The organism is Pantoea sp. NGS-ED-1003, from assembly GCF_000738765.1.
Classification (GTDB): domain Bacteria; phylum Pseudomonadota; class Gammaproteobacteria; order Enterobacterales; family Enterobacteriaceae; genus Pantoea; species Pantoea septica.
Genome location: NZ_JPQA01000008.1, coordinates 224979 through 271858 on the forward strand (window position 1 = coordinate 224979; position 46880 = coordinate 271858).

40 protein-coding genes, 2 tRNA genes, 1 rRNA gene and 2 pseudogenes (1 of these 45 only partly in view) are annotated in these 46880 nt (G+C 60.7%); 19 read left to right on the forward strand and 26 right to left on the reverse strand.

Annotated elements, in window-relative coordinates; translation table 11 throughout:
* A protein-coding gene (locus JS46_RS17080; RefSeq protein WP_033753426.1) for a dipeptidase crosses the window boundary here: on the reverse strand, window positions 1–588 show its 5' portion. It extends 501 nt beyond the left edge of the window; 588 of the gene's 1089 nt are visible here — the first part of the coding sequence; the start codon lies at window positions 586–588; the stop codon falls past the left edge of the window.
* Window positions 589–778: 190 nt separating this feature from the next.
* Between JS46_RS17080 and JS46_RS17085 the strand changes: the two genes are divergently transcribed.
* Genes JS46_RS17085 through JS46_RS17110 form a run of 6 tightly spaced genes read left to right on the forward strand, consistent with a single transcriptional unit; the run spans window position 779 to window position 7366 of the window.
* Window positions 779–2374 (forward strand): ABC transporter substrate-binding protein, encoded by a 1596-nt coding sequence (locus JS46_RS17085; protein WP_033753429.1) that lies wholly within the window; start codon window positions 779–781, stop codon window positions 2372–2374.
* Complete coding sequence (locus JS46_RS17090; RefSeq protein ID WP_051905641.1) at window positions 2344–3384, forward strand: ABC transporter permease; 1041 nt, start codon at window positions 2344–2346, stop codon at window positions 3382–3384. The genes JS46_RS17085 and JS46_RS17090 overlap by 31 nt, the downstream gene beginning before the upstream one ends.
* Window positions 3384–4280, forward strand: a complete 897-nt coding sequence (locus JS46_RS17095) for an ABC transporter permease (RefSeq protein ID WP_033753433.1) — start codon at window positions 3384–3386, stop codon at window positions 4278–4280. The genes JS46_RS17090 and JS46_RS17095 overlap by 1 nt, the downstream gene beginning before the upstream one ends.
* On the forward strand, window positions 4281–5108 hold the full coding sequence (locus JS46_RS17100; RefSeq protein ID WP_033753436.1) for an ABC transporter ATP-binding protein: 828 nt from the start codon (window positions 4281–4283) through the stop codon (window positions 5106–5108).
* 9 nt (window positions 5109–5117) lie between these two features.
* Window positions 5118–5858, forward strand: a complete 741-nt coding sequence (locus tag JS46_RS17105; protein WP_033753439.1) for an ABC transporter ATP-binding protein — start codon at window positions 5118–5120, stop codon at window positions 5856–5858.
* Window positions 5855–7366 (forward strand): serine hydrolase, encoded by a 1512-nt coding sequence (locus JS46_RS17110; protein ID WP_033753442.1) that lies wholly within the window; start codon window positions 5855–5857, stop codon window positions 7364–7366. The genes JS46_RS17105 and JS46_RS17110 overlap by 4 nt, the downstream gene beginning before the upstream one ends.
* On the opposite strand, the gene JS46_RS17115 is transcribed toward JS46_RS17110, so the two are convergent.
* The 11 genes from JS46_RS17115 to mntP all read right to left on the reverse strand — a co-directional run bounded on the left by JS46_RS17115 (window position 7356) and on the right by mntP (window position 18454).
* A complete protein-coding gene (locus JS46_RS17115) occupies window positions 7356–8192 on the reverse strand; it encodes a fumarylacetoacetate hydrolase family protein (RefSeq protein ID WP_033753445.1) in 837 nt (278 codons plus the stop codon). The two genes, JS46_RS17110 and JS46_RS17115, sit on opposite strands and share 11 nt — an antisense overlap.
* A 93-nt stretch (window positions 8193–8285) precedes the next feature.
* Window positions 8286–9107, reverse strand: coding sequence for a M55 family metallopeptidase (locus tag JS46_RS17120; protein WP_033753448.1), 822 nt, complete (start codon window positions 9105–9107; stop codon window positions 8286–8288).
* Complete coding sequence (locus tag JS46_RS17125) at window positions 9104–10156, reverse strand: P1 family peptidase (RefSeq protein ID WP_033753451.1); 1053 nt, start codon at window positions 10154–10156, stop codon at window positions 9104–9106. Before JS46_RS17125 ends, JS46_RS17120 begins: the two co-directional genes overlap by 4 nt.
* A 2-nt stretch (window positions 10157–10158) precedes the next feature.
* Window positions 10159–11043 carry an ABC transporter permease subunit gene (locus JS46_RS17130; protein WP_033753453.1) on the reverse strand — a complete coding sequence of 295 codons (885 nt, stop codon included), beginning with the start codon at window positions 11041–11043 and terminating at the stop codon, window positions 10159–10161.
* The gene (locus JS46_RS17135) at window positions 11040–11972 is read right to left on the reverse strand and encodes an ABC transporter permease (protein ID WP_033753456.1); all 933 of its coding nucleotides are present in this window, start codon (window positions 11970–11972) and stop codon (window positions 11040–11042) included. The genes JS46_RS17130 and JS46_RS17135 overlap by 4 nt, the downstream gene beginning before the upstream one ends.
* Before the next feature lie 30 nt (window positions 11973–12002).
* Window positions 12003–13544 carry a glutathione ABC transporter substrate-binding protein gene (locus JS46_RS17140; protein ID WP_033753458.1) on the reverse strand — a complete coding sequence of 514 codons (1542 nt, stop codon included), beginning with the start codon at window positions 13542–13544 and terminating at the stop codon, window positions 12003–12005.
* A gap of 31 nt (window positions 13545–13575) precedes the next feature.
* On the reverse strand, window positions 13576–15438 hold the full coding sequence (locus JS46_RS17145) for an ABC transporter ATP-binding protein (protein WP_033753460.1): 1863 nt from the start codon (window positions 15436–15438) through the stop codon (window positions 13576–13578).
* 17 nt (window positions 15439–15455) lie between these two features.
* On the reverse strand, window positions 15456–16421 hold the full coding sequence (dgcA, locus tag JS46_RS17150; RefSeq protein ID WP_033753463.1) for an N-acetyl-D-Glu racemase DgcA: 966 nt from the start codon (window positions 16419–16421) through the stop codon (window positions 15456–15458).
* Between the two features lies 1 nt (window position 16422).
* Window positions 16423–17430, reverse strand: coding sequence for an N-acetyltransferase DgcN (gene dgcN, locus JS46_RS17155; RefSeq protein WP_033753466.1), 1008 nt, complete (start codon window positions 17428–17430; stop codon window positions 16423–16425).
* Window positions 17431–17681: 251 nt separating this feature from the next.
* Window positions 17682–17759 carry a stress response protein AzuC gene (azuC, locus tag JS46_RS24830; RefSeq protein WP_120457375.1) on the reverse strand — a complete coding sequence of 26 codons (78 nt, stop codon included), beginning with the start codon at window positions 17757–17759 and terminating at the stop codon, window positions 17682–17684.
* A gap of 119 nt (window positions 17760–17878) precedes the next feature.
* Window positions 17879–18454, reverse strand: coding sequence for a manganese efflux pump MntP (mntP, locus tag JS46_RS17160; protein ID WP_033753468.1), 576 nt, complete (start codon window positions 18452–18454; stop codon window positions 17879–17881).
* 303 nt (window positions 18455–18757) lie between these two features.
* On the opposite strand from mntP, the gene JS46_RS17165 reads away from it, so the two are divergent.
* From JS46_RS17165 to JS46_RS17175, 3 genes are all read left to right on the forward strand, one after another.
* On the forward strand, window positions 18758–19000 hold the full coding sequence (locus tag JS46_RS17165) for a DUF1158 domain-containing protein (protein ID WP_033753469.1): 243 nt from the start codon (window positions 18758–18760) through the stop codon (window positions 18998–19000).
* Between the two features lie 513 nt (window positions 19001–19513).
* On the forward strand, window positions 19514–21130 hold the full coding sequence (gene mqo / locus JS46_RS17170; protein WP_033753470.1) for a malate dehydrogenase (quinone): 1617 nt from the start codon (window positions 19514–19516) through the stop codon (window positions 21128–21130).
* 202 nt (window positions 21131–21332) lie between these two features.
* On the forward strand, window positions 21333–23717 hold the full coding sequence (locus JS46_RS17175) for a phosphoketolase (protein ID WP_033753471.1): 2385 nt from the start codon (window positions 21333–21335) through the stop codon (window positions 23715–23717).
* On the opposite strand, the gene JS46_RS17180 is transcribed toward JS46_RS17175, so the two are convergent.
* On the reverse strand, window positions 23714–24295 hold the full coding sequence (locus JS46_RS17180) for a LysE family translocator (protein WP_033753472.1): 582 nt from the start codon (window positions 24293–24295) through the stop codon (window positions 23714–23716). The two genes, JS46_RS17175 and JS46_RS17180, sit on opposite strands and share 4 nt — an antisense overlap.
* A gap of 135 nt (window positions 24296–24430) precedes the next feature.
* Here JS46_RS17180 and JS46_RS17185 point away from each other — a divergent pair, with 135 nt between their 5' ends.
* A complete protein-coding gene (locus tag JS46_RS17185) occupies window positions 24431–25918 on the forward strand; it encodes a PLP-dependent aminotransferase family protein (protein WP_033753473.1) in 1488 nt (495 codons plus the stop codon).
* Here JS46_RS17185 and JS46_RS17190 read toward each other — a convergent pair.
* The gene (locus JS46_RS17190; RefSeq protein WP_033753474.1) at window positions 25885–26508 is read right to left on the reverse strand and encodes a glutathione S-transferase family protein; all 624 of its coding nucleotides are present in this window, start codon (window positions 26506–26508) and stop codon (window positions 25885–25887) included. The two genes, JS46_RS17185 and JS46_RS17190, sit on opposite strands and share 34 nt — an antisense overlap.
* Window positions 26509–26606: 98 nt before the next feature.
* Between JS46_RS17190 and JS46_RS17195 the strand changes: the two genes are divergently transcribed.
* Window positions 26607–27455 (forward strand): PhzF family phenazine biosynthesis protein, encoded by an 849-nt coding sequence (locus tag JS46_RS17195; RefSeq protein WP_033753477.1) that lies wholly within the window; start codon window positions 26607–26609, stop codon window positions 27453–27455.
* Between the two features lie 94 nt (window positions 27456–27549).
* On the opposite strand, the gene JS46_RS17200 is transcribed toward JS46_RS17195, so the two are convergent.
* On the reverse strand, window positions 27550–28308 hold the full coding sequence (locus JS46_RS17200; RefSeq protein ID WP_033753481.1) for an SDR family NAD(P)-dependent oxidoreductase: 759 nt from the start codon (window positions 28306–28308) through the stop codon (window positions 27550–27552).
* A 115-nt stretch (window positions 28309–28423) separates the two neighbouring features.
* Between JS46_RS17200 and JS46_RS17205 the strand changes: the two genes are divergently transcribed.
* From JS46_RS17205 to JS46_RS17225, 5 genes and pseudogenes are all read left to right on the forward strand, one after another.
* Window positions 28424–29323, forward strand: coding sequence for a LysR family transcriptional regulator (locus JS46_RS17205; RefSeq protein ID WP_033753486.1), 900 nt, complete (start codon window positions 28424–28426; stop codon window positions 29321–29323).
* Between the two features lie 45 nt (window positions 29324–29368).
* Window positions 29369–30385, forward strand: a complete 1017-nt coding sequence (yhjD, locus tag JS46_RS17210; RefSeq protein ID WP_033753488.1) for an inner membrane protein YhjD — start codon at window positions 29369–29371, stop codon at window positions 30383–30385.
* Window positions 30386–30661: 276 nt separating this feature from the next.
* Window positions 30662–31996, forward strand: coding sequence for an MFS transporter (locus JS46_RS17215; protein WP_033753491.1), 1335 nt, complete (start codon window positions 30662–30664; stop codon window positions 31994–31996).
* Window positions 31997–32076: 80 nt separating this feature from the next.
* A pseudogene (locus JS46_RS22940) lies at window positions 32077–32997 on the forward strand (LysR family transcriptional regulator).
* Between the two features lie 81 nt (window positions 32998–33078).
* Complete coding sequence (locus JS46_RS17225; protein ID WP_033753493.1) at window positions 33079–34077, forward strand: aldo/keto reductase; 999 nt, start codon at window positions 33079–33081, stop codon at window positions 34075–34077.
* A 60-nt stretch (window positions 34078–34137) separates the two neighbouring features.
* Here the strand turns inward: JS46_RS17225 and ilvC are convergent, their stop codons facing one another.
* A complete protein-coding gene (ilvC, locus tag JS46_RS17230; RefSeq protein ID WP_033753495.1) occupies window positions 34138–35613 on the reverse strand; it encodes a ketol-acid reductoisomerase in 1476 nt (491 codons plus the stop codon).
* A gap of 162 nt (window positions 35614–35775) precedes the next feature.
* On the opposite strand from ilvC, the gene ilvY reads away from it, so the two are divergent.
* Window positions 35776–36657, forward strand: a complete 882-nt coding sequence (gene ilvY, locus JS46_RS17235) for an HTH-type transcriptional activator IlvY (protein ID WP_033753498.1) — start codon at window positions 35776–35778, stop codon at window positions 36655–36657.
* Here ilvY and ilvA read toward each other — a convergent pair whose 3' ends face one another.
* From ilvA to ilvL, 6 genes are all read right to left on the reverse strand, one after another.
* Window positions 36658–38205, reverse strand: a complete 1548-nt coding sequence (ilvA, locus tag JS46_RS17240; protein WP_033753500.1) for a threonine ammonia-lyase, biosynthetic — start codon at window positions 38203–38205, stop codon at window positions 36658–36660.
* Window positions 38206–38208: 3 nt separating this feature from the next.
* Entirely contained in the window at window positions 38209–40059 is a 1851-nt protein-coding gene (gene ilvD, locus JS46_RS17245) for a dihydroxy-acid dehydratase (RefSeq protein WP_033753502.1), read from the reverse strand.
* A 60-nt stretch (window positions 40060–40119) separates the two neighbouring features.
* Entirely contained in the window at window positions 40120–41049 is a 930-nt protein-coding gene (locus JS46_RS17250) for a branched-chain amino acid transaminase (protein WP_033753504.1), read from the reverse strand.
* Between the two features lie 12 nt (window positions 41050–41061).
* Entirely contained in the window at window positions 41062–41325 is a 264-nt protein-coding gene (gene ilvM / locus JS46_RS17255; RefSeq protein WP_033753506.1) for an acetolactate synthase 2 small subunit, read from the reverse strand.
* Window positions 41322–42968 (reverse strand): acetolactate synthase 2 catalytic subunit, encoded by a 1647-nt coding sequence (gene ilvG, locus JS46_RS17260; protein ID WP_033753508.1) that lies wholly within the window; start codon window positions 42966–42968, stop codon window positions 41322–41324. The genes ilvM and ilvG overlap by 4 nt, the downstream gene beginning before the upstream one ends.
* 149 nt (window positions 42969–43117) lie before the next feature.
* Window positions 43118–43216 carry an ilv operon leader peptide gene (gene ilvL, locus JS46_RS23550; RefSeq protein ID WP_071813600.1) on the reverse strand — a complete coding sequence of 33 codons (99 nt, stop codon included), beginning with the start codon at window positions 43214–43216 and terminating at the stop codon, window positions 43118–43120.
* A 328-nt stretch (window positions 43217–43544) separates the two neighbouring features.
* Between ilvL and JS46_RS22945 the strand changes: the two are divergent.
* Window positions 43545–45065: pseudogene (locus JS46_RS22945) on the forward strand (YifB family Mg chelatase-like AAA ATPase).
* Window positions 45066–45092: 27 nt separating this feature from the next.
* On the opposite strand, the gene JS46_RS17270 reads toward JS46_RS22945, so the two are convergent.
* On the reverse strand, window positions 45093–45431 hold the full coding sequence (locus tag JS46_RS17270) for a DUF413 domain-containing protein (protein WP_033753510.1): 339 nt from the start codon (window positions 45429–45431) through the stop codon (window positions 45093–45095).
* Window positions 45432–45552: 121 nt separating this feature from the next.
* Between JS46_RS17270 and hdfR the strand changes: the two genes are divergently transcribed.
* The gene (hdfR, locus tag JS46_RS17275) at window positions 45553–46377 is read left to right on the forward strand and encodes an HTH-type transcriptional regulator HdfR (protein ID WP_033753511.1); all 825 of its coding nucleotides are present in this window, start codon (window positions 45553–45555) and stop codon (window positions 46375–46377) included.
* A 109-nt stretch (window positions 46378–46486) separates the two neighbouring features.
* Here the strand turns inward: hdfR and JS46_RS17280 are convergent.
* The 3 genes from JS46_RS17280 to rrf all read right to left on the reverse strand — a co-directional run bounded on the left by JS46_RS17280 (window position 46487) and on the right by rrf (window position 46837).
* A tRNA-Trp gene (locus tag JS46_RS17280) sits at window positions 46487–46562 on the reverse strand.
* Between the two features lie 8 nt (window positions 46563–46570).
* Window positions 46571–46647, reverse strand: a tRNA-Asp gene (locus JS46_RS17285).
* A gap of 74 nt (window positions 46648–46721) precedes the next feature.
* A 5S ribosomal RNA gene (rrf, locus tag JS46_RS17290) occupies window positions 46722–46837 on the reverse strand.
* Window positions 46838–46880: the final 43 nt, after the last annotated feature.

Here is a 46880-nt window from a genome sequence, read left to right on the forward strand (position 1 = left end):
GGTCAGCCCATTGCCGATATCGGGCGACGACGGAAAGCGAAAGGGTACGCCTTCGCCGAACTGGTTAGGGCGGCTCCACAACGGCCCCAGACTGCGCAGGCCGCTGGCGTACAGGATATCGAGCAGTTCCCCGTCGACGTCCAGCGCCTCGGCGCCCTCAATATGCATCACCACCGCCAGCCTGCCGCGGGCCATAGCGTCGCGAATATCACGCACGCTGCGGCAGATTTTGATCTGCGCTGGCGCGGCCTGTTCGATGCGCAACAGCAGCGCCAGCATGGCGAAGGTGGCATCGCGCGCGGTGGCGTTCGCCTCTTCAGAGAGAGAAACAGGAAGTGGCGCGCTTCTTGCAGCGTTCCCATCGTCCGCGGCGGCGAGCGAGGAGTGCCCAGGCGCCCAGGCGGCGAAAAGGCCGCCCGCCATATTGCCCTGACGCAGGCGCGGAAAATCGAGCTGGCCTGACGAGGTGCCCTGCAAAAACGCGTTAACCGCGTCGGGACGATGGTGCTGCCACAGCCGGCAGAGCACGTCGTTGTGACCGTCGAATACGGGAACGTTCGGCCACGCCTGAGGATGATTTTCCGACATTTTTTAGATTCCGTTGGCAAAGGGTATTGCACAAAAGCGGCATGCAGGCGGCGCGGACGCACCAAAACAGAGCAGGCGTTTTATGCGGCGTAAAGAGCAATTATTAATCTCCCGCAGCCGGACGCATGTCAAGACAAATAACAGACTAATTTTGTTTTTTACTTTTAATAATCAATAACCTGGAGTATAAATGGTCACCAGAAGACGCTTTATCGCAGGCTGCGCTGCCGCGCCGGTTTTATCCTCGCTAAGCTTCAACCCCGCCTTCGCCGCCGCGCCAGCCGGCATGCTGGTCATGGCGATGCAGCTCGACAATATGACCAGTCTCGACCCGCATGAAAGCTTTGAAGCGACCGGCGGTCAGATCTGCGGCAATCTTTACCAGAAGCTGGTGCAGCCCGATCCGCAGCAGGCGGATAAGATTGTCGGCATGCTGGCGCAAAGCTGGGAGGCGAACGGCGACAACACGCTATTTACTTTCCGCCTCGATCCGGCGGCCAAATTCGCCGACGGCACGCCGGTGACCGCCGAGGATGCGGCCTTTTCCATCGAGCGCATCGTCAAGCTGGATAAGAGCCCGGCCTTTATCATTAACCAGTTCGGCTTTACCAAAGAAAATGTCGCCAGCAAGGTGACGGCGAAAGATGCCCATACCCTGGAGATGGCGCTGGGCGCGCCCGCCTCAGAATCCTTCCTGCTCTACTGTCTCTCCGCCACGGTCGGCAGCATCGTGTCGAAAAAAGCCTGTCTCGCCAACCAGCAAAACGGCGACCTCGGCAACGCCTGGCTGAAGCAGCACAGCGCCGGCTCCGGCGCCTTCACGCTGCGCAGCTGGAAAGCGAGCGAAACGGTGATTCTGGAGCTGAGCCCGCAGTACGCTGGCCAGAGCGCGATCAAGCGCGTCATCCTCAAGCATATCGCCGACCCCGCCGCGCAGTCGCTGATGCTGCAAAAAGGCGACGTGGACGTCGCCTACGATCTCACCACCGAGCAGTTAAAACCGCTGCAGTCCAGCAGCGAGGTGACGCTGGTGAAGCAGCCGCTTTCCGCCATCATGCTGATGTCATGCAATACCACCCATCCGCTGCTGCAGAAGCCGCAGGTGTGGCAGGCGCTTAAGTGGGCGATCGACTACGACAGCATCCAGAAAAATATTCTGTCGCTGACCTACAACGTTCATCAGAGCTTTTTACCTTCCGGCTTTCCGGCAGCGCTCGACGACACCCCTTTTCATCGCGATGTCGATAAAGCGAAAGCGCTGCTGGCGGAAGCGGGTTACCCGGAGGGTTTCGAGATCACCCTTGACCACTATTCGATGCAGCCCTATCCCGATATCGCCCAGGCGATTCAGACCCAGCTCGGCGCCATTGGCATCAAGGTGTCGCTGATCGCCTCGGAGAACCGTCAGGTGCTGACAAAGATGCGCGCGCGTCAGCATCAGCTGGCGATCACCTCGTGGGGCGCGGACTACTTCGATCCGAACTCCAATACGGAAGCGTTCTGCGTCAATACCGATAACAGCACCAACGCGCGCAACCGCACCCTGGCATGGCGCTGCGGCTGGTCAGACGACGAATTTAACCAGCTCACCACGCAGGCGCTGCACGAAAGCGACCCGGCGCAGCGTCTCGCGCTGTATGAAAAAATTCAGCAGCTGCATCGGGAAAAGAGCCCGTTCATTTTTATGATGCAGCAGATTCAGACCACCGCCTGCGCGAAGAGTCTCTCTGACGTGCATATGACCGTGCTGGAACAATGGCCTTATCAGCAGGTGAAAAAAGCGTGACGGGCGCGGCAAAACGCGGCGCCAGCGCGCTGGGCAGCCTGCTGCTAACGCTGTTCGGCCTGACGGTGCTGACCTTTTTTATTGGTCGGGTAATGCCGACCGATCCGGTGCTGGCGGCGGTTGGCGACAACGCGCCGCAGTCGGTGGTGGAACGCGCGCGCGCGGAGATGGGGCTGGATCAGCCGCTCTACGTGCAGTTCGGCCACTATCTCAACCAGCTGCTGCATGGCGACCTGGGCCGTTCCGTGCTGACGTCGAACAGCGTGACCAGCGATATCGCCCGCTTTTTCCCGGCCACCATGGAGCTGGCGACGGCGGCGATCGTCATTGCCGCGCTGATCGGCATTCCCCTCGGCGTCTGGGCGGCGGTGCGCCAGGGTACCTGGCTCGATCAGACCATCCGCGTCATCTGTCTGGCGGGCCATTCGCTGCCGGTATTCGTGCTGGCGCTGCTCAGCCTGCTGCTGTTCTACGCCGTGCTCGGGATTGCGCCGGGGCCAGGGCGGCAGGACATCATCTGGCAGGATATGATCCCGCAGGTTACCGGATTTCTCACCATCGATTCGCTGCTGGCGGGCGAATATGACGCCTTCCGCGACGCGCTGGCGCACATGGCGCAGCCGGTCTGCATCCTCGCCTACTTCAGCATGGCCTACATCACGCGCATGACCCGCACCTTTATGCTCAACGCGCTCAGCGGCGAGTTTGTGATTACCGCGCGCGCCAAGGGGCTGTCTTCACGCCGCGTCATCTGGCGTCACGCGTTCCCAACGGTCGCGGTTCAGCTGATTACGGTGCTGGCGCTGACCTATGCCGGGCTGCTGGAGGGCGCGGTGGTGACGGAAAATGTCTTCGCCTGGCCGGGCCTCGGCCAGTATCTCACCACCTCGTTAATGAACGCCGACATGAATCCGGTGGTGGGCGCCACGCTGCTGGTCGGCACGGTTTACGTGCTGCTCAACCAGCTCGCCGACCTTCTCTATCGACTCTGCGATCCACGGATAAAATAATGTTTATTTCACGTAACTGGCTGCTGGCCGATTCGCCGACCAACCGCCGCCAGGCGGTTTGGGGCCGACGCTATCGCCTGTGGCTCAACCTGCGCGGCAATCCGCTGGCGACAGGCGGTATGGCCGTTATTCTGCTGATGCTGCTGCTGGCCATCGCCGCGCCGCTGCTGACGCCTTACGATGCCGGCGCGCAGCATCTGGAAAACCGTCTGGCGGCGCCGTCCGCTGCGCACTGGCTCGGCACGGACGAGCTTGGACGCGATCTCTGGACGCGCATTATTTACGGCGGCCGCACCACGCTCGGCATGGTTATCGCCGTCGTGGCGCTGACCGCCCCGCTTGGTCTGCTGATTGGCTGTATCGCCGGTTATCTCGGCGGCCTCGTCGATAAGGCGCTGATGCGCGTCACCGATATTTTTCTCGCCTTCCCGCGCCTGATCCTGGCGCTGGCCTTCGTCGCCGCGCTCAAGCCGGGCGTCGAGAGCGCGGTGCTGGCGATCGCCCTTACCGCCTGGCCGCCTTATGCCCGGCTGGCGCGCGCGGAAACGCTGCAGTTTCGCCACAGCGATTTTATCGCCGCCAGCCGCCTGACCGGCGCGTCGCCGCTGCGCATTATTCTGCGTCACATTATGCCGCTCTGCGTGCCGAGCCTGATCGTGCGCGTCACGCTTGATATGAGTTCCATCATCATCACCGCCGCCAGCCTCGGTTTTCTCGGCATGGGCGCGCAGCCGCCGTCGCCGGAATGGGGAACCATGATCGCGACCGCGCGCCGCTTTCTCTTCAGCGAGTGGTGGGTGCCGCTGATGCCGTGCATCGCGATTTTTGTCACCTCGCTGGCCTTTAACTTTCTCGGCGACGGCCTGCGCGACGTCCTCGATCCCAGGGAGCGCTAAATGCTGGTGGAAATAGAGAATCTACGCATCGCCTTCCGCAGCCGCGCGGAAAGGTTCGAGGCGGTGCGCGGCGTCAGTTTTAGCGTCGGCAAAGAGAAATTCGCCATCGTCGGCGAGAGCGGCTCGGGCAAATCGCTCACCGCGCGCAGCCTGATGCAGCTGCTGCCGGGCAACGCCGAAGTCAGCGCCGACACGCTGCGTTTTGACGGCATCGACCTGCGCGGCGCCAGCGAAAAAACGCTGCGGCAGATCCGCGGCAGACGCGTCGGCTTTATTCTGCAGGATCCGAAATATTCGCTTAACCCGGTCATGACTATCGGCCAGCAGATCGCCGAGGCCTGGCGCGAACACAAAGGCGGCAGCAGAAAAGCGGCGATGCAGGCGGCGATCGGCCTGCTGGAGCAGGTGAAAATTCGCGACGCCGCCGCCGTAGCGCTACGCTATCCGCATGAGGTTTCCGGCGGCATGGGGCAGCGGGTGATGATCGCCATGATGCTGGCGCCCGATCCCGAACTGCTGATCGCCGACGAGCCTACCAGCGCGCTCGACGCGACGGTGCAGGCGGAGATTCTGCGCCTGATCGACGATCTGGTTTCAGCGCGCGGTATGGGACTCATCCTTATCAGTCACGACCTGCCGCTGGTGTCGCACTTCTGCGATCGCGTGGCGGTGATGTACGCCGGACGTATCGTCGAGCAGCTTGACGCCCGGCAGCTGCACCAGGCGCAGCATCCCTACACGCAGGGGCTACTGGCCTGCCTGCCGTCGCTGCGTCACCCGCGCGCGCGCCTGCCGACGCTGCAGCGCGACGACGCATGGCGCGATTAGGAGCAAGCTATGTTTGAAATCAACAATCTGGACGTCAGTTTCGGCGCGCACCGCGCCGTCAAAGCGGTCACTTTCCAGGTAGGCAGCGGCGAGAGTTTCGGCATGGTGGGCGAAAGCGGCTCCGGCAAATCAACGGTGTTGCGCGCGCTGGCGGGACTGAACAACGACTGGCGCGGTGAAATCCGCTTCGGCGGCATGACGCTAAGCGCCCGACGCGGCCGCCCTTTTTTCCGTCAGGTGCAGATGGTATTTCAGGATCCCTACGGTTCGCTGCATCCGCGCCAGACAATCGACCGTATTTTGCATGAGCCGCTGCTGGTGCATCGCCTCGATCGCGCCGAACAGCGCATCAACCAGGCGCTGAGCGATGTCGGCCTGCCCGCCGCCGCGCGCTTCCGCTATCCGCATCAGCTTTCCGGCGGTCAGCGCCAGCGCGTGGCGATCGCTCGCGCGCTGATCGCCGAGCCGGAGGCGCTGCTGCTGGATGAGCCGACCTCCGCGCTGGACGTTTCCGTTCAGGCGGAAATCCTCAATTTGCTTAGCGATCTGCGCAGCGCGCGCAATCTTACCTATATTCTGGTGACGCATAATCTGGCGGTCGTCGCCCATCTTTGCCAGCGTATCGGCGTGATGCAGCATGGCGAAATGGTAGAGCAGTTGAGCGCGGACGACCTGCGCGCGCGGCGAATTCATCATCCGCATACCGCGCAGCTGTTCGATTTGAGCATTGGACTGGAGGAGCCGGCATGACGCTGGAGTGGCAACGGGCGGCAGCGGTCGCCGATGAGCTTGTCCAGGGCTGGCGGCAGCCCGGCGCGCCGGGCGGCGCGATAGTGCTGTTTGACGCGCGTCAGGTGCATTCGGCGCACTGCGCCGGAGTGGCCGATTTAGCGCAGCAGACGCCGTTTACCCTCGACAGCGTGGTGCGCTTCGCCTCCATCACCAAACATCTTTTCGCTGCGCTGGCGACCGGGCCGGGACGCCGCTATCTGTCGTCTGACGACAAACTGGCGGATCACCTGCCGCAGCTGCGCGGCGCCAACGGTCAGGTTACCGTGGGACAGGCGCTGGATATGTCGAGCGGGCTGCCGGATCTGCGCGAAACGCTGTCGCTGATCGGGCTGTCGCTCTACAACGCCACCACCGACGCCGACCTGCTGGCGTTTCTCGCCGCGGAGAGCGAGCTGAACTACCCGCCCGGCAGCGAAATTTCTTACACCAATACCGGCTATCGGCTGGTGGAGGAGGCGCTAAAAGCGAAAGGGGTGCGTTTCGACGCCCTGCTGCAGCAGTATATCTGTCAGCCGCTGGATATCAGCCTGACCGCGCCGGAAACCTGGTTCGACGTGGTGCCCGGTCTGGCGCCGGGTTACTGGTTCGACGGCAGCCGCTGGCAGCTCGCCAGCGCCGGCCTTCATCTCTCCGCCTCCGGCAGCGTCGCCGGCAGCCTGCGCCATCTGACGCGCTGGCTGCAGGCGCTGTTGAGCGACAGCGGCCCCGGCGCGGGCGTGCTGCGGCGCCTCAGCGCGCCGCGCCTGCTGGCGGATGGACGCGTCAGCGGCTACGGACTGGGTCTGGCCAGCACGCAGATCGGCACCCAGACGCTGTTTGGCCACGGCGGCTCGCACGCGGGCTATAAAAGTTATTTCCTGCTGCATCCTGAACGCCAGGCGGGCGTGGCGCTGGTGGCGAATCGCGAAGATGTCGCCACCTCTGAAGGCGCGCTGCGCGTGATGGCGGCGCTGCTTAACCGCACGCTGCCGGAGAAAGGGCACGATCTCACGCCCGGCCTCTATGTCGGGGAACAAGAGGCGGAGTGGCTGGAGATCGCTGGCGACGCAGCGACCTGGCTCGGCGCAAGCGAAACGCTGTGGCGCGTTGGCGCCCAGGGCGAGGCGCGTTCGCTCTCCAGCAGTTTTCCGCTGCGGCTGTGCCAGCAAGGCGACGCCATCGTCGGCGAGATCGGCTATGCGCCGCGCCGCTTTGTGCCGGCGCAGCCTGACGGCGCCAGCTTACAGGCGATGCAGGGACGCTGGTTCCTGCCGCAGTGGCGCAGCGAACTGGTGATTGAGGGCGAGAGGCTAACGATGGGCATCGGCCCGGCGGCGATTGTCGCCAGCCTGAGATCGCTGAGCGGCGACCGCGTGCTGGCGACCGCGCAGGACGGTCCCTGGCAAAAGCGCTTTATGCTGAAGCGCGACGGCAACCGGCTGCGTCTGCTGCTTAACCGCAGCCGGGTGGTGCAGTTTACGCGATAACGTTACGCAGCCTGCCGATCTTCTCAATCTCGACTTCCACTACGTCGCCGCTGAACATAAACAGCGGCGGCGTGCGCTTCTTACCGACGCCGCCCGGCGAACCGGTGAAAATGACGTCGCCCGGCGAAAGCGGACTGAACGCGGAGATGTACTCGATAATATTCGCGACGCTGTGCACCATGCTGCCGGTGGTATCATTCTGCACTTCGCGCCCGTTTAGGAAGGTTTTGATCCCCAGCGTCTGCGGGTCGCCAATCGCCTCGGCCGTCGTCATCCAGGGGCCAAAGCCGCCAGTCTGCGGCCAGTTCTTCCCGGCGGTAAACCAGGTAAACTGCATGTCGCGCACTGTCGCATCCATAAAACAGCTGTAGCCTGCCACGTAGCTCAGCGCCTCGTCGGCTTTCACCTTATGCGCCGGTTTGCCGATGATCACCGCCAGTTCGCCTTCGTAGTCGAATTCGCTGGTGGAGGCGGGCTTCATCAGCGGCTGCTCATGGCCGGTCAGGGAGTCCGCGAAGCGGATAAACAGCGTCGGCGCGTTCTGGGTTTCTGAAAACTCTTTCCGCTTATCGGCGTAGTTCATGCCGACGCAAAAAACCTTGCCGGGATTGTCAATTACCGGCAGAAAACGCAGCGCGTCGAAGGCATAGTCGGCAGGTCGATCGCCAAACGCCGCGAGATCCGCCAGCGAGGAGCGCTGCAGGAAGGTTTTCAGATCCGGGCACTGCGCGCCCATGCGCGTGCCGACATCCACCACCCCATTTTCTTTGACGATGCCGAAACTTTTAATGCCCTGGTCTGGAAGATAAAAACTGCAAAGCTGCATTACTGCCTCGTTGTTATAGATAAATTCGCGCGCAGGTTAGCAAAAGATGAGATGAAAATCGTACAAACTTCCGCTCATCCGATGACATAGCGTTTAATTTTGTGTCGACGCCAGATAAGAGAAGGCGCTGAGCAGGCTGACCAGCGTCGCTATGCGTTCCGCCTGGTAGCCGACCGTGACGGCGTCGAGGCGCGCAACGCCGGGTATCAGGCAGAAAAGATCCGCCAGCACCGGCCTGCTCGCCTGCAGCGTCAGCCGATAGGGCGCGTTCAGAGAGGCGTCGCATGGGCCAGAGGCGCGCGAAACCGCGCGCGCTGACGCTTCGCGAATGCGCTCCCGCGCCGCCTGCGGGCTGAGCGATTCGGCGCAGGTGTGGGAAATCGCGCGCTTTACGCAGACATATTCCGCTTCGGGGTGGCGTTCGGCGATCCACTGCTGCAGGCAGTCGTCACCGCTTACCAGCCACAGCGGCGTGCCCTGTTCCGCCGCCGCCGCCGCGTAAATATCGCTTTCACCCACCACGCGATCGTTGATCAACATGCGCCAGAAGGCGCGGCCGTTGATGGTGTGCGCCAGTACGCCAGGCTCTCCTGCCGCGCTGTGATAGCCGATCAGCATCAGGCCATCGAAGCGCTGCTGTTCCAGTCCCTCTACCATCGAGAGCGCGCGCGGTTTGCCCTGCACCAGGCGTGCGCGCGCATCCATGTTTGCGGCGCGCAGGTTGGTCATCTGCGCATGGCTGTCGGCGACGACGACTTCAGTCGCGCCTGCTGCGAAGGCGCCGTCGATCGCGGCGTTAACCTCTTGCTCCATTAACTCGCGCGCCAGCTGCCATTCGGTGTGGCCGGGCGCGCACTGTTCAGGACGCATTACCCCCGCGACGCCTTCGATATCGGCCGAGATAAAAATTTTCACGGTGTGACTCCTGCAAGGCGGTCCAGCACATCGCTGAGCGCCGGACGATGGTGGCCGCGAAAGCCGGTAACGGGCTGCGCGCTGAGCAGCGCATCCAGCACCGCATGTTCGGTGGCGTCGGCCGCAGCCGACAGCATCGGCTCCAGCGCGGCGTCCGGTGGCGGTTGCGGCACGGGCCGGGTGGAGAAAGCCACGGCGATGTCGCCGGAGCCGTGCCCCCAGTAGCTGCCAAGCCGTCCCAGACCGGCGCCGGCGCGCTTCGCTATACGCGTCAGCTGGCGCGCGTCGAGCGGCGCGTCGGTCGCCATGACGATAATAATGGAGCCGGCGTCGCGCTGCGGCGTCAGCGACGGCAGCAGCGGCGCGATCTGTTCGCCAAGGCGCACGCCATCCAGCGTCAGCGCCTCCAGCGCGCCGAAGTTAGCCAGCACCAGCACGCCCAGCGTGGCGTTAAGGCCGTCAATGCGGCGCGAGGCGCTGCCGATGCCGCCTTTCAGGCTGAAGCAGCTCATGCCGCGTCCTGCGCCGACGCTGCCGCGCGCGAAGTCGGCGTCGGCGTCGTCGAGAGCGGCCTGCGCCATCGCTTCGGTCACCGCCATCGCCTGAATATCGTTGAGCCAGCCGTCATTGCACTCCAGCGCCAGCGGGTTGACCGTGGGCAGCGCGCGTCCCAGCTCCGGGTTGACGCGGATCGCCGCGCGCGCCAGGGTGGTGAATAGCGTGCCGACCGCCAGCGTATTGCTGAGCAGAATCGGCGTCTGCAGCACGCCCAGCTCGGTGACCTGCACCAGCCCGACCGGCTTCGCAAAACCGTTAAAGACCGCCGCGCCGCACGGCAGCGGCTGGGCGAAAAGGTTCTCTCCCGGCGGCACCACCGCCGTCACGCCGGTTTGCCGCTCGTCGCAGTCCAGCGTGTAGTGCCCGACGCGCACGCCGGGCACGTCGCTGATGCGATTAGTCGGACCACAGACGCCGCGCGGCTGCCCAAGGCGGCGCGTGGCGCGCCAGCGCTGCAGCAACAGCGCACATTGTTGTTGGTGAAAGTCCATCTTTAGCTCTTGAGTTTAGGGTCCAGCGTGTCGCGTAGCGCATCGCCTAACAGGTTGAACGCCAGCACCGTCATAAAAATCGCCAGGCCGGGAAAAACGCTGACGTGCCACAGCCCCGCCATCATCATGCTGCGGCTCATGGCGAGGATATTGCCCCATTCCGGCACGTCGGGCTCCGGGCCGAGGCCGATGAAGCTCAGGCCGGCGGCGGTGAGGATGCTGGTGCCGATGCGCATGGTGAAGTAGACGATCACGTTCGGCAGCGTGCCGGGAAGAATGTGTCGCAGCAGGATCACCCGGTCCGGCGCGCCGGCGCAGCGCACCGCTTCGACATAAGCGGCCTGTTTTAACGACAGCGTCGAGGCGCGTACGATGCGCGCGAAAACCGGCACGCTGAACACCGCCACCGCGATGATCACGTTGTTGAGTCCGGGACCCAGTATCGCCACCACAGCAATCGCCAGCAGCATGCCGGGAAAGGCGAAGAGCACGTCGGAGCCGCGCATAATCAGCATATCGACCCAGCGCCCATAGTAGCCCGCCAGCAGACCAAGCACGATGCCCGCCAGCATGCCGAGCGTTACCGACACAATACCGACGTAGAGCGAAATACGCGCGCCGTAGATAATCCGGCTCAGCACGTCGCGCCCGAGCTCGTCCGTGCCCATCCAGTGCGCGCCTGACGGCGGCATAGAGAGCGCCGTCCAGTCCGGCTCCATTGGGTTCCAGGGCGCCAGCCAGGGCGCGAAGAGCGCGATCAGCACCAGCAACAGCACGAAACCGCCCGACGCCAGCGCCAGCGGATTGCACGCAAAAGCGTGCAGGAAGTCGCGCCACGGCGAACGGATCGCTTCGCTGTCGACGGTGGTTAGCGTCTGCTGGCTCATTTGCCCCCCTGACTGAGACGAATTGCCGGATTGACCACTGCATAGAGCAGGTCCACCAGCAGGTTGATTACGATAAATTCAAATACGAACAGCATCACCAGCGCCTGAATCACCGGCTGGTCCTGCGCCTTGATCGATTCAATCAGCAGCCAGCCCAGTCCCGGCCAGTTGAAGACGCTTTCCACCACGATTGAGCCGCCAAGCAGAAACCCGAACTGCAGGCCCAGCATGGTGATCACCGGAATCAGCGCGTTGCGCATCACATGTTTCCAGGTGACGCGCGCAGCCCGCAGCCCTTTGGCGCGCGCGGTGCGCACATAATCTTCCTGCGCCACCTCAAGAAACGCCGAGCGGGTAAAGCGCGCCATCACCGCCGCGACCGACGAACCAAGCGTAATGGCGGGCAGGATGATATCGGCAGGCTGGTTAAAGCCGCTGACCGAGAAGAGGCCGAACGGCATGGCAACGAACTGGATCAACAGCAGCCCAAGCCAGAATGCCGGCATCGAAATGCCGCCGACCGCGGCGCTCATCAGCGTCCAGTCCAGCCAGCCGCCGCGCCGTAGCGCCGCCGTGACACCCAGCGCCAGTCCCAGCGCCACTGACCAGACGAATCCCGCCAGCGCCAGCCACAGCGTTGGCATAAAGCCTTTGCGAATCACCTCCAGCACCGGCTGCTGGGTGCGGTAGGTGACGCCTAAATCGCCGCGCAGGATACCGCCCAGCCAGTTTACGTACTGCTGCGGCAGCGGATCGTTCAGGCCGAGATGCTGACGCGCCGCCTCAACCGCCTCTATCGGCGCGTCAGGTCCGGCGTAGATACGCGCCGGATCGCCGGGCAGCAGCTTGATAAAGCCGAAGACCAGCAGCGAAACCACCAGCAATACCGGAACCATCTCCAGCAGCCGACGCAGGATGTATGCGAACATAACCTTCCTTTTTTGCAGTGCCGTTCGGCGTTATTTAAAAGCGGCCTGATTAAAGAGCAGATTGCCGTCCGGCAGCATCGACACGCCGCTCAGTTTCGCCGTTTTGCCGACCAGATTGTCCGGCGTGCCGAGATAAGCGACAGGCGCCTCTTTCCACAGCAGCGTCTGCGCGTCGGCGTAGGCGGCCGCGCGTTTCGCCGGTTCGGCGGTCGCCAGACCGCCGGCGATCGCCTTATCCACCGCCGGATTGCTGTAGTAGGAGACGTTGTATGAGGTCGGCACCCAGGATTCGCTGGCGAACAACGGACGCAGCGCCCAGTCGGCATCGCCGGTCGAGGTAGACCAGCCGCCGTAGTAGAGATCGTACTCGGCCTGTTTCGGATCCTTTACGCCCCACAGCCTGGCGTTGCGCGTGCCGGAATCCATCGGCGTCACGGTGACGCGAATGCCGACGGTCGCCAGCTGCGCCTTAAGGAACTGCGCGGCGCGGACGCTGGCGGTGGCATTGGTGCACCAGAGCTTGAGATCGAGGCCGTTCGGGTAGCCCGCCGCCGCGAGCAGGGCTTTCGCCTCCTCCGGCGCGTAGCGATAGTTCGGCGCGCTCTGTTTTTGATAGAACTGCACCCCGACAGGGATCGCCGAGGTGGCGGGCGTACCCATCCCGGCAAACCCGACTTTCAGCCACAGCTCGCGGTTGATGGCGTAGTTGATCGCCTGACGTACGCGCGTATCCGCCAGCGGCTTGTGCTGAGTGTTGATCGCCATGTAGTAGAGATAGATGCTGGGATCGCGCTGGATCGCCAGTTTGCTGTCGCTCTGTACCGCGCCGATAAGATCGGACGGCAGCGGATAGATCGCGTCCACCTGGCCCGCCTTCAGCGCCGCAACCCGCGTGGCGTCTTCCGGGCTTGGCGAGAAGATCACGCGATCCACCTTCGGCCAGCCCTTGTTCCAGTAGCCGTTGAATTTCGTCAGCGTCACCGCCTTGCCAGGCTGCCACTCCACAAAGGTAAACGGCCCGGTGCCGACCGGATGCAGACGCAGCTGCGCCTCGTCGGGAAAAGCTTTCAGCACCGTCGGGCTCCACATCACCGCCGACGGGTGCGCCAGGGTGTTGATAAAGGCGCCGAAGGATTCGCTGAGGTCGATTTGCACTTTATTGGGCGCCAGCACGGTGACGCTTTTGATCATGCGGTAAAGGCTATTACGCTTCAGGCCTTTTTTCTGGTCGGCGAGTCGATCGAGGTTAGTCTTCACCGCGTCGGCGTCAAAGGGCGTACCGTCCTGAAAGGTCACGCCGTCGCGCAGGGTCAGCGTGAACTGGGTGGCGTCGTCGTTGCTGGTATAGCCCGTCGCCAGCCAGGGCGTCAGGGTCATTTTGGCGTCGAACTGAAACAGGCGCTCAAAGATCCCGCTCTGCACCGAATAGCTGATGTTATCGGAGGTATCATGCGGGTCGAGTCCGGTAATATCGGCGTACATCGAAATACGCAGATCCTGCGCCTGCGCGACGCTGGCCAGACACGCTGTTAAACCGAGGGCGAGAGAAGTGCGGCGGAAAAATGGCTTCATAAAGGCTCCTGGTAGAAATGAATAGACGCAATTAATGCTCTTCGGCTACCCAGTGATCGGGCGCGACCTGGCGATAACGGTGTTTGCTCATCCTCTCTTTTACGCTGCGCACAGGCGACGGGATCTCCCCGTCGTCGAAACGACGCGCTGGACGATGACGCGGATCGACTACCGGCACCGAGGCCAGCAGGCGCTGCGTGTAGGGATGCTGCGGTTGATTAAACAGCGACTGCCGCGGGCCGATTTCGACAATCTGGCCGAGATACATCACCGCCACGCGGTTGGCGACGCGCTCTACTACCGCCATGTCATGGGAGATAAAAATCCAGGCGACGCCAGTCTGCCGCTGCAAATCCATCATCAGGTTGATGACCTGCGCCTGAACCGACACGTCGAGCGCGGAGACCGCTTCATCGGCAATAATAATTTTGGGTTTGAGCGCCATGGCGCGGGCGATGGCGATACGCTGCCGCTGGCCGCCGGAGAACTCATGAGGATAGCGGCGCGCGTGTTCCGGCAGCAGGCCGACGCTCTTTAATAATGCTTCAACCTGCGGCGTCGCTTCGTCGAGCGAGCGCACCAGGCCGTGCAGCAGCAGCGGCTCCGCAATGGTGAAGCCCACGGTCAGGCGAGGGTTGAGCGACGCGTAGGGATCCTGAAACACCATCTGGATTTCACGCCGCAGCGGCTGAAACTGTGCTTCTTTCAGGCTGGCGATTTCGCGGCCGGCAAACAGAATGCTGTCGGCGTCGCCGTCGACCAGTCGCATCAGGGCGCGGCCGGTGGTCGATTTGCCGCAGCCGCTTTCGCCGACGATCGCCAGGGTTTCTCCCGGCCAGAGGGCGAAGTCGATCTGCTCGACCGCATGCACGCGATGCGTCAGCGCGGAGAAAATGCCGCTGCGCACGGGAAAGCGCACGGTCAGCCCGCGCACGTCGAGCAGCGGTTTCTCTTCGTAACGCGCGGTGATGTGCGCCTCCTCGGCTGGCGCGTCGCCGTGCAGCAGCGGAAAACGCTGCGGCCAGCGCTGGTCGCGCATCTCCCCGGGTTTCGGCACCGCCGCCAGCAGCGCGCGGGTATAGTCATGCTGCGGCGCGGCGAAGATCGCCTCTACCGGTCCCTGCTCGACGACGTTGCCGCGATACATCACCACCACCCGATCCGCCACTTCGGCGACGACGCCCATGTCATGCGTGATGAACAGCACCGCCATTCCTTTTTCTCGCTGCAGCTCGCGCAAAATATGCAGAATGCGCGCCTGTACCGTGACGTCGAGCGCGGTGGTCGGTTCGTCTGCAATCAGCAATTGCGGGTCGCACGCCAGCGCCTGCGCAATCATTACGCGCTGGCGCATGCCGCCGGAGAGCGAGTGCGGAAAGCTTCTCATCACCCGATCGACGTCGGCGATGCGCACCTGACGTAGCAGCGACCGCGCGCGGGCCTGCGCGTCGGCGCCGGAGCAGAGCTGATGGTCGCGCAGCGCTTCGGTGAGCTGATCGCCCACGCGCAGCACCGGGTTGAGCGAAGTCATCGGCTCCTGAAAAATCATCGCCATCTCGCGTCCGCGCAGCCTGCGCCGCTGCTCCGCGCTAAGCCGGCTGAGATCGCGCGTTTCGCCCGTGCGGTCGCGAAAGCGGATCGCGCCGCCGTCAATGCGCGCCGAGGCGGACAGCAGCCCCATAACCGCCAGCGAGGTCACCGATTTTCCCGACCCGCTCTCGCCGACCACCGCGACGATTTCGCCCGGCTGGATGGCGAAAGAGACGTCGTGCAGCGCCTGATGCGCGCCGCTGCGTCCGCGAAAGCTGACGCTGAGATGCTCTATCGCCAGCACCGGCGCGCCGTCCGACCCGGCAACGCTGGCGGCGTCAGTCAGGCGAGAAGTATCCGTCATCGTTGCTCCATATGCGTTTACAGCCAGATGCGGCCTTGTGAATAGGAGAGGAAAGGCGAACTGTCCGCCGCCAGCCAGATGGGGCCATCCAGATCGACATGCTCTGCCTGCGGCGTGACCAGCAGCGCCGCTTCCATCGCCAGCGAAGAACCGAGCATGCAGCCCACCATCAGCCGCATGCCCTGCTTTTTCGCCTCGTCGACCATCGCCAGCGCCTCCGTCAGGCCGCCGCATTTATCGAGCTTGATGTTGATCATCTCGTAGCGATCGCGCAGCGCGGCGATATCGCTGCGCGTGTGGCAGCTTTCGTCAGCGCAAAGCGGGATGGGATGGGCGATATGCTGCAAGACGGCATCTGCGCCCGCCGGCAACGGCTGTTCGATCATTGCGATGCGATAAGGCAGCAGCGCGGCAAACAGCGGCGGCAGATCCAGCCCGCTCCAGGCTTCGTTGGCGTCGACGATCAAAATAGCGTCAGGCGCGACGGCGCGGATAGCCGCGACTTTTTCCACAATCGCTTCGCGGTCGAGCTTGATCTTGAGGAGCAGCGCGCCGCGTGACACCGCGTCCTGCGCCGCATCAGCCATCTTCTCTACGCTGTCGAGACTGAGGGTTTCAGCGGTGACGACTGACGGCGGCGCGCTCAGCGCGGCCTGCTGCCATAACGTCTTTTTCGCCCGTGCGGCGTCCAGCCGCCACAGGGCGCAATCGAGCGCGTTACGCGCCGCCCCTGCGTTGAGTTCCGTTTGCAGCGCCTGGCGGCTGAGACCCGCTTCGATCGCCTCTTTCATCGCGTTAAGCTGGGCGTGGACGCTCTCGACGGACTCGTTGTAACGCGGCGTCGGCGTGCATTCGCCGTGACCGATAAAGCCGTCCTGCTCCAGAGTGACGCGGATCACCGCCACGGCGGTGCGGGTGCCGCGCGCGATGGCGAAAGGCCGCGCCAGCGGCAGCGTGAGGAGTTCAGTCAGCATGCGGCGCATCTTAGCCTCGCTCTTTTAACAGCGTAGCGATCGCATCAATGCCGAAACGCACCGGATCCGTCGCCGGCACGCCGAAGGTTTCGCTGAGCTGCGTGCAATAGTCGCGCGCTTCTTCTTCGCTGAAGTTAGAGGTATTAATCGCGAAACCGGCCAGCTGCGGGTTGTCGCTGGTGACCTGCGCCGCGCGCAGATTGGCTTCCACACAGTCCGCCAGCCCCACCATCGGCTGATGGGGCAAATGACGCATATGAGGACGCCCCATCTCATGGCACATCACCAGCCAGTGCGGCTGCGCGCCGTGGATTAACCCCATGCTGACGCCTGCATAGGAGGGATGAAACAGCGAGCCCTGTCCTTCGACGATATCCCAGTGATCGTCGTCGTTGGCTGGCGATAACGCCTCCGCGGCGCCGGCGATAAAATCGGCGATGACGGCGTCGATAGCGATACCTTCGCCAGCAACCAGGATGCCGGTCTGGCCGGTGGCGCGAAAGTCCGCCTTCATGCCCTGCGCGCGCATCGCGGCTTCCAGCGCCAGCGACGTGTACATTTTGCCGACCGAGCAGTCGGTTCCGACGGTTAACACCCGTTTTCCGCTGCGCTTTTTGCCGCTGCCGACATTAAGTTTCGGCCGCATATGACGGATATCGAACAGTTCGACGCCGTGCGTCTCCGCCAGCGCCACCAGCTCTGGCTCGTCTGCCAGACGATGATGCAGGCCGCTCGCCACGTTCATGCCTGCTTTGATGGCGGCGATAACGCTTTCCAGCCAGTGCTGAGGCAGATAGCCGCCCGCGTTAGCGGTGCCAAGCACCAGCGTTTTCGCGCCGCGCGCCCTGGCCGTAGCGATGTCCAGCTCTTCAAGGCCAAGGGAAACGGTACAGCCCGGCAAACGAATTTCGCCAACGCACTGTTCGGGCCGCCATACCTGAATGCCGCGCGCGGTTTTAGCAGCCAGCGGATCGGTGACGTCGCCGAGAAATAGCAGATAGGGTTGCGGGATAAGCATGATGCGTTCTCTTTCAGACAGGGTTGAGGGTCTGAAACGAACTATTTCACGCCAGGGAAAGCGGGACGAATGCTTGTTTAGCTGCTGGCTATAACCTGCGGCTATAGCTAAAAGCTGCGCTTATGATAGCGACTGAATTGACGCTTTATAGAGGAAAAGAGGCGTAGAGAGAGAAAGAAAAAGCTATGGCTTGAGGGCATCACGGCACGCTGGCTGCCGTGATTGCCTGAGACGGTATAAAGCGTAAATAATTAGTACATCGCGCCTGGCGGGACATATTTGAAGGTTTCGACATAAGCGCGGAAAACATATTTCACTAAGCGTTTCATAGAGTACCTGATTCAAAATTTGTTGAAGAAATGCAGCGAAAGTATAACTTCCGTGCATTTTTCAGGCAATAAATTTTGAACCAGATCACAAAAACAACACTAATTCGCCAGGAGCAACCTCAGGAGAAGAGGTTGAGATGCTGAATGAGGATGGTGCAGCCAATCGAAATCAGCACCACGCCGCCAAGCACTTCCGCCCATTTGCCCAGCACCGGTCCGACTAAACGTCCCACCAGCACGCCGGTAGTCGCCATGATGGTGGTCGCCATGCCGATGGTCAGCGCGGTGGCGATAATATTGACCTGCAGGAAAGCCAGCCCCACCCCGACCGCCATGGCATCCAGGCTGGTCGCGACCGCCGTGGCCGCCAGCACCATAAAGCCGTGACGCTGCGGCGCTTCACACGGCTCTGCCGCCGCCGTCTGGCGAAAACCTTCCATCATCATGCGCCCGCCGAGAAACGACAGCAGGAAAAAGGCGACCCAGTGATCCCAGGCCATGACATAGCGGCTGGCGGCAAGACCGGCAGCCCAGCCGATCAGCGGCGTCAGAGCTTCAATCGCGCCAAAAATCAGGCCGGTGCGCAGCGCCTCTTTGAATCCGGGACGATGCAGCGCCGCGCCTTTGCTCAGCGCAGCGGCAAAGGCGTCCATCGACATACCGAAGGCAAGGATCAGAGTTGCGATAAAAGTCATAATGGCTAGTGTCAGGGTAAAATGCGTTCAGACGCCCGCTTTTTGCCGCAATAAAGGTTCAGTCTGGTAAAAGTGCGCGCAGTCTACCACGCATCATGCCTGATAAAAAGACAAGAAAATCATGGGTTTAAGTATAGCAAAGGCTATAACTTTTATCGTTCGCTATCTTTTGCCGCTAAGTTAATGGTACTTAAGCCTTTTCTTAAGGCTTAATGCGCCGTTCAGGCAGGCGGCCGCTGCGGGGATTGAACCCTGGCGGAGATTGCCGGAAAATGGCCGCGCTGATTAATGCGGAACCTGCTAATGAAAAACCCTTTTGAATCTCTGATTATCCCCGGCGGCATCTTGCTGCTCGGCTTTCTCTCTGCGCTGCTGCTGCCCGCGCCCAATTTTGGTCTGACGATGGCCAGAAGCCTGACTCAGCGCCTGCACCTGCAGGATATCAACCAGCTCTACACCCTGATCTTCTGCGTCTGGTTCCTGCTGTTGGGCGTAGTGGAGTTCTATGCGATCCGTTTTATCTATCGCCGCTGGTTTCGCTCATGATGCCGTGCCCGCCGCTGCGGCTATTGCCCTGGCGCGGGCAGACAGGAATCACAAAAATGTAACATTACTTTTACAGAATCGGCTGAAAAGCACTTCGTCGTGAAAAATTCTTTATCGATCTTTTTTAGAATAATCTTTTAAAATCATATCTTTATAAAATAAGGCGATTTCCGCCTCTCTCCATGCCATGCACTGCTTTCGTGCATTTACGCAACATTATGTTCGGTTAACCCGCTGAGTTTTCGGTAAAAAATCCCTTATGCCCGCCGGCCCGAGATGATTAATTCTTATGCTGAATCATTTCTGCATTTAAAAAATAAACAAATGTTTAATTCAGAGGCGAGAATGTTATATTCAATAGACAAAGCATAACGTGCAGTTAACCTGCATCCCGCTTAAACGAACCTGTGTCTTAACCTTTGAGAAATAGCGCAACGCGCTCCCCAGAAGCGCGACTATTTCGCCTGCGAACCTGTTGAGCATCAGGTCAACAGAGAGAGGAGATGTCGCCTCATGAGCAAAACAGCTGTAAACCTTACGCTCGCATCGAGCGCCGTTGGCATGGAAAAACCGCAAATGTCCGAGCGTAAAGACGTTGATGTGCTGCTGATCGGCGCAGGCGTCATGAGCGCGACGCTGGGCGCCTGGCTACAGGATCTGGAGCCGGACTGGACCATTGAAATGGTCGAGCGTCTCGAGAGCGTGGCGGAAGAGTCCTCTAACGGCTGGAATAACGCCGGGACCGGCCATGCCGCGCTGGCGGAGCTGAACTATACGCCGTTAAAGGCGGATGGCAGCATCGACATCAGCAAAGCGCTAACCATTAACGAATCCTTCCAGGTTTCCCGTCAGTTCCTGGCCTGGCAGGTTCAGAAGGGCCGCCTGCACTCGCCCGAACGCTTTATCAACAGTACGCCGCACATGAGTTTTGTCTGGGGCGAAGAGAACGTGGCTTTCCTGCGTAAGCGCTATCAGGCGCTGCAGAAAAGCACGCTGTTCCGCGGCATGGCCTACTCCGAAGATCCGCAGCAGATTGCCGAGTGGATCCCGCTGGTGATGAAAGGACGCGATCGCCGTCAGAAAGTCGCGGCGACCTGGACGGAGATGGGCACAGACGTCAATTTTGGCGAAGTAACGCGTCAGCTGATCGCCTCGCTGGAGAAGCATCATGGTTTCCGCCTGCGCCTGCGTCAGGAAGTGCGCGATCTGAAGCGCCTGAGCGACGGCCGCTGGCAGGTGACGCTGCATTCGCTGGCCACGGGCGAGAGCCGCGTGTTAACGGCGAAAAACGTCTTTATCGGCGCGGGCGGCGCGGCGCTGCCTCTGCTGCAGAAGAGCGGCATTCCGGAAGTCAGCGGCTACGCCGGTTTCCCGGTCGGCGGCTCCTTCCTGGTAACCGAGAACCCGGACGTGGTACGCCAGCATATGGCGAAAGTCTACGGCAAAGCCTCTGTCGGCGCGCCGCCGATGTCGGTGCCACACGTCGACACGCGCGTGCTGGACGGCAAAAGAGTGCTGCTGTTCGGCCCGTTCGCCACCTTCTCTACCAAGTTTCTGAAGCAGGGTTCGCTGCTCGATATGTTCGGTTCGATGAACAGCGGCAACCTGCTGCCGATGATGAATGTCGGACTGAAGAATTTCGATCTGGTGAAATATCTGGTTGATCAGGTGCTGCAGAGCGATGCCGATCGCATGGAAGCGCTGCGCACCTATGTGCCGGATGCGCATCCCGACGACTGGCGTCTGGTGACCGCCGGCCAGCGTGTGCAGATCATTAAAAAAGATGCCAAAGAAGGTGGCGTGCTGCGGCTCGGCACCGAAGTGGTCGCCTCGGAAGATGGCTCGATTTCCGCCCTGCTCGGCGCCTCGCCGGGCGCGTCGACCGCCGCGCCGATTATGCTGGAGCTGATGGCGAAAGCCTGGCCGGAGCAGATGGCGTCGACGGAATGGCAGAACCGCATTCGCGCAGTGGTGCCCACCTGGGGCCGCAAGCTTAACGGCGACGTGACGCTGACGGAGAAAGTGCTGGCGGATACCAGCCGCGTACTGAAACTCGCCTACGCGCCGCCGGTGACGCCGAACGCCGCGAACGACGAAGCACGCGAGACCGCGCACGTTGTCGGCAAGTAATACGGTTTTGCTGATAAAAGCCCCGCTTATGCGGGGCTTTTTTGTTTTTAGCCGCGATACCTGAGCGGGAAGTGTAAACCGATCGCCAGGAGGCGAATACGGCATTCCTGCCAGCCCGTCGCCTGGTCGAGTTGCGCATTCTCTATTAGGGTTAATGAAACGCTTTTTTCCAGTCACCTTTCGCTAACCAGGAGAATGCCCGATGTCACAATCGACCGCTGCCAGTGAGTTACGCCTGCTGGATCGCTACTGGCGCGCCGCCAACTACCTTTCCGTCGGGCAGATTTACCTGATGGCGAACCCGCTGCTGCGCGAACCTCTTCAGCCGGAACATATCAAGCCTCGCCTGCTGGGACACTGGGGCACCACGCCCGGCCTCAACTTTATCTACGCGCATCTCAACCGCATTATCCGCCAGCGCGACCTGAATATGATCTATATCTGCGGCCCCGGCCACGGCGGGCCCGGCATGGTGGCCAATACCTGGCTGGAAGGCAGCTACAGCGAAATTTATCCGCACGTCAGCCAGGACGCCGAAGGCATGCAGCGCCTGTTCAAGCAGTTCTCGTTTCCCGGCGGCATTCCAAGCCACGCCGCGCCGGAAACGCCAGGATCGATTAACGAAGGCGGCGAACTCGGCTATTCGCTGTCGCACGCCTTTGGCGCCGCCTTCGATAATCCGGATCTCATCGTGCCCTGCGTTATTGGCGACGGCGAGGCGGAAACCGGCCCGCTGGCGTCGAGCTGGCACGGCATTAAGTTTCTCAATCCCCAGCGCGACGGCGCCGTGCTGCCAATTCTGCATCTTAACGGCTACAAGATCGCTAACCCGACTATCCTGGGGCGCGCCAGCGACGACGATCTGCAGCAGCTGTTCCGCGGTTACGGCTACGAGCCGCTGTTCGTTAGCGGACACGAGCCAGAGAAGATGCACCAGCAGATGGCGGACACGCTGGAGCACGCCTTTGATCGAATCGCCGCTTACCAGCAGGCGGCGCGCGCAGGCGGTGAGCAGGAAGGCATTCCGCGCTGGCCGATGATTATTATGCGTAGCCCTAAAGGCTGGACCGGCCCGCAGGAGGTTGACGGCAAAAAGGTAGAAGATTTCTGGCGCGCTCATCAGGTGCCGGTAGCCGCCTGTCGTGAAGATGCGGGACATCGCCAGATTCTGGAGCAGTGGCTGCGCAGCTATCAGCCGGAGGATCTGTTCGACGAACAGGGTCGGCTGAAGCCGGAGCTGCGCGCGCTGGCGCCGCAGGGCGACAAACGCATGGGCGCGTCGCCCTACGCCAATGGCGGTCTGCTGCGCCGCGAGCTGAATACCCCTGATATCCGCGAATTCGCCTTTGACGTAAAAGAACCCGGCTCGCAGCTGGCGCAGGCTACCGAACAGTTTGGCCGCTATCTGGCGGAGATTTTCGCGCGCAACCAGCATAATTTCCGCCTGTTCGGTCCCGATGAAACCGCCTCGAACCGCCTGACGCCGGTATTCGACGTCACCAGCCGCACCTGGCTAGAGCCGGTGAAGCCCTACGACGAGCAGCTGGCGCGCGACGGCCGCGTGATGGAAATCCTCAGCGAACATCAGTGCCAGGGCTGGCTCGAAGGCTATCTGCTGACCGGCCGTCACGGCCTGTTCAACTGCTACGAAGCCTTTATCCATATCGTCGACTCGATGTTCAATCAGCACGCCAAGTGGCTGAAAGTGACGCGCAAGCTCGGCTGGCGCAAGCCGGTCTCTTCGCTGAACTATCTGCTCTCTTCGCACGTCTGGCGCCAGGATCACAACGGCTACAGCCATCAGGATCCCGGCTTTATGGATCACGTCGCCAATAAAAAAGCGGATATCGTCCGCATCTATCTGCCGCCGGACGCCAATACGCTGCTGTGGGTCGGCGATCACTGCCTGCGCACCTGGGACCGCATCAACGTCATAGTGGCGGGCAAGCAGCCGTCGGCGCAGTGGCTGGATATGGAGAGCGCCATCGCGCACTGTGAGGCAGGCATGGGCGAATGGCGCTGGGCGGGCACCACGCCGCAGGGCGAAGAGCCGGACGTAGTAATGGCGTGCGCTGGCGACGTGCCGACGCTGGAGACGCTGGCGGCGGTGGATCTGCTGCGCGGCTATCTGCCCGACCTGCGGATTCGCGTGGTGAACGTGGTCGATCTGATGGCGCTGCAAACGCAGGATCAACATCCGCACGGCAAAAGCGAGGAGGAGTTCGACGCGCTGTTCACGCTCGACAAGCCGGTGATCTTCGCCTTCCACGGCTACCCGGCGCTGGTGCATCGTCTCGCCTATCAGCGCAACAACCATCGTAATTTCCACGTTCGCGGCTTTAACGAAGAGGGCACCACCACCACGCCTTTCGATATGACGGTGCTGAACGAACTGGACCGCTATCATCTGGCGCAGGAGGCGATCCTGCGCGTGCCTGGCCTGGCGGACCGCCATCCGGAACTGCTGGACGATTTGCAGGAGCGCATCGCCGAGCACCATCGCTACGTGCGTGAATATGGCGAGGATGTGCCGGAAGTGCGCGGCTGGAAATGGCCGTCGGAAACCGGCGCCGGCGCGCCCGATTAACGCAGGGCGTCCGCCAGCATCCATAACGTCGTGGCGACCAGCGACAGCGCCATGACGCCGTTGAAGAGACGACGCTTCCACGGCGTTTGCAGATGCAGGCCCAGCCGATCGCCCAGTGCTGCCCAGATTAAAATGCAGGGCAGGTTGACCAGCGCGAAGCCGAGCATCACCGGCAACAGCCCGCTCTGCGCGCTCCACAGCAGCGCCACGTTGGTCGCCATCAGCCAGGCTTTGGGATTGACCGCCTGAAAGCCGACGGCGCCGGCGACGGTCATCGGCTGCGCCTTTTCCCGGTGGGTCGGCGCGCCTGCCCGCCAGAGTTTCCACGACAGCCAGAGCAGATAGGCGCAGCCTGCCAGCGTCAGCGGCAGCCGGACGGCGCTCATCCAGCTCAGCAGCCACTCCAGCGCCAGCACCGCCAGCGCGTTTTGCAGCAGACAGCCCAGCAGTATGCCGGAGATCATCGGCAGCGTGCGCCGCAGACCGAAATTGACGCCGGAGGTCGCCAGCAGCAGGTTATTGGGGCCAGGGGTGATGGACATCACGGTAACGTAGCTGAAAAAAGAGGGATCGAGCATGGCGGCGTTCTCGTTTAATAAACAGAACCCTATGCTAGGGTGGGGAAAGGATTGGTAACAGAGACACAAAATCACTATTGTCATGGTTACAGTTTGCAATTTTAACTATTGTACCCATGACTCGCGGAGGTTTTTGTGTCCCTTACTCCTTCAGCCGATCAGCCGCTCTATTACCAGCTTGCCGATAGCTTCGCCGAGGCGATCCATCAGGGCACGCTAAAGCCCGGCAAGCGCCTGCCTGCTATTCGCCGCGTGGCGCAGACCCATCAGGTCAGTATCAATACGGTGCTCAATGCCTGGCAGCTGCTGGAGGATCGCGGCCTTATCGAGGCGCGTCCGCAGTCAGGCTACTATGTGCGCAGCGTGCTGCCCGCCCTGACGCAGCCTGTTCCGCATCGCGCCCGCATCAAAGACCCGAGCAGCGAAAAGCTCGATCTCATCGATCAGGTGTTCGCGGCGCAGAACCATCCCGATTACGTCAATATTTCGCTGGCCTGCCCGCAGGACGGCGAGCTTTATCCGTCGGCGCGTCTCGCGCGCATTACCGCCTCGCTGCTGCGACGCAATCCCGATTTAATCGGCCGCTATGCGCTTCCGCCTGGTAGTGAGCGCTTACGGGAGGAGATTGCGCGCCGCGCGCTGCATGCGGGCATGTCGCTGACCAGCGACGCGATCACCCTGACCCACGGCTGTATGGAGGCGCTGCAGCTGGCGCTGCGCGCCGTGACGCAGCCAGGTGACTGCGTCGGGCTGGAGTCGCCGACCTACTTTTTCCTCTTTCCGCTGCTGGCGTCGCTGGGGCTGAAGGCGCTGGAGATCCCGACCGACCCGCAGCACGGCCTTTCGCTCGACGCGCTGGAGATGCTGCTGCAGGAGAAGCGCATCCAGGCGCTGATCGCCATGCCGAGCGCGCAGAATCCGCTGGGCTGTTGCATGTCGCGCCAGAACAAGCAGCGCCTGGCAAAGTTGGTGAATACTTACAACGTTCCTCTGCTGGAAGACGGTCTCTATGACGAGCTGCAGTTCGACTGGCCGCTCTCGCCCACCGTGAAGTCGTTCGATTCAGCAGGCTGGGTGATTTACTGCACCAGCTTTACCAAGACGGTGGCGCCGGACTTTCGCATCGGCTGGATCGCCGCCGGCCGCTTCCATGAGGCGATTGCGCGCCTGAAGGCGGTCTCCTCTATGGCGGAATCCCGGCTGCTGTCGGAGACGCTGGCGGAATTTCTCGCCAACGGCGGCTACGATCATCATCTGCGCACGCTGCGCCGCCGCTACGCCGCCAATATGGATGAGGCGCGCGGCCTGATCGCCCGCTATTTTCCGCAGGGGACGCGCGCCACGCTGCCGCGCGGCGGGTTTGTTTTTTGGGTCGAACTGCCGGAACAGGTGGATACGGTGGCGATGTTCCATCGGCTGCTGCAAGAGCAGATCTGCGTGACGCCGGGCGCGCTCTATTCGCTGAGCGAACGCTACAATCACGCGCTGCGTCTCTCCTGCTGCTATCCCTTTGACGAGCGCTATAGCTGGGCCCTGAAACGCACCGGCGCGATCGCCTGCGAGCTGGCGGGCCTGGCGCCCGGGCTCGATCAGGGTTTGCCGTTGCGGCCCCAGACCGTGTAGGGATGGCGCTCGGTCAGGCGTTCGTAGTAGTTACGCACCGCTGGCAGGCTGGGATGATCCAGCGGGGTTTCATACCAGCGGTTGACCGCCAGCCCGACGCCGATATCCGCCAGGGTGAAGTTACGGCCCGCCACATAGCGTCCGGTTTTCTCCAGCTGCTGGTTGAGGATGCCCATGGTGTGCGCCCAGCCTTTGCAGGCCGCCGCCAGCAGACGCGGATCCTGATGCGCCGGCGAGTTGCGCACCAGTGACATAAAAGCGTAGCGCCAGGAGGTATTGAGTTCGGTGGACTGCCAGTCCATCCACTGATCGACCGGCGCGCGGGCGCGCGGGTTTTGCGGATAGAGCCAGTCGCCTTCATAGGCGTTGGCCAGATAGCGCAGGATGGCGTTCGACTCCCACAGCACGAAGTCGTCGTCGATCAATACCGGAATCAAGGCGTTAGGATTAAGGGCGAGAAATTCCGGCTTCCGCAGCGAGTCTGGCTCGGCGCCCCACTCTTCGCGTTCGAAGTCGAGATCCAGTTCGTCGCAGAGCCAGAGCACTTTACGCACGTTGATTGACGAGTCGCGCCCAAGAATTTTCAGCATAACGGTCTCCTGCAGGAATTGTTAACATATTGATAACCCTGTCAGGCCATAAACGCAAATGTCGGGCGTGGAAATGCCCTGTTGAGAAAGGAGTAATAATGAACGTCGCGTTTAAACAAGTAGATGTCTTTACCTCGTCCGCGTTTAACGGCAATCCGCTGGCGGTGATTATGGATGCGCAGGGCCTGAGTGATGAGCAGCTCCAGACCATCGCCCGCTGGACGAATTTGTCTGAGACCACGTTCGTGCTGCCGCCGCAGCATCCCGAAGCTGACTATCGCGTGCGCATCTTTACCGTCGAAGGCGAGCTGCCGTTTGCCGGGCATCCGACGCTGGGCACGGCGCATGCGCTGCTGGAGGCGGGCTGGCCGACGAAAAATCCCGGCAGGATGGTGCAGGAGTGCGGCGTCGGCAACGTGACGGTCAGCATCGACGCCGAGGGTTCGCTGGCGTTTGCTGCGCCAGAGGCGACCATCACGCCCTTCACCGACGCGCTGATGGGCAATGCGCTTAACAGCGAAAAGTTCAACACCACGCAAACGCCCGCCGTAGTCGATATGGGTATCCGCTGGCTGCTGATCCCGATGATTAGCGCCGAAGCGGTACTGGCGATTCAGCCCGCCGTCAGCGATCTGCAGCGCCTGATCGCCCACGCGGGCGCTACCGGCGTGATGCCGTTCGGTCCGCTGCCGCACGGCGAGAGCGAGCAGTATGAAGTGCGCGGCCTGCTGGTGGAAAACGGCAGCCTGACGGAAGATCCCATTACCGGCAGCGCCAACGCCTGCCTGGCGCGCTATTTTGCCGCGCAGGGCCAGATGCGTGATTACCGCACCCGTCAGGGCACGGCGATCCAGCGCCAGGGGCGCGTATCAGTGCGCTACGACGGCGACCAGATCTGGATCGGCGGCAAGACCGTCACGGTGATTGACGGCACCATCAGGCTGTAGCCATAACGCTGCCGGGCAAGTGACATGAACCTGTCGCAACGTCCAGGGCGTCTCTGCTCGCCCGGCGCAGAGACGCATTTCATTCCTGAACGGTTTATAACGCCTGGCCGCCCGACGCCTCGATGCGCTGCGCCGTGATCCAGCCGGTTTCCTCGCTGAGGATTGCGCAGATGGCGTCGCCGATATCGTCCGGCTGTCCGACGCGCCCCAGCGCGGTAAGCGCCGCGATAGTGTCGTTAATCTCTTTGTTGTCACGCACGCGCCCGCCGCCGAAGTCGGTCTCGATGGCGCCTGGCGCCAGGATATTGACGCGAATGCGGCGTTCCCCCAGCTCTTTCGCCTGATACCGCGTCAGCACCTCCATCGCGCCTTTGACGGAGGCGTAAGTCGCCGAGCCGGGATAGGTCATGCGCGTCAGGCCGCTGGAGATATTTAAAATGCGCCCGCCGTCGTTAATCAGCGGCAGCAGTTTCTGCGTCAGGAAATAGGGGCCTTTGAAGTGAACGTTAACCAGCGCGTCGAACTCCTCCTCTGTGGTCTCGCTAAATGGCTTATAGTGACCATGTCCGGCGTTGTTGATTAAATAATCAAAGCGCTCGCGCTGCCATACTGTTTCCAGCGTCTGTTTGACCTGCGCGACAAAGCCGCTGAACTGGCTGCTGTCGCCGACATCCAGCCGCAGCGCGGCTGCGCGGCCGCCCAGCGCCTCAATGGCTTTTACCACCGCCTGCGCCTCTTCATCATGGCTGCGGTAAGTAAAAAGGATATCAACGTCCTTTGCGGCCAGTTTTAACGCCGCATTTTTGCCTAAACCGCGGTTGGCGCCCGTAATCAGTGCGATTTTATTACTCATGTTTCGATCCTGTTGCAAAATTGAACACCAAATCAGGATATTCCCCAATAATTAATCTATAAATGCCTGGGAATACGCAGCACTGTTTCGTTTACAACAACAATCGGTGAACAACATGGACAAAATTCACGCAATGCAGGTTTTTGTGCGGGTGGCGGAAATGGGCAGTTTTACCCGCGCGGCGGAGAGCCTGGGCCTGCCGAAAGGCAGCGTGTCGCGCCAGCTGCAGGCGCTGGAAAATCAGATGGGCACGCGGCTGCTGCATCGCACCACGCGCCGCGTGCAGCTTACCCAGGATGGGCTGGTCTACTACGATCGCTGTCTGGATCTGCTGTCGATGATCGACGATATGGACAGCCTGTTTCAGCACGATCCCGCCACGCTGAGCGGCAAACTGCGCGTCGATATGTCGGTAGCGATGGCGACCGGCTTTATCCTGCCGCGACTGCCGGAGTTTTTGCAGCACTACCCCGGCGTTGAAATTGAACTCAGCAGCAGCGACCGCATGGTGGACGTCATCCGCGAAGGCTTTGACTGCGTTATCCGCGTCGGCGAGCTAAAGGATTCCGGCCTGATTGCGCGAAAAATCGGCACCTATACCTTGATCAACTGCGCCAGCCCTGGCTACCTTTCCCGCTTCGGCATGCCGACGCGGCTGGAGGAGCTGTCGTCGCACGCCATGGTGCACTACACGCAACAGCTCGGTCAGCCTTCGCCCGGCTTTGAGTATTTTGACGGCAAGCAGTGCCACTACGTGCAGACTGGCGGCGTCGTGACGGTCAACAGCACGGAAACCTATCGCGCCGCCTGCCTGGCGGGACTGGGCATTATTCAGGTGCCGGCGATGGGCATCTATCCGCTGCTGGAGTCTGGACAGCTGGTGGAAGTGTTGCATGCCTTCCCGGCGAAGCCGATGCCGATCTCTCTGCTCTACCCTCATCGGCGCAATGTGGCGCGGCGCGTGCGCGTATTTATGGAGTGGCTGAGTCAGGTGTTACAGGAGTATGTCACCTGAGCGGCTATAATTGCCTTTTCAAGTAAAGCAGGATGATAACTGTCTATGACGGACAAACAGGAAAACCCGACCAGTTCCGAGCAACCTAAGCCGCTGATCGATATTCAGACCGGCAATAAAACCGTTGATGGCTCAATTCGTCGCGTATCGCGCTTTGCCGCCTGGTTTCAGGCGATTCCGGCGGTGGCGCACTTTATTCGCGCGCTGGAGCGCTTTAACGATCGTCTGGGCAGCCAGTTCGGCGCGGCTATTACCTACTTCTCGTTTTTGTCGCTGATTCCGATCCTGATGGTCTCTTTCGCCGCCGTGGGGTTCGTGCTGGCGTCGAACCAGGATCTGCTGTCGGAGCTGATCAATAAGATCGTCAACAGCATCAGCGATCCTACGCTCGCCACCACGCTGAAAAATACGGTGAACACCGCTATCCAGCAGCGCGCCACGGTGGGCATCACCGGTTTGCTGCTGGCGCTCTACTCCGGCATCAACTGGATGGGTAATCTGCGCGAAGCGGTGCGCGCCCAGTCGCGCGACGTCTGGGAACGCAAGCCGGACGATCAGGAGAAGTTCTGGAAAAAGTATCTGCGCGATCTGATTTCGCTAATCGGCCTGATGCTGGCGCTGGTGATCACGCTGTCGCTGACCTCTATCGCCGGCGCGGCGCAGGCGGCGATCGTCAACGCGCTGGGGCTGGCGGATATCGAGTGGCTGCGCCCGGCGATGACCGCCATAGCGCTGGCGATTTCGATTATGGCCAACTATCTGCTGTTCCTGTGGATTTTCTGGATCCTGCCGCGCCACAAGCCGCGCAAGAAAGCGCTGTTTCGCGGCACGCTGCTGGCGGCTATCGGCTTTGAGATCATTAAATTCGTGATGACGCTGACGCTGCCGAAGCTCGCTTCGTCGCCTTCCGGCGCAGCCTTCGGCTCTGTGCTGGGTTTGATGGCGTTCTTCTACTTCTTCGCCCGTTTGACGCTCTTCTGCGCCGCCTGGATCGCCACCGCGAAGTATAAGGACGATCCCCAGATGCCGGATTCGCGCCGCGCCTCACGTCACCAGGTGTAAAAAAAACGTTAACGGCAGCGAAAAACTCCCCCCTTCGGCTATTTTTTAATCATCCAGCAGGATGAATAGCTGAAGGGTCACTTTTATTTCCCCCTTTTATAGAGATTCCCGCTGCAAAAGGCGGGCTTCTCCCTGCCTTAATCCACGCATTCCATCGCGACACAAATTATTCACTTTTTCGCCGAAAAAGCCCGTTCTGGCGCGGTTTATCAGCGTTGAATGCGGCATGCCAGGTGCGTAATATTCCTGGTCTCTATTTACAATTAAGAAACAGTTATGCAAGCCTCCATCACAGAACCCCTGAAAAAGTCACAAGACGAAACGCCGGTGAATTCGCGCGGCAAGGTCGTGGTGGCCTCGCTGGTCGGCACCGCCATCGAATTCTTCGATTTCTATATCTACGCCACGGCGGCGGTGATTGTCTTTCCACATATTTTCTTCCCGCAGGGCGACAATACCGTGGCGACGCTGCAGTCGCTGGCGACCTTCGCTATCGCCTTCGTGGCGCGCCCGATCGGCTCCGCCCTTTTCGGCCACTTCGGCGACCGCGTGGGCCGTAAGGCGACGCTGGTGGCCTCGCTGCTGACGATGGGCGTCTCTACCGTGATTATCGGCCTGCTGCCGGGCTACCAGTCGATTGGCGTCGCGGCGCCGCTGCTGCTGGCGCTGGCGCGCTTTGGCCAGGGACTCGGCCTTGGCGGCGAATGGGGCGGCGCGGCGCTGCTGGCGACGGAAAACGCGCCGGCGAAAAAGCGCGCGCTCTACGGCTCTTTTCCGCAGCTCGGCGCGCCGATCGGCTTCTTCTTCGCCAACGGCACCTTTCTCCTGCTCTCCTGGCTGCTGACCGACGAGCAGTTTATGCAGTGGGGCTGGCGCGTGCCCTTTATTCTCTCGGCGGTGCTGGTGATTATCGGCCTCTATGTGCGCGTGTCGCTGCACGAAAGCCCGGTGTTCGCGAAGGTGCAGAAAGAGAAGAAGCAGGTGCGGGTGCCGATCGCTGCGCTGTTGAGCAAGCATCTCACCGCGACCATTCTCGGCACCTTTATCATGCTGGCGACCTATACGCTGTTCTACATTATGACGGTCTACTCGATGAGCTACGGCACCGCGCCGGCGCCTGCGGGTCTCGGCTTCTCGCGTAATAGCTTCCTGTGGATGCTGATGATGGCGGTTATCGGTTTCGGCGTGATGGTGCCGATCGCCGGTCTGCTGGCGGATCGCTTTGGTCGCCGTAAGACCATGATCGTCATTACGCTGATGATTATCGCTTTCGCCTTCCTGTTCCCGGCGATGCTGGGTTCCGGTTCGCAGGCGCTGGTGATGGCCTTCCTGCTGCTCGGCCTGAGCGTCATGGGGCTGACCTTCGGTCCTATGGGCGCGCTGCTGCCGGAGCTCTTCCCGACTGAAGTGCGCTATACCGGCGCCTCTTTCTCCTACAACCTGTCGTCGATTCTCGGCGCCTCGGTTGCGCCCTATATCGCCACCTGGCTGAACGCCCACTACGGTTTGCAGGCGGTTGGCTACTATCTGGCGTCCATGGCGGCGCTGACGCTGATTGCGCTCATCGCCTGTAAAGAGACGCGTCATCAGACGTTATACGAAGCGGTATAAGTGAAATCAGGAAACCCGGCTAAGGCCGGGTTTTTTGTCATGGTATAGTTCCTGCTGTTTGGGTATGCAGGAAAAGAACCATGGCGACGGCAACGCACCTGATTAACAGTAACCTTCCCAGCGTTAAACAGCTTTAGTGCTTTCTCGCCGTCGCGTACGCGCTCAATTTCCGCCAGGCCGCCGAGCGCCTCAACATGACCCAGCCTCCCCTGACGCGTCATATCCAGAGTCTGGAAGCGCTGCTCCACCAGCAGCTCTTTAGCCGCAGCACGCACGCGGTGAGCCTGACCGAGGATGGGCGCGCGCTGGTCGTCAGAGCGGAGAAAATTCTTGCCGATCTTGACGCCCTTAGCGCCGATGCTCTTTCCCGCCCACAGCGTCTGCGCATCGGGCTCACCCGCACGCTGGACTTTACGCGCATACCGCCTGTCGCCGCGCGGCTGGCGCAGCTGGATGCCGGCGACGAGATCGACTCGCCCGATCTGACCTCCGCCCGGCTGCTGCAGTGTCTGGCGCAGAACAGGCTCGATCTGGTGCTGACCGGAGAGAAAGGCGCCGGCGAGCAAGAGAACGTCCGCTATCGCTGGATCTGCCGCGAGCCGCTGCTTATCGCGCTGCCGACCACGCATCCCGCCAGCCGGCAGCAGCAGGTCTCGCTCGACGCGGTCAGCGACCTGCCGCTGTTCTGGTTCGCCAGGCGCGCCAATCCCGCCTTCTTTGATAAGTGCGAACAGGTTTTCGCAAAACTGAAGACGCCGCTGAAAAAAGTCAACGAGCCCGACGACTCGCTGACGATGCTGGCGCATATCGCCCGTGGCAAAGGATTCGCCCTGCTGCCGCAGTCAAAGTGCGCCTTTAATCAGGAAGGATTATGCTACCGGCCGCTGCGCGACGACCAGGCGCAGCGGCTGCATATCGACGTTTACGCCGCCACGCGCCGTGACGACGCGCGTCCGGCGCTCCTGCAGGCGCTGGAGAAGCTAAGCGACGGCGCGCCTTAATACCTTTTCAGCATCACAAAAACGGCAATTCCCTGCTGCCCCGCCCGGTGAAAGAATCAGACCCGGACAACAGGAGGCATGATGAAAACCCGTTACTTAGCAAAAAACTTCGAGGTCAGCGCCATCGGCTATGGCGCGATGGGCCTCAGCGAATTCTACGGCGCGGCGGATGATGCGCAGTCGCTGCGTGTTTTACACAAACTCATCGAGCTGGACCAGACCTTTATCGATACGGCGGATCAGTACGGCCGCGGTCACAATGAGACGCTTATCGGGCAGTTTCTGGCCGGGCTGGATAACGCCACGCGCGGCAAAATGAAAGTCGCGACCAAATGCGGCATCGAGCGCGCGGCCGACGAAGCTTACAGCCGCACCATCAACAACCGGCCGGACTATATTACCCGCTGCTGCCACGACTCCCTTAAGCGGCTTGGCGTCGAACGCATCGACCTTTTCTACCTTCATCGCGTCAGCCAGGCGACGCCGATTGAAGAGAGCATGGCGTGCCTGAGCCGCCTGGTGAAAGAGGGAAAGATAAACCATATCGGGCTGTGCGAAGTCTCTGCCGCAACCCTGCGCCGCGCGCACGCCGTTCATCCCGTCGCCGCCCTGCAGACGGAATATTCGCTGTGGACGCGCGACGTCGAGGAGGCGATCCTGCCGACGGTTAAGGCGCTGGATATTGGGCTTGTCGCCTACTCGCCGCTGGGGCGCGGTTTTCTGACCGGCAAATATCTCCGCAACAGCGACTTCGCCGAAGGCGACTTCCGCAAAAACAACGGGCGCTTTCAGCAGGAGAACCTCGATCATAACGCCGCGCTGCTGAACGCGGTACAGCCGCTGGCGGAGAAGTATGGCTGCACGACAGGCCAGATAGCGCTGGCATGGCTGCTGGCGCAGTACGCTAAGCTGGTGCCGATCCCCGGCACGAAACAGATCGGCTACCTGGTGGAAAACGCGCAGGCGGCGCAGGTGGAGCTGGAGACGGAGGACGTGGCGCTGCTGAACGGCCTCCACCAGCGCGTTCAGGTGCAGGGCGCGCGCTACACCGAAGAAGGCATGAAGGGCGTAAATGCCTGACATGAAAAACCCCGGCAAGCCGGGGTTTTTTAGTGCTGAAAAAGGTGGCGCCTGGCTGAGTTAGCTGGCAACGGCGATACGCTTCATATCGGTCATATAGCCGCGCAGTTTACGGCCAACCGCTTCGATCGGATGCTGGCGAATCGCTTCGTTGACTTCGCGCAGCTGCGCGTTATCAACCTGCGAGCCTTCAATCGCTTTACCCAGGTCGCCCGGCTGCAGCGTGGTCATAAACTCTTTCAGCAGCGGCACCGCGGCGAAGGAGAAAAGATAGTTGCCGTACTCTGCGGTGTCGGAGATAACCACGTTCATTTCATACAGACGCTTACGCGCGATGGTATTGGCGATCAGCGGCAGCTCGTGCAGCGATTCATAGTAGGCGGACTCTTCGATAATACCCGCATCGACCATGGTTTCGAACGCCAGCTCAACGCCCGCTTTCACCATCGCCACCATCAGAACGCCTTTATCGTAGTACTCTTGCTCTTCGATTTTGCCGTCGAACTGCGGCGCGGTTTCAAACGCGGTTTTGCCGGTCTCTTCGCGCCAGGTCAGCAGGTTTTTATCGTCGTTGGCCCAGTCAGCCATCATGCCGGATGAGAATTTGCCGGAGATGATGTCGTCCATATGCTTCTGGAACAGCGGCGCCATAATTTCTTTCAGCTGCTCTGAAAGCGCGTATGCGCGCAGTTTCGCCGGGTTAGAGAGGCGATCCATCATCAGGGTGATGCCGCCGAACTTCAGGGATTCGGTGATGGTTTCCCATCCGAACTGGATCAGTTTTTCGGTGTAGGCCGCATCATGACCTTCCGCCACCAGCTTATCGAAGCAGAGCAGCGAGCCGGCCTGCAGCATGCCGCACAGAATGGTCTGCTCGCCCATCAAGTCGGACTTCACTTCCGCAACGAAAGAGGATTCCAGCACGCCTGCGCGGTCGCCGCCGGTGGCCGCGGCCCAGGCTTTGGCGATCGCCATGCCTTCGCCTTTCGGATCGTTTTCCGGATGCACCGCGATCAGCGTTGGCACGCCGAAACCGCGTTTGTACTCTTCGCGCACTTCGGTGCCCGGACATTTCGGCGCCACCATCACCACGGTGATGTCTTTACGAATGGTTTCGCCCACTTCAACGATATTGAAGCCGTGCGAGTAGCCCAGCGCCGCGCCGTCTTTCATCAGCGGCTGTACCGCCTGCACGACCGCAGAGTGCTGTTTGTCCGGCGTCAGGTTAACCACCAGATCGGCTTGCGGGATCAGCTCTTCATAAGTGCCCACTTTAAAACCGTTTTCGGTGGCCTTGCGCCAGGAGGCGCGCTTCTCGGCGATCGCTTCGGCGCGCAGGGCATAGGAGACGTCCAGACCGGAATCACGCATGTTCAGGCCCTGGTTAAGGCCCTGCGCGCCACAGCCCACGATGACCACTTTTTTCCCTTTCAGGAAGCTGGCGCCGTCGGCGAATTCATCGCGCGCCATAAAGCGACATTTGCCTAACTGCGCTAACTGGTTGCGCAGATTCAGTGTGTTGAAGTAGTTAGCCATGGGGCACTCCGGTCAGATGTTGTGTTTGTTTTTGTCCTGTAACGGCGTGAACAGCAGCGCCGCGAATGACCCCATCATATGACAGGAAATCCGTTGCTTAAATTGATATATTAGCAAGGTCACATTGCAATATTTGCAACACTACTTTAGAGGTTAAGGCGTATGGATTTACGAGATCTGAAGCTGTTTCTCCATCTGGCTGAAAGCTGCCACTTCGGCCGCACCGCGCGCGCCATGCACGTCAGCCCGTCAACGCTCTCGCGTCAGATCCAGCGCCTTGAAGAGGATGTGGGACACGCGCTGTTTCTGCGCGATAACCGCACCGTTGCCCTGACGGAGGCAGGCGAACGCCTGCGCCAGTTCGCGCAGCAGACGCTGCTGCAGTATCAGCAGCTGCGCCACGTGATGGATCTTAACGGTCCGTCGCTGAGCGGCGAGCTACGCCTGTTCTGCTCGGTGACCGCCGCCTATAGTCATCTGCCGCCGATTCTGGATCGCTTCCGCGCCGAGCATCCGCAGGTAGAGATCAAGCTGACCACCGGCGACGCCGCCGACGCCATTGAGATGGTGCAGTCCGGCGAGGCGGATCTGGCCATCGCCGGGCGGCCCGAGTCGCTGCCTGCCAGCATCGACTTTACGCCGCTGGGACTCATCCCGCTGGTGCTGATCGCGCCGGCGCTGCCCTGCCCGGTGCGCAGCCAGGCGACACAGCCGTCGCCCGACTGGGCGCAGATTCCGTTTATCCTGCCCGATCAGGGTCCGGCGCGGCGCGGCATCGATCTCTGGTTTCGGCGTCGTCGCATCCCGAATCCACAAATTTACGCCACGGTTTCCGGGCATGAGGCGATTGTATCGATGGTGGCGCTCGGCTGCGGCATCGCGCTGTTGCCGGACGTGGTGCTGGAGAACAGCCCCGAGCCGGTGCGCAATCGCGTGCTGACGCTGGAGAATGTGGAGTCGGTGGCGCCGCTGGAGCTGGGCGTCTGCGTACAAAAAAAGCGGCTCGGGGAGCCGCTGATTCACGCCTTCTGGCACCTGCTGTAGCTACTGTCCGGCGAGGAAGAAGCGGAACGCCGGGTTATTGGCCTCGTCGTGGCAGTCGTAGCCCAGCTCGTTGAGGTAGCTTTCAAAATGCGGTTCGTTATCGCTGATTTCAAATGCCGCCAGCACGCGGCCGTAGTCGGTGCCGTGGCTGCGGTAGTGGAATAGCGAAATATTCCAGTGCGTACCGAGCGTTTGCAGAAACTTCAGCAGCGCGCCGGGCGCCTCAGGGAATTCGAAGCTGAACAGGCGCTCGCGCAGCGGCTTCGACGGGCGTCCGCCCACCATATAGCGCACGTGCAGCTTCGCCATCTCGTCGTCGGAGAGATCCACCACCTGATAGCCGCCCTGCGTCAGCTGGCTGATAATCTCGCCGCGCTCCTCCAGCCCGCGCGTCAGGCGCACGCCGACGAAAATGCAGGCGTTGTCGGCATCGGCGTAGCGATAGTTGAATTCAGTCACCGCGCGTCCGCCCAGCGTCTGGCAGAACTTCAGGAAGCTGCCCTGCTGTTCCGGAATGGTCACCGCCAGCAGCGCTTCACGCTGCTCGCCCAGTTCGCAGCGCTCGGAGACGTAGCGCAAGCCGTGGAAGTTGACGTTGGCGCCTGAAAGAATATGCGCCAGCCGCTCACCTTTGATGTCGTGCTGCTGGATATATTTCTTCATGCCCGCCAGCGCCAGCGCGCCTGACGGCTCCGCTATCGCGCGCACGTCTTCAAACAGATCTTTCATCGCCGCGCAGATGGCGTCGCTGTCGACGGTGATGATGTCGTCGAGATACTCCTGGCACAGGCGAAAGGTTTCGCTGCCGATGCGCTTTACCGCCACGCCTTCGGCGAACAGCCCAACGCGCGGCAGATCCACCGGCTCGCCCGCGTCGAGCGCCGCCTTCAGGCAGGCGGAGTCTTCCGACTCCACCGCGATCACCTTGATCTGCGGCATTAGCTGCTTGATCAGCACCGCCACGCCCGCCGCCAGGCCGCCGCCGCCGACCGGCACGAAAACGCGATCGAGATGCGCGTCCTGCTGCAGCAACTCCATCGCCAGCGTGCCCTGACCGGCGATCACCGCCGGATGGTCAAACGGCGGCACGAAGGTGTAGCCCTGCTGTTCCGCCAGCTCAATCGCTTTGGCTTTCGCCTCGTCGAAGTTAGCGCCGTAGAGATAAGCCTCACCGCCAAATGCGCGCACCGCATCCACCTTGATATCCGCCGTGGTCACCGGCATCACAATCAGCGATTTGATGCCGAGCCGGCTGGCGGAGAGCGCCACGCCCTGCGCGTGGTTGCCGGCCGACGCCGTTACCACGCCGCGCGCTTTCTGCTCTTCGTCTAGTCCGGCGATCATCGCGTAGGCGCCGCGCAGCTTGAAGCTGTGCACCGGCTGCCGATCCTCGCGCTTCACCAGAATGGTGTTGCCGAGACGCGATGAAATTTTTTCCATTTTTTGCAGCGGCGTCACCTGTGCGACTTCATACACGGGCGAGCGCAGCACGGCGCGCAAATATTCTGCGCCGCAGGGCGACGCAGGTAGCGGTTGAGCCTCAGCCATCGGTTAGCCTCCCAGCTTGCTCTTGTCGCGCACCGCGCCTTTGTCGGCGCTGGTGGCGAGCGATGCGTAGGCGCGCAGCGCGAAAGAGACCTGACGCACGCGGTCGTGCGGCGTGTAGGCCGCGTCGCCGCGCGCCTCTTCTTCTTCGCGACGCGCATGCAGTTCGTTGTCGGGCACCGCCAGTTTGATGCCGCGGTTCGGGATATCGATCTCGATCATGTCGCCATCTTTAACCAGCGCGATGGTGCCGCCGCTGGCCGCTTCCGGCGAGGCGTGGCCGATCGACAGACCGGAGGTACCGCCGGAGAAGCGGCCGTCGGTGATCAGCGCGCAGCTTTTGCCAAGGCCCATCGATTTCAGATAGGTGGTCGGATAGAGCATCTCCTGCATGCCCGGTCCGCCTTTTGGCCCTTCGTAGCGGATAACGACCACGTCGCCCGCCACCACTTTGCCGCCGAGAATCGCCTCGACCGCGTCATCCTGGCTTTCGTAGACTTTCGCCGGGCCTTTAAAGGTCAGGATCTCTTTGTCTACGCCGGCCGTTTTGACGATACAGCCATCTTCGGCGAGGTTGCCGTAGAGCACCGCCAGACCGCCATCCTGCGAATAGGCGTGCTCACGGGTGCGAATACATCCCTCGGCGCGGTCGTCGTCCAGCGTGTCCCAGCGGCAATCCTGCGAAAAAGCCTGGGTGGTGCGGATGCCCGCCGGACCGGCGCGGAACATATCCTTCACCGCCTGGTCTTTGGTCAGCATGATGTCGTACTGATCCAGCGTCTCGCGCATCGTCTGCTGCAGGATGTTGCGGGCGCTGGTATCGATCAGTCCGGCGCGGTCCAGTTCGCCGAGAATGCCGATCACGCCGCCTGCGCGATGCACGTCTTCCATATGGTATTTCGGGGTGCTCGGCGCCACTTTGCAGAGCTGAGGCACCTTGCGCGACAGGCGGTCGATGTCAGAAATATTGAAGTCGATTTCGCCCTCTTGTGCGGCGGCCAGCAGGTGCAGCACGGTGTTGGTGGAGCCGCCCATGGCGATATCGAGCGTCATGGCGTTTTCAAACGCCGCTTTGGTGGCGATGTTACGCGGCAGCATGTTCTCGTCATCCTGCTCGTAATAGCGTTTGGTCAAGCTCACGATGCGCTTGCCCGCGTTGATAAACAGCTCTTTGCGGTCGGCGTGGGTCGCCAGCAGCGAGCCGTTGCCCGGCTGCGACAGGCCCAGCGCTTCGGTCAGGCAGTTCATCGAGTTGGCGGTGAACATGCCGGAACAGGAGCCGCAGGTCGGACAGGCGGAGCGTTCGATCTGCTCGCTGTCGGCATCGCTCACGTTCGGGTTGGCGCCCTGAATCATCGCGTCGACCAGGTCAAGTTTGATGATCTTATCGGAGAGCTTGGTTTTCCCCGCTTCCATCGGACCGCCGGAAACGAAGATCACCGGAATATTGAGGCGCAGCGACGCCATCAGCATTCCCGGCGTAATTTTGTCGCAGTTGGAGATGCAGACCATGGCGTCGGCGCAGTGCGCGTTAACCATATATTCCACCGAGTCGGCGATCAGCTCGCGCGACGGCAGCGAATAGAGCATGCCGCCATGGCCCATGGCGATACCGTCATCCACCGCAATGGTGTTGAACTCTTTCGCCACGCCGCCCGCCGCTTCGATCTGCTCGGCGACCAGCTTGCCGAGATCGCGCAGGTGAACGTGGCCCGGCACGAATTGGGTGAATGAGTTGACCACGGCGATAATCGGTTTGCCGAAATCGGCGTCGGTCATTCCTGTGGCGCGCCACAGGGCACGGGCACCCGCCATGTTGCGGCCATGCGTGGTGGTGGCGGAACGGTACTTAGGCATGCTCTGTTTACTCCAGTCTGTAAATGACGCGGGCACAGCTGCGCCCGCGTGACGCTCTTGTTATGGGTTAACCTGATCCAGCCAGCCGTATTTGTCTTCGGTTTCGCCAGTGAACAGACCGAAGAAGGCTTTCTGGATTTTTTCGGTTACCGGGCCGCGTTTGCCTTCACCGACCTGAATGCCGTCAACGCTGCGTACCGGCGTGATTTCTGCGGCGGTGCCGGACATGAAGATCTCATCAGCCAGGTAGAGCGATTCGCGCGACAGCACCTGCTCGCGTACTTCAATGCCCATATCCTGCGCCAGCTTGATGATGGCGTCGCGGGTAATGCCCGGCAGCGCGGAAGAGGTAAACGGCGGGGTAAAAAGAATGCCGTCTTTTACTTCGAACAGGTTTTCGCCTGCGCCTTCAGAGATATAGCCGTTGGTATCCAGCGCGATGCCTTCCTGATAGCCGTGACGACGCGCTTCGCTGCCCACCAGCAGCGAGGAGAGATAGTTGCCGCCCGCTTTCGCGGCGGTCGGCAGGGTGTTCGGTGCCACGCGGTTCCATGAGGAAACCATGGCGTTAATGCCGTTTTCCAGCGCCTCGGCGCCCAGGTACGCGCCCCACGGGAAGGCGGCGATGATGACGTCAGTGGTGTAGCCGTCCGGCGGGTTTACGCCCAGGCCGACGTCGCCAACAAAGGCCAGCGGACGGATATAGGCGCTTTTCAGGTTGTTGTCACGCAGCACTTTACGCGTCGCTTCCATCAGCTCTTCTACGCTGTATTTCAACGGGAAACGATAAATTTTCGCCGAGTCGTGCAGACGCTGCATGTGTTCACGGTGGCGGAAGACGACCGGGCCTTTGTGCGAGTCGTAGCAGCGCACGCCTTCAAACACAGAAGTACCATAGTGCAGCGCGTGAGACATGACGCTGACCTTGGCGTCTTCCCACTTAACCATCTCCCCATTGAACCAAATAAAGTCAGCTTTCTTCGTGCTCATTATTATTTCCTTTCACGACCAGGCGTGGATTTGTTGTGATGTTTGTTGCTGGATTTCGACATTAGCGACATCCATTAATTTGCTTAACTGCGAAGACAGTAAATCGACTGAACGCTGGCTGGCAACGGTCATTTCGATATTAATGTTCTCGCTGTTGGCCGCCGCGCCCATGTTCATGGCGCAGACCTGGAAACCGCGATGGCGGACGACGCGTAAAATGCGCTCCAATATTTCAGGGCGAAAGCGAGCTTCGATAGACAATTGGTGCTGGTTCATACGGTTTTCTCCATCATGTTTGCGTTGCTGGCGCCAGGCGGCACCAGTGGCCAGACGTTTTCATGCTCATCAATCGCAACATGCAGGAAGTAAGAACCTTCGCTGTTCAGCAGAGCATCAAGGGCGGCGTCGACCTCGTCTTTACGGCTAATACGCTGGCCTGGTATATCAAAAGCGCTGGCCAGCGTCAGAAAATCGGGGTTGTCGGTCAGAATAGTTTCGCTGTAGCGGCCGTCGAAAAAGAGCTGCTGCCACTGGCGAACCATGCCGAGGCGCTGGTTATCGAGCAGCAGGATTTTCACCGGCAGTTTTTTACGTTTGATGGTGCCCAGCTCCTGGATATTCATCATGATCGAGCCGTCGCCCGATACGCAAATCACGGTGTCGTCGGGACGGGCGACCTGCGCGCCGACTGCGGCGGGCAAGCCGAAGCCCATGGTGCCCAGGCCGCTGGAGGTGATGAAATTTTCCGGCGCGTTGAAGTTCATATGCTGCGCGGTCCACATCTGGTGCTGGCCGACGTCGGTGGTGACGACGGCGCTGGCGGGTTTGCGATCGGAAAGCTGTTTCAGCAGCAGCGGCGCGTAGATCGCTTCGCCGGGATGATCGTAGCGCCAGCTGAATTCCGCTTTCATCGCCTTCACCTCTTCGCGCCAGCCGGCGATCTGCATCGGCATGCTCAGCGCGGGCAGGATCTGATTCATGTCGCCCTGCAGCGAAACGTGCGCGCGGCGCAGTTTATTCAGTTCGGCAGGGTCGATATCGATGTGAATGACGCTGGCGTGCGGCGCGAAAGTGTCGAGTTTGCCGGTGACGCGATCGTCGAAGCGCGCGCCGACGGCAATCAGCAAATCGCAGGACTGCACCGCCAGGTTGGCGGCTTTGGTGCCGTGCATGCCCAGCATGCCGAGATAAACCTCGCTTTCGCTATCGGCGCTGCCGAGACCTTTCAGCGTGGCGACCATGGGAATACCGGTCTCCTGCGCCATGGCGCGCAGCGCAGGCACCGCCTGCGCCATACCGACGCCGCCGCCGATATAGAGCATCGGCTTATGCGACTGCGCCATCAGCGCGCGCGCCGCTTCGATATGCTGCGCTGAATGGGCGAACGTCTCTTCGACCGGCAGCAGATGCGGAGTCAGCTCGCCGCTGGCGATTTGAATATCTTTAGGGATATCGACCAGCACCGGTCCAGGACGGCCTGACTGGGCGATAGCGAAGGCTTCCGCCATGACGGAAGGCAGCTCATCCAGCGACTCAACCAAAAAGCTGTGTTTGGTGCAGGCCAGCGACAGGCCCAGCACGTCGATCTCCTGAAAGGCGTCGGTGCCGATAAACGCCGACGAAACCTGACCGGTAATCGCCACTACCGGCACCGAATCCATCATCGCGTCGGCCAGGCCGGTGATTAAGTTTGTCGCACCAGGGCCCGAGGTCGCAATGCAGACGCCCGTTTTTCCGGTCGCGCGGGCATAGCCGATCGCCGCGACTACTGCGCCTTGTTCATGACGACACAGTAGGTGTTCCACGCCGCCATCGTAGAGCGCATCGTACACTGGCATGATGGCGCCGCCAGGATAGCCAAATACGGTGTCGACACCCTGCGCGCGTAAAGCCTGAACTACCCACTGTGCACCTGTCATGGTTATTCTCCTGTATCCTTAGGGGAACAACAGAATTTTATGCTACTGCTCATTGTTTGCTCCTCGGTAATCCGCTGATATTTGCTCTGGTCGAAAAAAAACCCCCGGACCTTTCGGTGCGGGGGTTTTTCGAATTCCAGGCTTGATTTTTAAGCCTTTCTTTCTCCAAGCGTAGCCCCGCACGGTGGGTTAATAATCACCACCACGCTAATCACGACTAGGCTAATCACTTGTAGAAGGGCTTTCATCTGTTGTCTGTTTTTTCGTTTGTTCGAAGTAATACCTACAGAGTTATCACAGTTAGCGGTGCGATGACAACTTTTTCCATCTGTTTTTTTATGACCCTGGCGTCGATAATCAGATATCAGACTGTAAATAAACGCTTATTTCATTCGTGACAAATATTCATCACGTCCGTGACGCAATAATTAAGCCCGCACTTTGTTAAGCAGCTCCAGAAAAAATGTTTTCGGGTGAATCTCTCGCCGCTTTGCTGCGGACTCTGCCGAAAGATGGATTCCTGGCTCTCGCTGTCGCCTTTCGGCCTCGCCATAATCGCCCCGTTAAGGAGCGGTTATGACATTGTCCAGAGTTCTTACCCGAGCGGCGATAGGCGTAGAAGCACCGCTGGTCACCATAGAAGCGCATATCAGCAGCGGCCTGCCCGCGCTGACGCTGGTCGGTTTGCCTGAAACCACGGTGAAAGAGGCGCGCGAACGGGTGCGCAGCGCCATTATTAATAGCGGCTTCAGCTTTCCGGCAAAGCGCATCACCATCAATCTGGCGCCCGCTGACCTGCCTAAAGAGGGCGGACGTTACGATCTGCCGATGGCGCTCGCGATTCTCGTCGCGTCTGAACAGCTTCCTGAGGCGAAACTGGCGCAGCATGAGTTTGTGGGCGAGCTTGCGCTCAACGGCGCGCTCTGCGGCGTTCAGGGGGCGATTCCGGCCGCAATGGCGGCGATGCGGGCCGGACGGCAGCTGATCCTCTCTTCGGAGAATCAGCCGGATGTTGGCCTGATCCAGCATGGCGATACGCTGGTCGCCGCCCATCTGCTGGAAGTCTGCGCCTGGCTGCAAAATCAGGGCGAGCTTGCGCGCGCCCATTATCAGCAGGATCGGTCTGAAGAATCGACGGAAGACCTGAGCGATATCATTGGTCAGGAGCAGGGACGTCGGGCGCTGGAGATTACCGCAGCGGGCGGTCATAACCTGCTGCTGATTGGCCCTCCCGGCACAGGCAAGACCATGCTGGCTACGCGTCTGCCCGGCATTATGCCGCCGCTCAGCGACGCAGAAGCGCTAGAGTGCGCCGCTATCGCCAGCCTGGTAGATAAGGTCCGCCTGCAAAAAGCCTGGCGTAAGCGCCCTTTTCGCTCGCCTCATCATAGCGCGTCGCTTTATGCGCTTATCGGCGGCGGGTCGCTGCCCCGGCCTTGAGAGATTTCGCTGGCGCATAACGGCGTGCTGTTTCTGGATGAGCTGCCGGAATTTGACCGGCGCGTGCTGGATGCGCTGCGGGAGCCTATCGAGTCTGGCGAAATCGCCATTTCCCGCGCCCGCGCGAAAGTGACCTATCCGGCGCGCTTTCAGCTGATTGCCGCCATGAACCCAAGCCCGACCGGCCACTATCAGGGGCAGCATAACCGCTGCTCGCCGCAGCAGGTGCTGCGTTATCTGAGCAAACTCTCCGGGCCTTTTCTCGATCGCTTCGACCTGTCGATTGAGGTGCCGCTGCTGCCGAGCGGGACGCTGAGCCAGCGTCCCGAGGCGGGCGAGAGTTCAGCCAGCGTCGGTGAGCGGGTGATGAAGGCGCGTGCGCTGCAAATGGCGCGTGCCGGCAAGATTAATGCGCATATGAGTAACGTCGACATCAAGATGTGGTGCGATATCGCCAGAGAGGATGCGGAATGGCTCGAAGAGGTGCTGAATCAGCTGGGATTATCCGTGCGGGCATGGCAGCGCATTTTAAAGGTGGCGCGGACGATTGCCGATCTGACGGGTGAAGAGAGGATTTTACGAAAACATCTGCAGGAGGCGGTTGCGTATCGCAGCATCGACCGGCTAATGATTCATCTTCACCGCAGCCTGGAATAAAAAATGGGGCTGATTGCCCCATTTTGTTTAGTCATCGCTGTCGCTGTAGTCTTCAACCGTATCCATCTGCGGCTTGCCGCCTGAGAGCGTATGAAAACGTTTCGGGCGCTTAATGCGAGTGGTGTATTTAGACCATACGCGCTCAGCTTCAGTTTGCGGCTCACGCAGACCACGACATACTTCTAAGAAAAGACGCTCTTCTTCCGTAGTCGGCTCACGCTTTGCTAAATCGAGTTCATTAAAAGCGAAACCATGACGTTCCAGCAATTGGGCTTCTTTAATGGTGAAATCACCATGCCGCGAGAAACCGCGCGGATAATGTTTGTTATCAAAGAAACGATTTGTGGTTGAGAAGCTTTCCGCCATCTTACACGCTCCTGATTCTCTTATGGCCGAGCTATTAATGGCGCGGAGTATTAGATAGGCTTGACAGAGTGTAAAACAAAACATTTAAATCTATACGACAAACATTTTTTGGGAGAAAGCTGTGGATACGGAATTACTGAAAACTTTCCTGGAAGTGAGCAGAACTCGCCATTTTGGGCGGGCTGCGGAAGCACTTTACCTCACACAGTCCGCCGTCAGCTTTCGCATCCGTCAGCTGGAGAATCAGCTGGGCGTTAACCTTTTTACTCGTCATCGCAATAACATACGGCTGACGTCGGCGGGAGAGCGCCTGCTGCCCTACGCGGAAAGCCTGATGAGCACATGGATGATGGCGAAAAAAGAGGTTTCGCATACGCAGCAGCACCACGAGCTGTCGATAGGGGCCAGCGCGTCGCTCTGGGAGGCCTACCTGACGCCGTGGCTGCAAACCCTGTATGAGAATCGGGAGAGCCTGCATCTTGAAGCACGCGTGGCGCAGAGGCATCTTCTGGTTAAGCAGCTTCATGAGCGCCAGCTGGATCTGCTGATCACTACCGAAGCGCCGAAAATGGATGAGCTGACCAGCCAGCAGATCGGCCATATCTCTCTGGCGCTGTTTCGGGCGCGTAAAACAGAGAAGCGAGAGAAGTACGATTATATCAAGCTGGAATGGGGTGCGGACTTTCATCAGCATGAAAGCTATTTGTCAGGCGGCGATGATGTTCCGGTGCTAACCACCACCTCGGCGCACGTGACGCGCGAGCTGCTTTATACCACGGGCGCCTGCGCCTTTTTGCCAGACTACTGGCATAGCCTGTACAGCGATCTTATGGTGATCCCCGATACGCCAGTTGCGGTACGTCCTTTATATGCTGTGTGGCTACAGAACAGCGATCAGCAGGCGCATATTCGGCAGCTGCTTAAGTTTCCGGTACTGGCGCGCTGACATAGCAGGCATAAATGGCGAAGAGGCTGACGTTGTCGGCCTTTTTTTGATCTTTTTGCCGAATAAAAAGCAAAAAAAATCCTTTGCCGAAGCAAAGGATTCTTTTTTCTGGCAGGGGCGGAGGGACTCGAACCCCCAACACCCGGTTTTGGAGACCGGTGCTCTACCAATTGAACTACGCCCCTAAAGAGGGTGGCGGTGCGGACGGGACTCGAACCCGCGACCCCCGGCGTGACAGGCCGGTATTCTAACCGACTGAACTACCGCACCACCGAATACTGCTGCTACCAGCGGGGTCTCGCTGATAACCGGTGTCACCCTCGCGGGTGGATACCAATTTGGATGCCTGGCAGTTCCCTACTCTCGCATGGGGAGGCCCCACACTACCATCGGCGCTACGGCGTTTCACTTCTGAGTTCGGCATGGGGTCAGGTGGGACCGCCGCGCTAAGGCCGCCAGGCAAATTCTTGTGCACGGAACGAATCTTTTACGCTGCTGCTGCG

Coding starts and splice junctions, on each gene's coding strand:
- JS46_RS17085 (WP_033753429.1), top strand. CDS start 779: ATGGTCACCAGAAGACGCTTTATCGCAGGCTGCGCTGCCGCGCCGGTT.
- ilvL (WP_071813600.1), bottom strand. CDS start 43,216: ATGAAAGCCCTTCTACAAGTGATTAGCCTAGTCGTGATTAGCGTGGTG.
- dgcA (WP_033753463.1), bottom strand. CDS start 16,421: ATGCGCCGCATGCTGACTGAACTCCTCACGCTGCCGCTGGCGCGGCCT.
- JS46_RS17115 (WP_033753445.1), bottom strand. CDS start 8,192: ATGCAGCTTTGCAGTTTTTATCTTCCAGACCAGGGCATTAAAAGTTTC.
- JS46_RS17140 (WP_033753458.1), bottom strand. CDS start 13,544: ATGAAGCCATTTTTCCGCCGCACTTCTCTCGCCCTCGGTTTAACAGCG.
- yhjD (WP_033753488.1), top strand. CDS start 29,369: ATGACGGACAAACAGGAAAACCCGACCAGTTCCGAGCAACCTAAGCCG.
- azuC (WP_120457375.1), bottom strand. CDS start 17,759: ATGAAACGCTTAGTGAAATATGTTTTCCGCGCTTATGTCGAAACCTTC.
- JS46_RS17215 (WP_033753491.1), top strand. CDS start 30,662: ATGCAAGCCTCCATCACAGAACCCCTGAAAAAGTCACAAGACGAAACG.
- JS46_RS17090 (WP_051905641.1), top strand. CDS start 2,344: ATGGCCTTATCAGCAGGTGAAAAAAGCGTGACGGGCGCGGCAAAACGC.
- JS46_RS17100 (WP_033753436.1), top strand. CDS start 4,281: ATGCTGGTGGAAATAGAGAATCTACGCATCGCCTTCCGCAGCCGCGCG.
- JS46_RS17095 (WP_033753433.1), top strand. CDS start 3,384: ATGTTTATTTCACGTAACTGGCTGCTGGCCGATTCGCCGACCAACCGC.
- JS46_RS17225 (WP_033753493.1), top strand. CDS start 33,079: ATGAAAACCCGTTACTTAGCAAAAAACTTCGAGGTCAGCGCCATCGGC.
- ilvC (WP_033753495.1), bottom strand. CDS start 35,613: ATGGCTAACTACTTCAACACACTGAATCTGCGCAACCAGTTAGCGCAG.
- mqo (WP_033753470.1), top strand. CDS start 19,514: ATGAGCAAAACAGCTGTAAACCTTACGCTCGCATCGAGCGCCGTTGGC.
- ilvM (WP_033753506.1), bottom strand. CDS start 41,325: ATGAACCAGCACCAATTGTCTATCGAAGCTCGCTTTCGCCCTGAAATA.
- mntP (WP_033753468.1), bottom strand. CDS start 18,454: ATGACTTTTATCGCAACTCTGATCCTTGCCTTCGGTATGTCGATGGAC.
- ilvG (WP_033753508.1), bottom strand. CDS start 42,968: ATGACAGGTGCACAGTGGGTAGTTCAGGCTTTACGCGCGCAGGGTGTC.
- JS46_RS17205 (WP_033753486.1), top strand. CDS start 28,424: ATGGACAAAATTCACGCAATGCAGGTTTTTGTGCGGGTGGCGGAAATG.
- JS46_RS17110 (WP_033753442.1), top strand. CDS start 5,855: ATGACGCTGGAGTGGCAACGGGCGGCAGCGGTCGCCGATGAGCTTGTC.
- JS46_RS17125 (WP_033753451.1), bottom strand. CDS start 10,156: ATGGACTTTCACCAACAACAATGTGCGCTGTTGCTGCAGCGCTGGCGC.
- JS46_RS17175 (WP_033753471.1), top strand. CDS start 21,333: ATGTCACAATCGACCGCTGCCAGTGAGTTACGCCTGCTGGATCGCTAC.
- JS46_RS17180 (WP_033753472.1), bottom strand. CDS start 24,295: ATGCTCGATCCCTCTTTTTTCAGCTACGTTACCGTGATGTCCATCACC.
- JS46_RS17135 (WP_033753456.1), bottom strand. CDS start 11,972: ATGTTCGCATACATCCTGCGTCGGCTGCTGGAGATGGTTCCGGTATTG.
- ilvD (WP_033753502.1), bottom strand. CDS start 40,059: ATGCCTAAGTACCGTTCCGCCACCACCACGCATGGCCGCAACATGGCG.
- JS46_RS17195 (WP_033753477.1), top strand. CDS start 26,607: ATGAACGTCGCGTTTAAACAAGTAGATGTCTTTACCTCGTCCGCGTTT.
- JS46_RS17145 (WP_033753460.1), bottom strand. CDS start 15,438: ATGACGGATACTTCTCGCCTGACTGACGCCGCCAGCGTTGCCGGGTCG.
- ilvY (WP_033753498.1), top strand. CDS start 35,776: ATGGATTTACGAGATCTGAAGCTGTTTCTCCATCTGGCTGAAAGCTGC.
- JS46_RS17130 (WP_033753453.1), bottom strand. CDS start 11,043: ATGAGCCAGCAGACGCTAACCACCGTCGACAGCGAAGCGATCCGTTCG.
- JS46_RS17105 (WP_033753439.1), top strand. CDS start 5,118: ATGTTTGAAATCAACAATCTGGACGTCAGTTTCGGCGCGCACCGCGCC.
- dgcN (WP_033753466.1), bottom strand. CDS start 17,430: ATGCTTATCCCGCAACCCTATCTGCTATTTCTCGGCGACGTCACCGAT.
- ilvA (WP_033753500.1), bottom strand. CDS start 38,205: ATGGCTGAGGCTCAACCGCTACCTGCGTCGCCCTGCGGCGCAGAATAT.
- JS46_RS17165 (WP_033753469.1), top strand. CDS start 18,758: ATGAAAAACCCTTTTGAATCTCTGATTATCCCCGGCGGCATCTTGCTG.
- JS46_RS17250 (WP_033753504.1), bottom strand. CDS start 41,049: ATGAGCACGAAGAAAGCTGACTTTATTTGGTTCAATGGGGAGATGGTT.
- JS46_RS17270 (WP_033753510.1), bottom strand. CDS start 45,431: ATGGCGGAAAGCTTCTCAACCACAAATCGTTTCTTTGATAACAAACAT.
- JS46_RS17190 (WP_033753474.1), bottom strand. CDS start 26,508: ATGCTGAAAATTCTTGGGCGCGACTCGTCAATCAACGTGCGTAAAGTG.
- JS46_RS17200 (WP_033753481.1), bottom strand. CDS start 28,308: ATGAGTAATAAAATCGCACTGATTACGGGCGCCAACCGCGGTTTAGGC.